Raw genomic sequence first — 57671 nt, forward strand, 5'->3', positions numbered from 1 at the left:
TCGTGAAATCAGACGGCGGGATAAGGTCATTGGCGTCTATCCTAATGTCGCTTCTGCTGAGCGATTAATTGGCGCCATCCTCATTGATCTAAACGATGCTTGGCAGGCTAACGCACGCCCCTTCCTTGTCAACTTCACCAAACGCAAATAAGCTATAGGACAGCCTACATATTTTTACACAGGATTTTGGACTTGACTGCTTTCGATTAAGTCCCTATAATTGTGTAAAAAGAAAAAGCCAGGTAATCTCTGGTACAATGTAGTTGTCGGAAAACATTGAAAGAGGAGATTACCATGACTTACCTTAATATTAACCTAAAACTTGAAGAATTAACAGAGGCAGTTTTAAACAGTGACATGAACACGCTCATGAAGTCGCTGGCCATTACCGTCTTTAATGCCTACATGGAAGAAGAACGCCACCAGTTCATCCAAGCCGCACCCCATGAACGCTCCGACCAGCGCCAAGATTATCGCAACGGCTACTATGAACGCCAATGGACGCTATCCATCGGCACCCTTAAATTACAAGTCCCACGCACGCGTTCTGGCGAGTTCAAAACCGAACTCTTTGAACGTTACCAGCGCAACGAACAGGCCTTCCTGCTTTCCATGATGGAAATGGTGGTCAATGGGGTCTCAACACGCAAAGTCACTAAAATCGTGCAAGAACTGTGTGGCGAGACGGTTTCCAAGTCCTTTGTGTCAGACGTTATGAAGCGGCTAGATCCTGAGATTGAAGCTTTCAAAAATCGGACCCTGACCCACAGCCACTTTCGCTATCTCTACCTCGATGCCCTTTACATTAAGGTGCGTGAAGAGGGTCGTGTGGTATCCAAGGCGGTCTACCTAGCTCAAGGCGTCAACGAGGCCAACAAGCGCGAAATCATCGGCTTTGGGTGTCAGAAGAAGAAAGCAAAGAGGCTTGGCTGACCTTCCTTCAGTCCCTGCGAGCCCGTGGTTTGAGCCAGCCCACCCTGATTATTTCAGACGCTCACTCCGGGCTTAGAGCCGCTATCCAGCACTGTTTTGTTGGGGTGCCTTGGCAACGTTGCGTCTTTCATTTCTTATCCAACATTGTCGAGACTATTCCCAGAAAAGGGAGTCTAGAGGCGCGCGCTAAGTTGAAGGCCATTTTCCAGGCGCCCACCGCCGAACATGCAAGGCGGCTCAAGGAAGCTTTTGAGGCCTCTGTCGCGGACAATCCTCGCTATCAGAAGGCCTTAAAGGTTTTAGATGAGGGCTTTGAAGATGCCGTTCAGTTTATGATGGAGCCTGAGATTTACCATCCCAACTTGCGGACTACTAACTCTGTCGAACGTTTGAACCGTGAAATCAGACGGCGGGATAAGGTCATTGGCGTCTACCCTAATGTCGCTTCTGCTGAGCGACTGATTGGCGCCATCCTCATTGATTTAAACGATGCTTGGCAGGCTAACGCACGCCCCTTCCTGGTCAACTTCACCAAACGCAAATAAGCTATAGGACAGCCTACATATTTTTACACAGGATTTTGGACTTGACTCCTTTTTCCCGGTTTCCGGCCCAGCCAGTGGTCCACTCCAAAGAGTGGACCACTAGCTCAGGGATTCTGCCTTGTATGTCACCCTTTCCCCACACCAAAAAGCCCCTGCCCTTAGGACAGGGGCTATCCCATCTAGGCTTCTGGCGCTAGGTGGGATTTGATAACCATGAGTTCGCTATCTTCGACGGCTTCCAGGGAGTGTACTTCGTGAGGAGCCATGCGAATGATGACGCCAGGATAGATTTCGGCTGTCTCCTTCTCATCAGAGAAAAGGATTCGCCCTTTGACTGGGACGACGACCACCGTATAAGGGACGTGGTGCTGGCCAATGGCTTGCCCGGCAGGTAGGACCAGGTGGGTGACTGTCTGGCTAGATGTCTCCACCAAATGCTCAAAACGCTCAATGTCTGTGCGACCGTGATAAACTTTCATACTTAAGACTCCTCTCAACTACTTTCCTTCATTATAACACAACACGGCCCGCCACACCTCCAGATAAACAAAAAAACCGCACCGCTTGCGTCGGCGCAAGTTGGTGTGGTTTATGTCAATGCTCGAATTTTGCCCAGCAGCCTATTATCCCTCTGTTGTTTAATAAGCTAATCTTGACGTTAGAGTCCCTAATCTCTTGGCGCCAAGTCTCCTCAAGTGCAGAGTTTTAACTCTGCGCTGGCAACTGATGCTCGTGGCAAAAGTGTAGCATTTCCCTGTATATACGAAGATGCGATCGCCCGACGTCGTGATCGTCGTGGCAGCTCTTGTTCGTCAGTACAAGCTGTCATCTCCTTGGACCAGTGAAAATCCAAAAGGCAATCGTCCCCTTTGACTGCACGGGTCTTGAGCGAGACCCTCTGCCGTCCTTCTTACTTTAGAAGGTAATCCTATGAAACTATATATGACAAGGAGTCGGTACCCCCATACACGACTTCCTTGCTGAGGAGTTTAATCACGTTGCATAGGCATTATAGCACGACTTGTTTCGCTTGAAAAGGGGGTAAACTCATTTTTTTGTCAAATTCGACATTTTTTTGATAATTGTCTATTAAATCCCAGTCTTAAGGCGCTTTGGCGACCATTTTTGCTAGTCATTTAAACTAGCCCAAGCCACCCGAAAATCGCCCCTAGCTTGGGTCAGCAATCCAAGCCTCCATTTTTCGACCTTAGTCAGCCCTCACCATAATCTTGTCAGGCAATATTAACCTTACGCTTTTATCATCTTTGCCTACATATATGACGAATTGCAAGATAACTCATCCAATTTATAAAGAATCTTTACAGCTCGGATTTGATAGCTCACCCCATCAAAAAAAGACCCGGCTATTGCCCGGTCTCCTTATCTGCTAATTTATCTTTGACGCCAGCCACCATGTTGCGCCCCATGTCCTTAATATGAGCTAGGAGACCTAGGAGACTGTCCAAATAAGTGTCGTCACCCCGCACCGCCAGCATGACCGTCTCGCTCCCCATGTAAGCTGCTAGGAAGAACAAGAGACTATAAATCAGATTGAGCAATTGAACGCCCGTCCCCACCTGATATTGCCAGTAGGCCCAAACTTCTTGGACGCCGTAGAGGGCTAGGATTAAGAGCAAGAACCATACCGCCTTCTGCCATTCAGGCGTGAAGCGTGCCTTGCGCCGCAACAAACAATAGGCTGCCGAAGCCGTTAGGATAATATTCACAGTCACCAGTAAGAAATTCAGCATCTTACTCCCTCCTCGCGTCATCTCGTTTTCTACTACTAGTATAGTAAAGTTTAGGGGCCCTAGGCAAGGAAAATTTGGCTCCAAGGTCAAAAATCGGTCTGGAGACCGAGTCCTAGACCGATTTGAGCAGTCCTAGCCAATTTGTTAGCTTCAACACTTACTAGTTGCCTTTCTAGACAGACTTGCTATAATGATGATAGTATAATCGCGCACAAGGAGCATCCAACATGAAAAAGGCAAAACTCATCGCCCATATTATTCTTATTATACTGGCTATCGGGACAGTGGATGTACTGGCCAATTTTAGTGGCTTAGATCTGATGAACCACCTGGATGCCTGGGTAGGCCGGCGCCCCGACCATATTTCGGCGCCTAATGCGTCTAGCCGCGAGTCGTCCAAGGACTCCTCCTCTAGCGATCACTCCAAGGAATCGTCTGAATCCAAATCGGAAAGTTCCTCTTCTAGCTCATCCTCTTCATCCAGCTCTTCCTCATCTGAATCCTCTTCGTCATCTAGCCAATCCTCCGAGTCCCGTCCAACAAACCAAGACAACGACGACCAAGACTCGCCAACTAGTCCAAACACTCGCCAAAACGACGACTACACCGCGCCAACAAGTCCAACCACCCCGGCGCCAAGCCCAGACCCAGTTACCCCGCCAACCCCGGCGGACCCAGTGGTCGAACCCCAACCAGACCCAACACCTGACCCAACCCCAGCCCCACCAGCAGATGGTGGCGGCGTTGATGGTGCGGGGGAATAAGTAGATAGAAAAATCCCAATCCATAATTGAACTGCACCCCATAAGTTGGACAATAAAAATCCAACTTATGGGGTGCAGTTCATATTTTCATACTTTCTACGCTTGATGCCTTTAACACGCTTTCTTCATTGAGTTTCTCACAGGTCGCATCTTCTATAGGCACTTTCGAATGGCCCGCGCCAGACCCTCAGGATTTTCCCAAGCCATTGAGTGGCCCGCATTCGGCACTACTTCAATTTTCACACCCCGCTCTTGCAACTTCTCATAATCAGGGTCGGGTAGTGTTTGTTCGCCGAAAATAAAATACTTGGGAAAGTCAAATTGATACAAGAGCTGTCTCCAAGAGACTTGTCCCCCTTGAACCGCATTTCGAGATATTTCGAATGCCGCCTTTGGCAACCAATTTCTTAAAGTCGCGAGCCAAGTTGTGTAACCTGCTTGTCGGTAGTAGGCCAGTCTCTTGGCGAATTCCTGCTCCAGGTTAGCCTCATCCAGACTCGCAATATCAAAACTGGCTGCCCCATCCGAACTTGGGTCTAGGTTTGATTCGCTCAGTATCAGCTTTTTGACGCGCTTGCTAATCAAATTACATAATTCGATAGCGACCGCTCCGCCTAAACTATGGCCGAAAACAATCACTTGATCTAGCTTCAAATCTTCCACAAACTCACTTAAATATTGAGCATGGGCCTTAACACTATATTCAAAATCCAAGGGCCTATCGCTGTAACCCGCGCCCAACAAATCAATCAGAATGATTCGCTGGCTAGGCCCCAGCATGGCGGCTACTTCAATATAGTCAAAAGAACTGGCACAGCCTAAGCCATGTATGAATAGGATTGGCGTCCCCTTGCCATGGAGGTCATGGTAGCGAACGACATATTCAGACTCTCTAATTCTGTACTCTCTCATTTCTAACTCCCCCCTAAGTTAATCCATTACTTGACACAAAAGCCTCCCACCAAAAAGGATAGAAGGCTTGTTGTATCATTCAGTTAAATTACTTTGCTTGCGATTATTCACACTCAATATGAGACTTGAAATATTTCTCTTGAAATCTAACAGCTTCTTCAATTTCTTCTACTGTAAATTTTGTTCCTATTGGAGCAACAACCCATTTTTCTTCAACGTCATCGTCCCTTTTGATAACTGCAATTAATTCTCCCTCATATTCATCTACTGCTTTATCAACGCCAAGTACATACACATCTTGTTCTTCTCCATCAGGAGCGATTATTCCTTCAACATAACCATAATTGATTGGATAAATTTGTTCCGGATAATCAGGGTGAGAGCTCCCTAGCGGACGATCTATTTTAACTTTTAAAACTTTGCCAATCATATTATCTCCTCCACAAATTCAGGGTTGTCACCCGCTATTTCCACAAGAGCCTCCCACCGAATTAGAGCTAATCTTTTCCCTTCTCCTTATACTCTTTGACAGCTTTCTGGTAGAATTCTAAATCTCTCATAATCAAAATATTGAAGCGGAGATTCTTGCTCTCCTTGTCGCCGAAAGTTCTGATTGCCACGCCGACCTTATCATTCTGGATGAATACAAAACTGTCTTTTCCTACTTGAGGATCAGCCAACAGTTTCTTAAGCTCGCTCGTCTCTTCAAGCTTGAGTACTTTTAGGTAGGCAAGTAAAGCTTCCTCAGTTCCCAAGTTCAGGCTATAGCCAAGCGTCTTGCCATCCGCACTCGCAATAATACCTTCCTGATCTTCGCTAATTTGATAGTACTTGACAGACCTGCTGTCTTCTAATGTCCTCTCTTTGGCATCTTGGAGATGTGTGTTCTTAATTAAGTCCATATAATTCTTATAAGAAGCTTCCGCATCATCGTTAATCAAGCTTTCTACCTTAGTAAAGTGGTCAGTATATAAGTTAACTAGCAAATCCAAAGCTTGATCTGCTTGTTCTTGGTCAGCTGGCCGATTCACCTTTACAAAAAAGGCTAAATCACGATAAATCCGGATACCAAACTGCCCTCCGAAGGCAAATACTTGGACAATTGCCTTGTCATTCTTAAGAATTAGGACCCGCCCTTGGAATTTGTCAGGACTTGTCAGCATCGACTCTAACTCACTGGTTGGCTCAATAGCTAAAGCTGCTAAATAGCCTTTAATAGCCTCGGCAGGAAGTTGATCAAAAGCATAACCAAGTGTTTGCCCCGTGGTGCTACCAAAAAAGGCAGCCTTATTATCCTTATTATCTCCTGTTCGATATAACAAATAGTCAACCTGAGATGACCAGGTTTCTTTTTTAGCCGGAATGCGCTCTGTGGCCTTGATAAAGTCCATGTATTGATTATAAGACTTCTCCACATCCTCGGTAATCAAGCCCTCTACTTGCGTAAAGTAGTCCTTGTATTCCTCAGCTGTTTGAGGCCCTGACTCCGCGCTGACAAGGCTAGGCACCATGAGCATGAGGGCGAATATGGCGAGTAGTAGTTTCTTCATTGGGTCACTTCCTTTATGGGGGATTCTTTTTCCTATTATAGCACGAAAGCATCGGGAACAATAACCTGCTTTCACAGGCACTTTTCAAACAGTGTCTGACCCACAGAAAGTTCTGTAGCGGTAAAACTAGTTGACTCTTGCTAATCTGCTCTAACTCCCCCACAGTGCAATAGCGTCTCCCTTGTCTTCACACTTTTTAAATTAATATAAACATACTCGACGCCTAGTAAAACAACTCCCTCGTGGTGTGTTATATAGCTAAGAGATTTAATTTTCGCAACTAGCAGTAATGCCTTACCTTTAGGAAAACGCTGAAGGAAATAAGGTCCTTCCCCTTATAAAATAGCAATAAGTAGTAATTTATGTCGTAGCCCTCATATTGATTACTATTAGCTACTTGGGTTAATATGAGAAATTTCAACCCCATAATCCAAAAAAGGAAATAGAAATTGATATGTAGTGATTGTGTAAAAGCGGTCGTAATTATTTAATTCTCCTCGGTTAGAGTAAGATTGAACTTTAAATGTGTATAGCTCTTAGTAATGCCTAATTATATCTACACCATTATCAAAATCTTAAGATGTCTTTCTGTCCGTCTTTGCTGTGTTAGTCAATATCAAGTCTCTTCTATATTTCACCATGTATAAAGCTAATAAAGTTACTTTAAACCCAAATCTTATTTGATTTCCCTCAATATATTCTCTTCCGTGTATACATTCATTTCGGATATTTAAAGAATTGCTATTATACATGAAGTGATATACGAATAGTAAATCTGGAGCATTCTCAAATCCGTTTAATTCTCTATAAATATTATCTAATAGCTCTCTAAGGATTGAGCTTGGATCCTTAAATTTCATAAACTCATCCAGGCTTTCTTTGAATGGCACGATTCCAAACAACTTCCCTAAGTGTCTAATTTCAATCTCTAATAATGGAAATAGCTGAGTTAAGTGCCCCAATGTAATATTACCTTCATATGGAATTAGTGGAAATCCTAAAAGTTCTTCTACTAAAGTATATAACTCTTTCTCCCTATCAAACATTGCGATTGCAAGCTTAGCATTCTCCTCGAATTGTTTATGTAATACTGAAACATAGATATCTAAACTTAATATATTCATGAATTTATATCCGTACTTTTCTATAATCCCCTCCACCTGGGACTTCAATATATTATCCGTATCGTGTCTGTCGAAATTAATTTCTTTATCTTTCATAGGGAAAATCGGCCTAAGTGTAATTCTATTCACTAGATAAATAATTGCATGCTCAGATACATGTTCCATAGTAGATATCATATCTGATTCTTTAGAAATTATACAAGCCTTTGCTATAACAATTGGGTTTATCATAACGCTATTATTATATTTTTCAACTTCTACTTTTGGGACTTTAGTCATTTTTGAATACTCATGTAAAGTTTCAACTTGTTTTTGATAAATATTATGCTGCCAATACGCTTGAATATTTATCATGTCTTGTTTGACAATCCTCTTGTCAATATTTTGATTTGTTCTGTTAACTTCCAAGAGAAATAACATCGCTTGATAAAATAAATTAGCAACTGATATCTCTTTTACTCCTTCAATTAACTCTAAAAACTTGGCCTTTGTCATATTGTAATATTTTTGGTTAATACATCTCGCTATATCAGCATTTCCTAGGTATTGTGTCAACGTATCAATATCCTTAATTAACAATATATCTTTATACTGATTTTCTATGTAGTCCTTTACTGAACGAATTTGATTTTTGTTTATAGGGAAAGATTGTCGGAGCTCTAATAATAAGTTTATCGAGGTAATGGAGTGTATAGTCTTATAAAAATTCCTTATCACTTCTGTCTTTGTTATCTTATCCATGACTCCTTCACTAAATAACATAGCCAATATTTTATATGTTGATGAAGAGATTATATCATAGGTGTCTCCCTTGCTAATCAGTTCCATAAGTAATTTGCAATGCGTTTCAATAATTTCTAAACTCGGGTCTCTTCTATTTAACAAAAAATCAACTGACTCTATTACATAATTTGAAATACTATGATTGAAATAACTTTTTAACTGATCTAATAAATGAGGGGTCCAACTACGATAGTCAGGGACTATGCTATCTCCGCTAGAAAACATGGGCTCTATTTTACCTTCCCGTATTGAAATCTTCAACATGTCTAATAAAGTATTTTCCTGCCATGTCAAGTTGCTTTCTCTATCGAATAATTGGTAATCAAAGCAGTTTACTGATAATAAATCACCCTCATAATTCTTTAAAAAAATTTCTGAAGAATTATACACCACCTTATTTAGATTATCTTCAATATTTTGTTTAGCTTCCTCAAATCCAACTAAGCTTGTATTCTCCAGATATAACAGAATTGCTTCCTTATCGTAATCAAAAGCCAGCATATTAATAGCTTGATGGAAATTTCTTTGCTTCAAGAATCTATCATCGATAATATATTTTGTGGCATTTCCTGAATTTTGTAGTTTTGTAATCCAGACCACTAGGAATAGAATCTTGGCAAACTTTGTATTTATCTCGTCTGAGCATCTTTCTCTTTCTATGGCCCCCACATAGTATTTTGATATTAAGTATATTTCACTTAATAATAAGTCCTTAAATTGAAGATCTCGATTACATATCTCTAAGATATTTAGAAAGCAGTGAAAAACGTGAATCAAGGGGTTAATCCTCTCATTAAAGTCACAAAATGAATCAATATCTGACAGATTATAGTTTTCTTCAATATACTCAACAAACCATTGCCAATTCTGACTATGCTCTAAAATACCATCTCCTAGTTTAACCTTGATTTCATGTCCCAAATAATCTTTGTAATTCACCTTCGACAATTTTATCCCCCACTTTACACGTTTACCTCTAAAGCAAAATTTAGTATATAGACTATTTATTTCCTTTAAAGATTAATATTATGACCTATAATATACCCCCAGTCCAAAGACTGGGGGTATATCGTGCTTTCCGAAATAACTAAAACGTACACTTAGCAATTTTCTGACTTAAAATTTATTCCCACTCGATCGTCGCTGGTGGTTTACTTGTAATATCATAGACCACGCGGTTAACATGGGCTACTTCGTTAACAATACGAGCGCTGATGACTTGCAGCACTTCCCACGGTAGGCGGGCGAAGTCGCTGGTCATCCCGTCGATAGAGGTGACGGCACGAATCCCGATGGTGTAATCGTAGGTCCGGCCATCTCCCATAACCCCAACAGACTTGAAGCCTGGGAGTACGGTGAAGTATTGCCATACATCACGTTCTAAGCCGTGGTTAGCAATCTCTTCGCGCAGAATGGCATCTGATTCACGGACGATTTCGAGTTTTTCTTCGGTGATTTCGCCGATAACCCGAATACCGAGACCTGGGCCTGGGAATGGTTGGCGCCATACCAAGCTGTCTGGCATACCCAGCGCTGTCCCCAAGGCTCGTACTTCGTCCTTGAAGAGGGTGTTGAGGGGCTCAATCAACTCGAACTGCATGTCTTCTGGCAGACCACCCACATTGTGGTGAGACTTGATGGTCTCAGCTGTCTTGGTCCCGGATTCGATGATGTCGGTGTAGAGGGTCCCTTGTGCCAGGAAGTCTACCCCTTCTAGCTTAGCTGCTTCATCATCGAAGACATAGACGAATTCATTGCCGATAATCTTACGTTTTTGTTCAGGATCGCTCACGCCGGCTAATTTGGACAAGAAGCGGTCCTTGGCGTTAACCCGAATAATGTTAAGACCGAATTTACCGGCCAGGCTATCCATGACTTGGTCGCCTTCCCCTTTACGCAAGAGGCCGTGGTCGACGAAGATACAGGTTAATTGGTCGCCAATGGCTTTCTGTAAGAGCACGCCTACGACGCTGGAGTCAACCCCACCGGACAAGCCAAGCAGGACCTTACGGTCGCCGACTTGTTGGCGAATCTTGGCTACTTCCATTTCGATGAAGTCTTCCATAGACCAGTCGCCCTTGGCCCCACAAATATTGAAGGCAAAGTTGCGGAGCAAGTCATTCCCGTGCTCAGAGTGGCGCACTTCTGGGTGGAACTGAACGCCATAGATTTGACGGGCTGGGTTCTCGAAAGCCGCTACCGGGCAGTGATCGTTAGACGCCGTCACGCTGAAGCCTTCAGGCACTTGCACGATTAAGTCACCATGGCTCATCCAAACCTTCTCATGACTATCTAAGCCAGCAAAGAGGCCTGTTTCACGTTGGTGAACATCTAACATGGAGCGACCATATTCGCGCTTGTTAGCAGATTCGACCTTACCACCCAAGAGATGAGTGGTCAACTGCATGCCATAGCAAATCCCTAAGATCGGAATCCCCAATTCGAAGATGGTGGGGTCAATGGTGAAGGCACCTTCAGCATAGACGCTGTGTGGTCCCCCTGAGAAGATAATCCCCTTGACATTGCCTTCGGCTTGAATGTCGGCTGCACTGGTATCATTGGGTAATAATTCACTGAAGACTCCAAATTCCCGAATGCGGCGGGTAATCAACTGGTTATACTGACTCCCAAAATCCAACACAATAATTTTCTCTAACGATGCCTGTGTTTTCATGCTTTGCTCCTTTACTTCATCTTATTATTGCCTATTGTATCAAAACCCTGTCCCGGTGTCATTAAATGTAGATGAGAGTTAGAGTGACTAGTCCCAACCCTATATATAACAAAAAAAGGAGGGTTGCCCCTCCTCGGTGATGCGGCCAAGAAGACTCGAACTTCCACGGGGATACCCCCACTGCCCCCTCAAGACAGCGCGTCTGCCATTCCGCCATGACCGCAAAATCACTACTCGATTATTATAGCATCCTGGACTAAGCATGGCAAGCAATTTTTTCAGAATTTTATTGCTGGTCTCCTTGTCCTAAATAGAAAAGAGGCTGAGACAAAAGTCTCAACCTCTCTTATCTAAACTAGGCTTGATCTTCAGGACGTTTGGTTGCAACGAGGCCTAATCCGGCTAGTAGGGATAGGGCAGCTGCGCTGAAGAGTAATGTTTGATCTCTTTCACCAGTAGCTGGCAATTGGCCCTTGCCCTCACTTGGCGTTAATTGAGCAGCCTGAGCCACCAATGGCCCGCCCGCTTGTTGACCTGGATTGGCAGGTTGACTTGGGGTGGATGGCTGACTTGGTTGACTTGGAGTTTCCTGACGCTTACCGAAACTTACCGCATAGAGCGAGAAGTGGTTAACCGTCAAGGCCACACGTCCATCATTCATCATCTCAAATGGCACTTCATTGACGATTTCTTTGGTGTCGCTGGTCAAGTAGTAGGCCTTGGTTACGGCCTTGTCCACTGGGAAGATGACCTTAGCATCACCTTTGACAGGGACTTCCTTGCCTTCCTTGTTGAGGAAGCTGATTTCATAGGCTTGATGCTCGTCTTCGCCTAGGGCTGCCAATTTCTCTTTGAGCGGCACAACTGATACTGCCACGATGCTTGGATCCAAGTGTTTGGTTGGAATCTTAACCGAAACGCGCGTATCGCCGTCATTATCCTCGAAGGTCGCTTCGGTCTTGTCCGCATTGAGGGTCACCTTAACCCCTTGGGTCTCATAGAGTGGCAACTTGGTGCCTGGTTGGTCTGGCTGACTTGGTTGATTTGGTTGACTTGGCTCAGGTGCCTTGATTTGCTTGAGGTAATCTGTCATACGGTCCAGGGCCAACTTGGTTAATAAGTTGTCGCGACTGAGACCTTGGTAATAGACATCTACCGCCTTGAGCGCCTGGCGGGCTTCCTGGCTATCGATGGCTTTGACCCGCTCTAATTGCGCTTGATAAGCGGATTGATCCAGCGGCGTATCGGCAATCTCTGGTAGGACAAAGCGTAATTCAGCCGCTGATTGGAAGGCGCCGCCATCCCCATAGGATTCGGTCCCAGTAATGGTTGCCTTCTTGACCTTAATTGGTTTATCGAACGGAATCACCTTGGTCTTAGCGTCGTCGGCCCAGCCGTCAAATTCAAAGCGATGTTCCTTACCTTCATCATCCACTAAGACTAGGTTCCCCTTCTTGAGGCGACCGTTCGAAGCGTCTTGGCGTGGCACATATTCAAAGCGTGTGATTTCTAATACTTTATTGAAGTTTACCGTAGCGGGTTCGCCGATGGCTCGACGATCCCATGGGGTATGCCATAAGCTGCTATTATCCCCATCGAAGGCATACCAGAAATCTTCCCCTTCATGATAAGGGGCGTCGACAGATTCAATGTCATCCCAGTTAGCGGCAGAACGTCTCATTTGTAGGGCTTCTTTGGCTGTTTGAACGGCTTCAATTAGCTTGTTGGCCTCTTCAACGCTGATCTTGTCGTCGGCTTCAGTCAAGGCTAGCAAGGCATTCTTATAAGCTTCTAGGCTATCTGGCGTGTAGTTGCCGTCTACTACTGGCACATTTTCTTTGTAGGCTTCGTCTACCAGTAATTTACCTGTAACGGTCACTTCTTCAATTTGGAGATTATCCATCATGAAGTCCTTATAACCGCGGAAGTCTACAGCACTACCGGTTTCACCTTTATTGTCAGAACCTCGGCTAGTTGAGTAAATCCCTACCCAGGTATTGCCAGAATCAGAGGCTTGTACGATGAAGCTAGCCTTACCCGGCTTGTCGGAACCCTCCCAGGTATTGCGTAAGCTATGCATCTTAAGCTTGCTGCGACGGGTGTACTCGCCATCCCCTTCGACAAAGGCATAGGCATCGTGAGAACCTGCTTCGTAATCGAAGGTGACACGATAGGTCTTACCTGCTTCAAAGCGGAAGTTTTGCGGGATGGTTTGATAGACCAGTTTGTCACGTCCGGTCAATCCATTGGTCTTGAGCGACCAGTTACCCTCAATGACATCGTTAATCTTCTTATCATTCCAGCCCCGTTGGGTATATGGATCGTGGCGTTCTGATAAGTGAGTGCGGTTATCCTCTACCCCTTCAACGTTACCGATAACGAATGGGAAAATCCCTTGTGGGACCTCTTCGAAGTCTTGCTTGAAGGTGCCTGGCGTCGTATCATGCTTGCCGCTATACATCTTGGACTGGTTCTCGAAGACCCGAATCTCATCGAAGTAAGTCGCCTCTTGATCGGCATCACGGCCGAGGGTCAGGGTAACGTTGCTGACATCGGAGCCGGTCGTGAAGAAGACATACATGTTTTGGAAGTAGCTGGTATTGCCCACCGTTGCATTCTTAGGCAAGGTGTTGTGGGCGTGTGCTTGAACATAGTTCTTAGCAATGGATTTATGGGTGTAGTTACTGATGGTTTGGTCACCAGACTTAATGGTGATGTCGGCCTTAGCATTACTACGGTTATCCACCCCAACATAGACCGCATAACGGGTGTTAGGCTTCAAATCAGTTAATTTCTGGGTTAGGGTGACGCGTTCCTTGTTACCTTCAATCCGCAGCATTTCATTAGCCCCTTGAGACTTGACGATTTGAGCGTGTTGGCTATCCCCTGTCTTAGTCCAGCGATCCAAGGTACCGCTGTTGAAACCTTGGTCATAGAGGTGTAGGCCTTCGCTCCAGGTCATGGTGCGTTTGCCTTGGGCAACCTTGTAGAGAACATAAGGTTGATTAGCCAGCGCATCAATGGTAATGCGACCTTGGCTATCAACGGCTAGTTCTACTTGTTCCTGTTTACCTTGGTCAGTCAACTTATAGAGATAGACCTTGTCGCCACGCCAAGCTTCTGGTAGGGTCCAGGTGGTTTGCCCAGCTGTCTTGGAGAAGAAGTACATCTTCTCTTTGTCGCCGGTCAAGGCTTTACCGTTAGCATCCCAGTTCCATGGAGTCAGGTAGGCGCCCGCATTTTCAATCACACGACCGTTGAGGGTCACCGTACGTTGACGGTAGCCAGCATCATTTGGATCGTTAGATAGACGCTTAATGACGATTTGGTCGCCTGCTTCATTAGCCAAATGCACTTCCATTTCTGGAATCCAGTTGTAGGTTTGGCCATTATCAGTCATTTGGACAGGGTGGCCGTTGACCCATTTAGTGACTTTATAGTGTTGGAAGAACTTAGTCATGACGTCGTGTTCGAAGAGGTTGGTAATATAGCCCTCATAGTCACTGCGACCTTGCCAACCTTCGAAGTCCTTCATGTCGTAACCACCCAGGAGTGGATAGTTGGCTGCCCCACCATAACTTGGATAGTCCCCTACCCAGGCATCTTTTTGGTGGTTGCGGATGAAACGGGCAATATTAGAGTTAATCCCCTTGTTAGTGTAGCCACCATAGGTTAGGTCAGCTGCCCAGTGTTGGAAGGTGGAATCATATTCGCCCCCGTGGCCCCACTCAATGGTGAAGCGCCAACCTTGGCTATTGATTTCCTTGGCGATAACGTGGGTAGCCCAAGCGCCATTGTCCCCGGATTGGCCGTTGCCCCATACGTCTAGGTAAATAAAGTCTAGGCCTTCGCCTAAGGTTTCTTTGAGGTCTTTCCAGCGTTTGAGACGGTTATGGGCTAAGTCGTAAGCCGCATCAATGTTAATCCCTTGGTCTAGCCAGTTCCAACCATAGCTATAGGTGCCGTCTTCGCGTTTGCGCAGAATCGCTTCGCTAAAGTATTTAGATTCTGGATAGGTTTCCGAGGCATTGACGTGAATCCCCAGTTTAGCCCCGTATTGCTTGGATTTTTCAATCAGGGTCTTGAAGTCTTTGACGCCCCCAATACGACGGCCAATGTCGGCATAGTTGAGGTGGCCAGAGTCGTGCCCCTCACTCCCGTAACCCTTAAGCAAGACAGATTGGCCTAGGCCATCCGTATGCAGATTGACCTTCTTAATCCCGTCTAGGGTCATGAGGAATGGGTTTTGCGCATGAGAACCGAAGTTCATAGCAATCCGGTAAGCTACCAGATCCGGCACACTTTCAGAACCTTTAGGGTTATTCATAATCCTGCGGAAGGCGATGGCCCCATCCTGCCAGTCTACTTGCTTGTCCTTATTAAGGTCTTGGGCAAAGACCACCTTGCTACTTGGCAATTCGAGGGTATATTCAGGATAAACCAGTTTGCCATAGGCCCGTTGATAATAGTAAGGCGAGCTTTGAATCCCAATATAGTTAACGCCTGCTACGCGTTGCTTGAAGGCGGTTAGACGGGTAAAGTCTTCAGAACCACCACCGTAGCTAAATTGAGAGTTACTCCAAACACCGGCAGCGACTTTGTCAGAAGAAACAAAGCCATACATGAAGCCATAGGCAAAATCATCCATCTTACCTGGTACTAAGTCCACATGGCTATCACCCGCCCGGTGGGTATTATTGGACATCCAAGAGCCGTCGAACTTGGATCCAGTTTGATTAGAGCCGACAGAAACTAGGGTGTTACCTGGGAATTCAATCGTGGAAATCAATTTACGAGGGTTATCGATTTCCTTGCCCATGGTCACCAAGTTCTTGTTTTCCACCTTTGTCACATCAAAGTGCAGTTCATTGCCCACAACCTTGAGTTGGACGGTAATAACCGCATCAATAAAAGCTTCAGGATTCTTAACTGTCAGCGTATACTCAGCAGTCGCTTGGTCCACCTTGCGGTAAGTCACTTGAGGCTTAACATCGGTCCCGTTAATGCTGAGCTTATCTAGTTTTTGCACTTGCCCGGTCATGGTATGGCCGCCGAACTGATAGTGCTTGATGCGTGGGAAGAGGGTATCAATTTCAGCATCTAAGACGTCCGAACGAATGTGGTCGTAGACGACATCTTGGTCGTTGGCTGCTAAGCCTGGATCCACCGCGCCATTATCTGGTTGACTTGGCTTGAGGTTAGACTGGTCGTCTGCTTGCACAGCCACAGTGGTCCGTTCGTTGCCCCAGGTTGCTGCCTTAAGGTAAATTTTATTTTGTCCTTCTAAGGCCGCCTTCACTTCTTCAGGCACAAGTAAGGTATCGAAGAGGCTCTTCCCATTGTTAGTGGCATTAAGCTGGCCATCCTTCTTGTAAGTGATGGAGAGATTGTTGACCTCTCCTGCTTTAGGAGCTGCTACCCGACCTTTTTGATACCAGGTGCTAGCCTTAGGCGATTTATATTCCCAGAACCAACCATCGCGGTCGTAGCCGACGAAGATATGGTTGGCAGGGTCCTTATACTTAAGGAAAACCCCGAAGCGGGATTGTTTTTCCGTTGATAGGTCCTTGAAGGTCAAGTTGACACTGGCATTGCCGTCTTGGTCCACTTCCAACCCCTTTTTCTCAAAGAGGGCAGGGTTCTGCCCGTTATCATTCTGAGCAGTAGAAGCCAGTTTGTTGTAACGTACGCCGCCTTCTTCTACGACTTCGACGGTCCCTTTACGGCTGCCGGTCGCAGTCCAGTCTGGTGCTACTACTTTGTCTTCGGCGGTCGCAGGGCTTGCCTGCTCAGTTGCAGCAGGACTTGGAGTCTCTGCCGCTGGCGTCTCAGCTGGGCTGGCCGCTTCTGAGGGTGTTTCAGTTGCTGCTGGCGTATCTGTTGCTGTAGGGGCAGCTTCCGCACTTGCAGCTGGCTCAACCACGTCAATGGCTCCCGCCGGAACAGGCTCTACCTCACTGGTGGCTGGGGTGTCGGAGACAGCTTCTTGGGCTGATACGCTTGGGCTTTGGCCTAAGAGAAAGGCCCCGATAATGACAGAGCAAGTCCCAACACTGAGCTTACGAATGGAAAAACGACACTTCTTATCAAACAAGTTTTGAATCGAATTTCGCATGATAATCCTCCTTATAAAATATAATAGTTTCTTACCCCTCTATTATATTGTATCCCCTTACAAAAAGAATTATAAATTCTTGCTGAATCATTTAGCTTTCTTGCGATATTTGTCTTTTAATTACGTTCCTTATGGCGATAAATTCTGTTTTCTAGCAATCTCTATAATTTCTTAAATTTCTTTGTCTATACAGATTTTAGGCACAAAAAAGAGGCTGATTAATCAGCCTCTTGAATATTAATGATGTCTGCGTGCTAAGTCTTGGAAAGGCAAGCCACGGTCTTGAGCCCAGTTGCGCAAGTCTCCTGTCAGAATCAGGTCGGTGGTCTGAAGCTCTTGCCAGTCACGCGCACCTAGAAGTAGATAGAGTTGACGCAGTTGCTCCTGCCAAGCTCTGACCTTTTCAATGGTCGCATCAAGCCCTTTATTTTCCAGGTAGTGTAAGAAGAAACCGGCTAGCCCGACGGCTCTAGCTCCCATGGCAAGGGATTTGATAATATCAACCGGTTGATGAATCCCGCCACTAGCCAAAATCTCCAACTCGATTGGCGCCACTCGCGCTTCCAAGAGCGATTCCGCCGTCGTCTGGCCATATTGGTAGAGGGCTTGGAATTGAAGCGTCTCGTGCCGTTGGTCTTCAATCTGGATGAAATTAGTTCCACCCCGACCGCTGACATCCACTGTCTTCACACCGACTTCAGCCAAGCATCTTAAGGTTTGTTGACTCATACCGAAGCCTACTTCCTTAATGATGACCGGGCAATCCAGGCCATTGACTAAGCGCTCAATTTGCTTTAACCATTGGCTAAAATCGCGGTCTCCCTCAGGCATGACTACTTCTTGGGGCCGGTTGAGGTGGATCTGCAAAGCATTGGCCCCCATAGCCTCCAAGACTCGCTGAGCCGACTCAAGGCTGTGATGGGCCCCCAGATTAGCTAGGATAAACCCATCTGGATTGACCTGGCGCATCACTTGATAGCTAGTCGCCACTGTCGGATCCTTGACCATGGCACTAGCCGAACCAGCCGCTAACGCTAGCCCCGTCTCCCGCGCCACGATAGCGAGTTGCTCATTGTATTGGCCGGTTAACTTGGAACCACCCGTCATGGCATTGATGTAAAAAGGAAAGGCATGAGTGTGCCCTGCCCACTGAGTAGTCAGGTCAATCTCATCTTGGGACAGGAGCGCCAAGGGATGGTGGACAAAACGTAGTTGATCGAAGCAACTAGCGGTCTGAACCCCTGCCTGTTGGGCCAAGGCTAAGTGAAGATGGTCGGCCTTACGATGGGCCATTAAGTTTTCTTCTTGCATTAATTTCCTGCCTCCTCAGAGGGCCTTTGAGGCGCCCCTATCTCTAGTTCGACTAGGGTGATGCCGGCCGCCTGCCAAGCTGCCGCCAACTCTTTCTTGAGTCCTTGGCCTTGGCCGACCGCAATCCCGCAGTCTCCCCCTCCAGCCCCCGAGGATTTGGCCTCGAATTGATAGGCTTGAGCGATAGTCACCAGCTCTCGCAGGGCCGGCGTCTCAATAGAGAGGGTATTGTGTTTTTCAATTTGTAGTAGTAAATGTCGGTAGTCAGCCAGGCGCGATTGGATGGCTAAGCTGTCGCCAGTCTCAAAAGCTGTCTTGATGGCTTGGACTGTCTCCTTGGCCGAACTTAGAAATGCCTGATAGGCGGCACCAGACCGGTCCTGCCACTGGTCAATTAAGTTATCGGTAGAAGCTGGCACGCCAGTCCAGCCTACTAAGACCTCTAAATCCGCTGGCGCAGACATAGGCTGGATGACCAGGCTAGGCCAGTCTTGACTCAGCAGGGATAAGATTGAATGGTTTGCTAGGGCTTCTTGTAGCCAACCCCGATCTGGGGCCACATAGTAGAGCCAACCGCCATAGGCATTGACCGCTAAATCAGCCAGACTGCCCTTGGAACCTAGGCGCATCATAGCCATAGCAGCCAACTTATAGTGCATGAGCGGCGACTTAGCCACCAAGCCATAGAAAGCCAACAAAGCTTGGATGACCGCCACCGTCACTGCCCCACTAGAGCCAAAGCCGTATTTACGACCATTGTCTGCTAGCAGCTGACTGTCTATACTTAGGCGATAGTCTTGTAAAGGACGCCCCACTGCCTCTACTAAGTCTTCCACTATTTGCATAGCGGCTAGAACATAGCGCCACTGAGCCGAATCAGCCTCATAGAGATTTGCCCGCTCATAGTGCCAGTCTTCTAAACCTGGCAGATTAGACTGGAGCAGACCCCGTCCTGGCCAGGGGCTGATGCCCACTTGGCAATGCAAATACTGGCTAACTGCGAAGAGTATTGCCGGTTGGTCTGGGGCCAAGACAGCATACTCGCCTGCCAGGAAGAGTTTGCCGGGTGCCCAGCCCTGATTAGTCCCAAAATTCAATTCAGGTGCCAAATCAAAAAGCTCTAAAAGCTGATCCATTGCTTCCATGGCTGCCTCCTTCTTAGTCATTAATTGGATAAGGCGCGGGACCAGGATAGGCCACCGCCAATTGCTTGGAATCAAATTCGGTCATAAAACGATCGCGAATAGCCTCTGCTTGACTTGCTGGACAGAGAACCTTGACATTAGGTCCAGCGTCCATGGTGAAATAGGCGGTGAATCCTTCTTGCCGTAGTTGTCGTACCAAGTCCATGGCCTTAAGCGAATCCGCCTCCCAATAGCTAAAGCTTGGGTTGGCCGCAATCATGGTCGCATGCATCTTCATGGCATTGTGTTCAGCAATTTGGCCTACACTGGCTAAGTCATGGGCTAGAATAGCAGGTTGAATAGCAGCTAAATCCTTGGCGACTTCATCAGGCCACAAGGCATAAAAAGGCGATGTCTCCATGGTCAGGGCCATGCCTTGGCGGCTAGAAATCTTCTTGGTTCCTTTGTTGACCATAACGACTAGCATGGCTAAATCCCATTCGGCTGCCTCAAAAGGTTCAGCATAAGAAGAGTCGCTGTCCTCTCCCTGGCCCGCATGCCAAATAACGAAGCCACCAAAGAGACTACGGCTAGCAGAACCTGAACCCTGACGGGCAAGAATAGATAGTTGACGTTGGGATAAGTCCAGGCCTAAGGCGGCATTGGTCGCACAGGCCAAGGCTGCGTAGGCAGAGGCCGATGAAGCCAAGCCGGCTGCCGTCGGCACATGATTGGTGCTGGTCACCAGGGCTCGACAATCGGTCTGAGCGAAGGCCCGAAAGCGGTCTAGGAAGGCCGAGACTTTGGCTACTTGGCTAGTTTCTTGCTCCTGACCATCGAGAATAAAACGGTCATGGGCTAGCTGGGTATCAAAAGTCACTTGGGTATCGGTGTAGAAGGCATCTAAGGTCAGTGACAGCGAACTGGTCACTGGCAAGAAGAGGGCCTGGTCGCGTTTGCCCCAATACTTAATCAGGGCGATATTGGTATGGGCGCGATAGGTTGCGCTCCCTTTTGGCTGATTTGGCTGAATCATCGGGCTCCTCCTCTTTTTAAATGGCCATGGTCCAGGTGCGGCCGGCGCCTGCTTGACGCATGGCCTGGCTGATGGCCTCGGCCTGCTGGGCCTGGCTGGCTAGAGCAATGACACAGCCGCCCAAGCCCCCACCCGTTAACTTAGCACCTAGGGCGCCCGCTAACCAAGCGGATTTGACAATACTATCCAGCTCAGGGGTCGAAACCTTGAGCTGGTTGAGATAATAGTGGTTGTAAGTCATTAGACGACCCAAGGCCACCAAATCTCCTTGGCGAATGGCCTGTTGGGCTTGAATGGTGCATTCCCCAATAGCCGCCATGGTCTTCATGACCTGGTCAGGTCGGTCTTGCGCTAGCTGGGCTACTTGAGCGACAGCGCGTTTGGTTTGGCCTGCCTGGCCGCTATCGGCAATCACCAGATAGCCTCCTAAGTTCATTTGGAAGGCTTGCGGCGTGATGCCCTTACGATAGAGGGCTGGCTGCGTGGTAGAAGTCATTAAGGTATCCAAACCACTTGGCGCTCCGTGGGCCAAGACTTCAGCCTGGTTGACCATGTAGTGCAGCACTTCCTGAGTCAGACTGACCCCATAGTAATCAGCCAAAGCCCGGACTAGGGCAACCGCCACAGCGGCTGACGATCCCATGCCTCTTTCCTGAGGAATGTCGCTATCAATCCGAATATGGATAGCTGAAGCCTGCTCTTTAGGCGCGCAATGTTCCTGAGCCAAACTGATAGCAGCCTGAACATTCTGCAGTTCTTGTGGCGCATCTGCCAAAGGCCCCTTGTAGTAGCGGCAGGACAAATAGTCTGCCTGGTGTTGGGTCGGTGTTACCCGGACACGAATGGCCACAGCCGGTACCGGCAAGGCAATGGCTGGGTAATCGTAAACAACGGCATGCTCCCCCATAAGGATGACTTTACCGTGGGCGGTCCCCATACCTACTGGGCTGTCCGCTACTTGGCTTTTTATATTTAATTCTTTATGTTGATTTCCTAGCGTCTTTTTAGGCACAAAAAGGTCCCCTTTACGAGTCAATTCGTCATGTTCTATTGTAGCGCATCCCAGGAAAAAGTGGGATTTTTAGGGAAAGTTTTAAGCAATCTTAAACTTTCTTAGATTCTGTGGTAAAATAAGCCTAAGCATCCCCGTCAGGAGGTATCTCATGTCATTGGAAATGTTCACGCGCTACGCGCCCCAAGAGTGGCAAAAGCTCCACCAAGAGGGCCAACCTATACCCCAGGTCCATGAATTGGCTCGACTGGTCTCACTTAATGACCGCCTGTCTCAGGCAGATGTGGCCACCATCTACGCCCCTATGATTCATTATTTGGATATGATGATGACCTATCAACAAGCCTATCAGTCCGCCAAATATCAATTTCTGCAGGGCCAAAACCATCCCTCTCTCCAATCCCACCAGCCTTTTGTCATTGGGATTTCAGGGAGTGTCGCGGTCGGCAAGAGCACAACGGCCCGGGTCTTACATGAGCTGCTGAGCCGGACCTATCCAGAGCGCAAAGTCGCCCTGATGACAACTGACGGCTTTCTCTATCCTAACGCTGAATTAATTCGGCGTGGCATCCTAGGCCGCAAGGGTTTCCCAGATTCCTATGATATGCCTCGCCTCCTAGACTTCATGCAGCGTATCAAGACGCGTAAAGGGCCAGTTAGCTACCCTGTTTATTCCCACCAGGTCTATGATGTCTTAGTTGGACAAGAAGCCGTCATGGAAGATCCCGACATCCTGATTGTGGAAGGGATTAATGTCTTGCAACTGCCACAGAACCAGAAACTCTATGTCAGCGACTTCTTCGATGTCTCAATCTATATCGACGCTAATCCTGTCCATATTCAACGTTGGTACATGGAACGTTTCGAACTCTTACTGGACTTGGCCAAGCAAGATCCTCATAACTACTACTTCGAGCTGTCCCAAAAACCACGCGAACAAGCCCGGCAATATGCTAACGAGGCTTGGCAGACCATTAACCTAGTTAACTTAATTCAAAATATCGCCCCTACCCGTGAACGGGCGGACCTTATTCTGCATAAGGCCTCCAACCATCTGGTGGACAGCATTTATGTTAGAAATTACTAGAACTTCAACTAAACAAAAAAAGTCGCCACAAGTTAAACTTATGGCGACTTTTTATTTAAGTAATAGATTTAGAAATCTGCTGGCAACTTAGGCACAATCCCTAAGCCCTTGGTGCCATCACCCGTATGGGTACCAATTACGGGACCAATATTGGTATAGCTAAGGGGCATACCAGGATAGGCATCCTTCATCATTTCATCCAACACCTTTAAATCTTCTGGCGCACCCGCTTGGCCAATACCGACATGCACGCCTTGAGGGTAGCGTGTTTGCCATTCTGCCACTAGTTCCACCATGCGACGGTAAACCTTCTTGGTTGTACGGATTTTTTCAGTGACAGCAATCTTGCCTTCTTCAAAATGAAGCAAGGGACGAATCTGTAAGATATTACCCAAGATGGCACTGGAAGCCGACAGGCGGCCACCCTTAACCAAGTTATTGAGGTCCCCTACCATGAGGTAGACATCCGAATGACGAGCCGACCATTCTAGGCGACGACCCACTTGCTCTGCTGACAAACCTTGGTCAATCCAGTCTAAGGTTTCCTTGACTAAGATTTCCATGACCATGCAGGATGAGCCAGAGTCTACCGCATAAGCGTGCAATTTATCCTCATACTCGCTCAAGAGCATACGGGCAGTTTGATAGGTTCCGCTGATTTCACTGGAGAGGTGAATGGCATAGACCGTATCATAGCCAGCCGCTACTAATTGGTCCAAGAGGGCCAAGTAATCCCCTGGTTGGGGTTGAGAAGTTGTCGGTAATTGGCTTTCAGACTTGAGGCGGGTGTAAAATTCATTTAATAATTGCAGATCCGATGTATCCTTCATGACTGAGCCATCACTGAAATTAACCGACAAGGCAACTTGATAGACGTCTGGATGTTGGGCTAAGGCCTCTGATAAGTAGGCAGTAGAGTCAACAATCACAGCTGCTTTCATCAACATTCCTCCTTAATTCAAAAATACGCTCCAGAGGGATTATATCAAATATCGCGCCAAATGTCTTGCTATGTGGTAGAATAATGTGGAAAGGAGGCGCCCCAATGAACTATCTGACCATTGATCAAGCCAGTGTCCACGAAATCGAAATCAAGAAGTCCCGCTTCCTCTGCTATCTCTATCCGCTCCAGGATCCAGCCGACTTCCCACCCATCCTTGCCGCCTTGCGTAAGGAACATTACAAGGCTGCGCATCATTGTAGCGCCTATATTATCGGTCCTGATTCCCTAACCCAGAAAATGAGTGATGACGGTGAACCTGCGGGTACGGCCGGCGTTCCCATGCTGGAAGTTCTCAAGCAACGTCAGTTAACTAACCTAGCCGCCGTGGTAGTCCGCTATTTTGGCGGGATTAAGCTAGGGGCTGGGGGCCTCATTCGTGCCTATTCCAGTGCAGTCAGTGAAGCCTTGAATCAGGCTACTATTGTCGCTAACGTCAACCAGTTGCTAATTGCTTTAGAGCTGGGCTATAACCAAGTCGATTCCTTCCAGTATTTTCTGGACCATAGTGACTTGGATGTCACGGTTATGGACACCGAATATGCCGGCCAAGTCACCTATACTTTGGCTATCTATCAAGACCAAGCTGCGACCCTAGAAGCCCAACTACGCGACCGGTTCAATGGCCAAATAGGCTGGCTAGAACTAGGCGAGGAGACCGTCAATGTCCCCGTCAAACAAGTAGCCGAGCAAGATTAAAACATAATCAAAAGACCCGAGACAAGTGTCTCGGGTCTTTATGTCCTCTAAAACTTTTCGAAGAAGCTCTGCAACCAGTTAACTAAGGCGCCTTGCTTGAGGTTATCAGGCAAGACCTGGTTCACAACCGCCACATGCTGTTCAAAAGAGCGGTTCATGATTTTCTGGATTTCTCTCAGGCGCATATCGCGTCCTTGTCGTTCTGCCGTGGCAATTTGCTTGAGGACCTCAATATAACTGTAGGCCAGACTCAAAGTCAAACCAGAGGCAATCGCTCCTGTCACAGCGCCACCCGTTACTGTCCCCAAGCCAGGCAGGATCTTGAAGACAGATGATACCACGAGTTTACCTATCAAAGTCGTGCCACCGGTCCCACCTAAACCCATGACCAAGCTAATTAACTGGGATTTCTCTAGCGACACCCCGAAGATGGCCGATAGATGAGCCAACATGGTAATCTGCATGGGAACCAGAAGCGTTGCGTCCGCTACCGGAATTGGTAGAAACCCTACACCAAAGGCTGTCGTCACATAGGTTTGCGCCCAACTTCTAGCCTCTTTGACCTTTCTTGCCAAATCGACCTGTTGGGCGTTGATAAAAGCCCGGTGAACTGACTCCGGTACTAAACTCAGACTCAATTCCAGGAGCTCATTCAAACCATGAGGCGGAATCAGTGCCTGTTTAGGTAGGCTATAAGCCTTAGCCAGAATGGGCACAATCCCCTTAACTGGCAGGGCCATTGCCTGTAACTGATTAAGAAATTCCTGGTTACCTGGATCCAATTGTTGGGTCAAGACCAGAATAACCGGCACATACTGGGCCAAGGTCTTGATGATTTCTATTTCCATGGCTTCAATTCTAGCCATGGTCGAATTCAAGCAGTAGTAGACTACGTGGATTTTATTGCGCGGGTCGCCTTGACGTTTTTCAATCAGGAGATCCGACAAACTAGCTAAGACTTCCCGCTGAGATTCAGCTGTCAACTCCAGCCCCTTGGTATCATAGAGGGTCAGAGGCACGCTTTCCTTGGTAATGCGCACCAGCTGTTGAGTAATGGGGAGCCCGGCCCCAGTGCTTGCCAGATTTTCCCGGAAAAGGGCATTAATGAGCGTGGATTTACCACTCCCAGTTTTGCCCGCTACTAGGACATTGAGGGGCTGCATCTTGTCAACTTCAGTCTGGGTTTTGTTGAGTAACTCGTCCACCAGCTGGGTGTTGACCCGACGCTTGAAAAGTTGATTTAGTTGGCGCATAGGCCACCTCCTGGACTGACATTAGTCGTTGTTGCGACTAGATAGAATAATCAAACGGAGCAATTGTAAGGCCGTAGCACTAGCTGCCGCCACATAGGTTAAGGCTGCTGCATTAAGCACCTTGCGGGCAGCTGGCATTTCTTCTGGGGCCAAAAGTTGGTTTTGTTCCAAAATCTTAAGTGCCCGCGCACTCGCATCGAATTCCACTGGCAGGGTCACCACTTGGAAGACTAGGACCAGGGAGAAGAGAATAATCCCGAATTGGACCAAGCCCATCATTTGGAAGATAAAGCCGGCAATAATCACTGGCATGGCCGCTGCTGAACCAATTTGGGTCACAGGCACTAGGGCATTACGCAAACGGAGCGGGAAGTAGTTCTCAGCATCTTGAACTGCGTGGCCACATTCGTGAGCAGCAACCGCAACCGCTGCAACCGAAGTCTCCATATCGGTCGCATCAGACAGACGCAAGACCTTGTGACGGGAGTCATAGTGGTCAGTCAAATCACCTGAAACATGTTCGACTTGAACATTGTTAATTAGAGTTTGTTGCAGAATAGCTTGCGCCACTTGGCGACCGGTCGTGCCCTTGCTAGTTTCCCATTCACTGTATTTGCTGAAGGTGGATTTTACTTTCCATTGGGCATAACCAGCAAAAGCCATCCCGATAATGATTAAGAAGTAAGTTGGATCAAATAAATATCTCATGGATATCCCTCCATTATTTTCAAGTTATACCTTATTATATCAAGTTTAACGACCCTTGGCATCTTTTAGGCTGAGCCCTTTGGGAAAACTTAAGAAATCTACTCTCCACCAAGTCATGACAAATGTCACATCATGTCATGACAGGCGCTACTACTAGCCTCCGATTTCTTGGCCTATAATAAAACCATCAACAGCAAGGAGGGAACTATTATGAGTCTCATTAATGTAAAAGGTGCCGGCAAGACCATCAAGGGTCGCCCCATCTTACAAGATATCAACTTCTCGATTGAGGCTGGCGAATGCATCGCCCTCATTGGTCCTAATGGGGCCGGCAAAACCACTCTGATTGAACTCTTACTACATGACAAAATCCTCAGCCAAGGGTCCATTACCATTAAAGGGATGGCAGTGGGTAACCGCAAACTCAAAAGTACTATCGGTCTCCTACCTCAGACTAACGAACTCCCTAAAAACCTCAAGGTCAAAGAATTAATCAGCTTCTTCCAATCCATCTATGACTACCCTTTGACGCAGGAAGAAATTCAAGATATTTTGCGTTTCAGTCCAAGCCAATACAATCAGATGACCCAATCCTTATCCGGTGGTCAACGCCGCCTACTGGCCTTCGCCTTGACCTTGATTGGTCGTCCTTCCGTTCTCATACTAGACGAACCGACAGCTGCCATGGATACCTCGACTCGCCAACAATTCTGGGAAATTATCCATCGGATCAAAGAAACCGGGACCACCATTCTCTACTCTTCCCACTACATTGAAGAAGTCGAGCACACAGCCGAACGGATTCTAGTGCTCCACCAAGGCAAGCTCATTCGTGACACAACACCACACCGTATGCGATCAGAAGAATTAACCCAGTTCTTTACCGTCCCTGTGCGCTTCCAAGAACTATTGGCTAAGCGCCAAGACATTATGGAACTGAATGAAAACAGTGATAACCTGACCTTCCATACTAAGAATGGTGCTGAAGTCTGGACTGCCCTTAGCCAAGCGGGTTGCGCCTTCAGTGAATTAGAAGTCGCTCGCCGCACCTTACTCAATAGTATTTTCGAAACTACCCGAGACGACCAAGAAAGCGAGGTAAAATAAAATGAAAAACTTACGCGCCCTCATCAAGGTAGAGGCCTACTTTACATTACGCAATTGGCAAAGTTTAGTCATGGCCATCGGTATGCCCTTGGCTTTCTATCTTCTCTTCTCTGGCATTTATCAAATGGAGATGCCTTATAGCTACAGAGTCTTCATGATGATTTCTATGACGGCCTCCTCTCTACTAAGTTTCAACGTTTTCGCCCTACCCTATAATTTAACGGAAGACAAGCACTCCAATTGGCGGCGTTTTCTTCACCATTCACCGGTATCTGTGGTACAATATTACTTAGTAAAAGCCTTGCGCTTTGCCTTGCTCTATTCCCTCGCTATCGGCGTGGTCTTCGGCTTTGGTGGCTTAGTCCGCCAAATTACCCTACCTGCAGGCGACTATTTCATGGTTATCCTGATTCTCTTGGTCGGAATGATTCCCTTCTCCTTTATTGGGGCTCTCATCTCCTACTTGCCAAGCGAGGAAACTATCTCCATGGTTGGGAACATCGCCTTTATGGCTATGTCACTCTTAGGCGGCCTCTGGATGCCTTTAATGCTCTTCCCTCAATGGATGCAAAACCTAGCCAAATGGATTCCTAGCTACCACCTAATGCAAATCATCCAAAACTGGTATACTGACCGCATCTGGGCATGGGATTCTATTCTAGTTCTAATAGGCTATGGGCTCTTCTTCCTAGTCTTGATTGCCTTAGTGCAACGTAAAATTGAAGTAAAATAAGTCCTTTAGAAGGAGGGGCTATCGTGTTCCAACGTCTGAAAATTGCGATGAAACAGACCCACATCATGTTCTATATCAGTCTGGTCTTCATCCTATTCCCTATTATTGAATCCATCAACCAGTCCCCCATTAATTGGGGGCTTTTGGGCTTTACCTTTATCTTTTTAGTTTCCTATCTCTCCCTCTTATGGAGCCGAGACCAACGAATTATAACCCTGAGTTGGATTTATGCGGCAAGCTTTATCTGTTACTGTGCCCTTTACCTCAATCCTAACTTCATTTGGTTTCTCTTTTATTTGGGCAATGTCATGGCCTATTGTTTCCCTCGTTCTTCCCTCTTGTCCTGGCGTTGGTTAAGCATTTATGGCATCGCTCTAGGCATCTATCTCTATCACACTTGGCAGGGCTTGGGTCCCATTGAGTTATTCTATCTGGGCCTGCTGATTAGCTTCATCATTCTCTTTTCTATCGGTCAGCGCTTCGGCCGCTTGCGAGAGCTTATGCAGGAAAGAGAAGAAGCAAAAAACAAACAAATCAACCTACTTTTAGCTGAGAATGAACGTCATCGAATCCGGCGTGACCTCCACGATAACCTAGGCCATCTCTTCGCCACCTTGGCTGTTAAAAGCGAACTAGCCACTAGCCTGATGGACCGTCAAAAATATGAGGCCGCCCAAGAACACGTCAAGGATATTCACAACCTGACCCAGGAAGCGATGCACCAGGTGCGGGCCATCATCAACGACTTAGACCACCACGACTTGACTAACGAACTCATCCGGCTGCAAGAAATGTTAGAAATTTCTGGTATCCAGGTGGTCATTGATAACCAACTAGGTAACTTGTCCTTGACTCAAGACCAATCCTCCAGCCTAGCTTTGTGCCTACTAGAAGCCAGCAACAATATCATCAAGCATGCCCAAGCTAAGCATGTGCTAATCCGCCTCTGGCAGAACGACAATTTCCTCTGTGCCTTTGTAGAAGACGATGGGCAAGGTTTTGGACCCGTGCAAGAAGGTGAACTCCACACCATCTTAGATCGCCTGCAAATTCAAGGTGGACAGCTAAACATCCTCAGTCGTCGCCAACCTACCCAAATCCAACTTAAAATGCCCTACGAGAAAGGATAGGTGATTCCATGCGCCTCTTAATTGCAGAAGACCAAGCTATGCTTCGAGATGCCCTCTGTCAACTCCTAGAGCTGGAAGACCAAGTAGAAAGCGTCCATCCAGCCAAAAATGGCCAGGAAGCCATGGAAATTATAGGTAGCCAGACCATCGATATCGCCCTCTTAGACATTGAAATGCCCTACGCCAGTGGCTTAGATGTGCTAGAGTGGTCTAAGGCTCATCACCCTGAGGTTAAGGTCCTCATCTTCACCACCTTCAAGCGTCCCGGCTACTTCGAGCGCGCCCTCAAAGCCGATGTCGATGCCTTCGTCCTCAAGGAGCGACCTGTCCATGCCCTCATGGAAACCCTAAAAAACATCCTAGCGGGTAAGAAAGAATATGCGCCTGAGCTCGTTGATCGCCTTTTCACTCATCACAACCCCTTGACCCCACAGGAGCGCCAGCTCATGGCAGGCGTTAGAGAAGGTCTCTCCAACAAGGAGTTAGCCCAGGAGCTCCATCTATCAGAAGGCACCGTCCGCAACTACATGTCTACCGTTCTGCAAAAACTAAGCGCCAAAAACCGGGCGGATGCCATCCGTATCTGCCAAGAAAATGGTTGGTATTAAAAATTTCGCCAAAGAAAAAAGACTGAGAAGTTGATGCTTCTCAGTCTTTTACTTTGTCTTAGTCTTCTAAGTCCACGTTGTGGTATACGCGTTGAACGTCGTCATTGTCTTCTAAGACTTCAATCAAACGCTCAAATTTAGCTAAGTCGTCACCTGTTAAGGTCACTTCGTTTTGTGGTAAGAGGTCTAATTCTGCCACTTCAAACTCGCTAATCCCCATGGCTTCCAAAGCTGATTGAATGGCGTGGAAGTCATTAGGTTCGCCGTAAACGACAACAGACTCACCTTCTTGCGTTACTTCACGGACATCTACATCGGCTTCTAATAAGCCCATCATGATTTCGTCAGCATCTTGGCCAGCGATAACGAAGACAGCCGTCGCGTCGAAGAGGTAGCTAACAGACCCGCTGACACCCATGTTCCCGCCGTTCTTACCATAGGCCGCCCGCACATCACTGGCAGTCCGGTTAACGTTGTTAGTCAAGGCATCCACGATAATCATGGAACCATTTGGCCCGAAACCTTCGTAGCGGAGCTCTTGGAAGCTTTCGTCACCGCCACCTTTGGCTTTTTCGATGGCACGGTCAATGACATGCTTAGGCACATTATAGGTCTTAGCACGATCAATGACAAATTTCAATTTTTGGTTACTATGGGGATCTGGATCGCCTTGTTTAGCTGCTACGTAAATTTCAATCCCGAATTTTGCGTAGACCTTACTGTTATTGGCGTCCAACTTGGCTTTTTTTTCTTTGATGTTGGCCCATTTACGTCCCATTCTTTCACATCACTTTCTCTTAAGATATTACTATTATAAGGCTAAGCCCCCGCTATGGCAAGGTCTGACACTCATTTGCCTTGCCAGTGGGCAAGTAGGCTTTTAGTAGCCCCCGACCTTGCGAATGACTTTATAAACCTGGTTGGAAACCCAACGTCCTACTCGCGTATTCGCTGTTGTTAAGCGACCAAAGAACGCATAACGCAAGACTTTGAAGGCCTCAGGATTACGTTCCTGTAGGAAGTTCCAAAGGTCTTGGCGCTTAGCTATCGCTTCTGGTGTCCCAATACGATTGAGCAAGGCGCTAGAAATGCTGGTGACAATCTCCAAATGTTTAAGCAAATACTGGCGAATGCTAGGGTGTAGCGGCTGACTAAAGTCAACTGCTTCAATTAAAATTCGGTTAACTTTGAGTTGCTGGTCAATCCGCCCCATCATAACTCTTTCATTGACCGACTGGTCATCGCGGCCAATCAGGTAACGATAGAAGTCGACATCCAGATAATAGAGGCGCTGAACATGCTGAATCGGTTGATAGACAAAGACATTATCTACATAGAAGGTGTGTTCTGGCAAATTAAGGCCACAATCTCTCAACAGTTGGGTCCGATATATCAATGAATGCATCATGAGATACTCGCCTACTGAGAATGGCTTGACTTCGTCCCAGCCAAAGAACTGATTTATAGGCAAATTACGCTCGTAGCGAACCGTTCGCTTAGCGCCTTCTTCTCCTTGCTCATAAACATAATTAGTCAAGAGAACATCCACCTGGGTGTCCTCGGCTTCAAAATGCTCCAGAGTTGCCATGACCGCCACCAAAGCCGACTCATCCACCCAGTCGTCAGAGTCCACTACCTTGAAATATCGACCCGTCGCATGGGCTAGACCGGTATTAACCGCCCCACCATGCCCCTTGTTAGCCTGATGAATGGCCTTAACTTGGTCTGGGTAGCGACGCTGATAGTCTTGAGCAATGGTCAAGGTTTCATCCTTAGAGCCATCATCAATGACCAAGATTTCAATCTGGTCGCCTGCCGGCAAGAGGGACTCAATAGCCCGCCCCATATAGGCTGCGGAATTATATGAGGGGATTGCCACAGTTAGTAATTTCATTAAGTATTCTACCTTTCTAGTCGAAACATTGAAGTCAATGGCGCCTAGCCTTGGGCAGGCTTCTTGAAGAGGCGCTTGAGGCCAATACGGCCTTTTTTCTTATCTAAGACAGTGACTTCAACTTCCAAGATATCCCCCACAGCTACCGCTTCTGAAGGATGCTTGATGAATTTCTTGGATAATTTGGAAATATGAATCAGGCCATCTTGCTTGACCCCGATATCCACAAAGGCACCGAAGTCGACCACGTTGCGGACCACGCCTTGTAGTTGCATCCCAACTTCGAGATCGTCTAAGGACATGACATCTTCACGTAAAATCGGTGCTGGACCAGCGTCCCGGATATCATGTAGGGGATGCTTGAGGCCCTCAATAATATCTACAATGGTTGCCTGGCCTACTTCTAGCTCCTGAGCCAGTTGGGCTGGTTTAAGGGCACTTAAGGCCTCCACAGCATGATCAGAGCCAATCGCGTCTAGAGCTATACCTGCACGGTCCAGAATCATACGCGCCACTGCGTAACTCTCTGGGTGAATGCCGGTCTGATCAAGTGGATTTTTACCCCCGACAATCCGGAGGAAGCCAATGGCTTGCTCATAGGTTTTAGGCCCTAGGCGCTTAACATCCTTGATTTGTCGGCGGTCTTCAAAGCGACCTAACTCATCACGAAGGCTAATCAAGTTCTTAGCAGTCGTCGCGGTCAAACCCGATACGTGTTGCAAGAGGGAGACACTGGCTGTATTCACATCCACACCCACTCGGTTAACAGTGGTATTGACCACAAAGTCTAGTTCCTCGGTCAATTGCTTTTGAGCCACATCGTGCTGATACTGCCCCACACCAATGGACTTAGGATCTATCTTAATCAATTCAGCCAAAGGATCTTGCAGACGGCGAGCAATGGAAACCGCGCTCCGCTCTTCTACCTGATAATCCGGAAATTCTTGACGGGCTAGTTCGCTAGCTGAATAGACCGAAGCTCCCGCCTCGTTCACAATCATATATTTAACCGGTTGGTCCAAGGTCTTAATGACTTGAGCTACGAACTGCTCCGATTCTCGACTGGCCGTCCCATTCCCAATAGCAATGACTTCGACGCCATGAGCTTTAATCAAGTCCGCCAATTGGCCGCTAGCCGCTTGACGTTGGCGTTCACCTGCTGGTTTATGAGGGTAAATAACACCTTTATCTAAGACCTTACCGGTTTGGTTAACGACCGCTAGCTTACAGCCTGTACGGTAGGCAGGGTCCAAGCCCAGCACTGTCCGTCCCTTAAGAGGTGGCGTCAGGAGCAAATGCTTGAGGTTGTCACCAAAGACTTGGATGGCTTGCTTATCTGCCCGCTCAGTCGCTTCATTACGAAGTTCCCGTTCAATGGCTGGAAAGATGAAACGTTTGTAAGCATCTCGAATAGCCGCCTGCCCTAAGACACGCTTAGCTTCTGGGAGATTTTCAGCTAGGACATGCCGCTCCAAATAATTGAAGATTGGCGCTTCATCCACCTCAATAGATACGCTGATAACCTCTTCCTTCTCAGCTCGGTTGAGAGCTAAAGTCCGGTGCGCTGGTAGGTCGCTAAGTTTATTTTCGAAGTCATAATACATGGCGTAGACTTGGTTAGGGTCAGCCTCTTCCTTCTTAAGCTTGGTCTTGAGGATGGCATTATAACGCATGTATTTGCGGATAAATTCGCGGTAGGCAGCATTGTCTGACACCCATTGGGCCAGAATTTCATGGGCACCCGCTAGGGCAGCTGCCACATCCGAAACTTCTTCGTTAAGATAGCCAGCAGCGGTCTCTTCGACATCGCCTGCTTGCTCATTCAACAACCATTGAGCCAAAGGTTCCAAACCTTGTTCAATAGCCACCATGGCCTTAGTCCGACGCTTCTGCTTATAAGGTCGATAGAGATCTTCTACTTGCTGCAAGGTGCTAGCCGCTTCGATTTGCCCAGCTAGTTCTGGAGTCAGTTTTTCTTGCTCATCAATCAGACGCTTAACTTCTTCCTTACGCTCAGCCAATTGCGTGACATAACGATAGCGGGTCTCAATCTCGTGGATTTGGACTTCATCTAGGGCGCCTGTTTTTTCCTTACGATAGCGCGCAATAAAAGGAATGGTGTTACCTTCGGCCAAGAGCTCTAAGACAACACTGACCTTATCAACCGGCAACTTAAGTTCCTTAGCTACTTCTTGTACTTCATGTGTTAATGTTACTGTCATGATTTAATCGTCCACCTTTGGTGCGTCCGAAGGAACGCAGAATGTTTCGAGAATGGTCTCGTGATTGATTCGGACAGCCAATAGATGGCCACCGTATACCGCACCGCCATCAATGCCAATCAAATCACCCTCACGATGCCAAACATGATGAGTCTGGCCATCGTCATTCAGCCGGCCAATTGGGGTGTGGCCGAAGATAATTGGCCGTCCAGTCTTATTAGGCAGCGTATGGAAGGGTTCGCGAATCCAGACAAAATCGCGACGAGAAGAATCTTGCCACTGGTCGACTTCCGGATTAACCCCAGCATGTACAATGATGAAGTTGCCAAATTCTGTATAGAGGGGCAGGCTCTCCAACCAGGCTTGTAGCCACGGCTGAGTCTCCTTCAAGCAGTCAGACAGCAGCTGGCCAGATTGGTCTTCTAGCCTACTAGGCGTCGTCTCCAAAAATTCTGAGATGGTGGTCAAACCACCGTTACGTTTATAACGTCCAAAGTAGTTTTCTGGGTCCGTCAAGGTCTCCAATAACATATCCTCATGGTTACCACAGAGACAGATAGCGCCATGACTGGCTTGAAGCTCCCTTACTTTTTCAACCGTGGCCTTCGAATTCGGTCCTCGGTCAATCAAGTCTCCCACAAAGATTAGTTGTTGATCTTCTGGGCGCCAATGGGTCAATAGTTCTTCCAAAAGATGGTACATACCATGGATATCCCCGATAACAAATGCTTCCTGCTTGGTCAAGGCTATCGCCTCCTTCTCATTCAATCTTCTTCATTATAGCATAAAAGCCTTTAAAACACGATATCTAGCCCTGAAGCTCCTCGTTTATCAGACATTTTGTTACGAATTCTACACATTTTCATTCCACCCATCCTTGCAGTGTTCAAAAACACGAACATTCAATTTTTTTTGAAGGCAAATCCTCTTAGAACTAGTTTTATCTGCCACTGTCTATGCTATACTCAATTCTGTTCTATTAATCCAAACATTAGGAGGCTATTATTTTGGAACGTTTTTTCAAATTACGTGACCATGGAACAACCGTGGTAACTGAATTTATTGCAGGGATTACGACCTTCCTTGCCATGGCATATATTGTCTTTGTCAACCCGTCAATTCTGTCTCAAACCGGCATGCCTAGCCAGGCCGTCTTTCTCGCTACACTTTTTGCGGCAGCTAGCTCGACATTGGTGATGGGCCTTTTCGCTAATGTCCCTTACGCCTTGGCTCCAGGTATGGGCCTTAATGCCTTTTTCACCTTCACCGTCTGCTTCGGTCTAGGTTTCACTTGGCAAGAAGCCTTAGCCATGGTTTTCCTCTGCGGTGTCTTCAACATCCTGATTACCGTCACTAAAATCCGTAAGCTCTTAATTGTTTCCATCCCAGAATCCCTACAACATGCTATTTCTGCTGGTATTGGGGTCTTCATCGCCTACATCGGGGTGAAGAATGCAGGCTTCTTAAACTTTACAGCCTCTGGTTCTAGCATTCTTTCCGTTAATGGCGGTCCAGCTAGCGCTACCCAATATGCTGGCGGGGTTACTAATGTCGTAGCTGATTCCGGTATCGTCCCAGCCTTGGTCAACTTCACTCAGCCATCTGCTATTCTCGCTTTGATTGGCTTAGCTATCACTATTATCCTCATGGTCCGTCAAGTCAAAGGTGCCCTTCTCTTAGGGATTGTGATTACTACCGCCTTAGCCTTCCCAATGGGCTTAATTGACCTATCCAGTGCTAACCTAACACAAAATTCTCTTGGCAATGCCTTTGGGGAACTTGGCCAAACCTTCTTAGTTATCTTCCGTCCAGAAGGTCTTCCAGCTCTCTTCGCAGACTGGAGCCGTCTTCCATTAGTGTTGATGACTATCTTCGCCTTCAGTCTTTCTGATGTCTTCGACACCATCGGGACTTTCGTGGGAACTGGCCGTCGGACTGGCATCTTCTCCGCTGAAGATGAATTAGCCTTACAAAACAGCTCAGGCTTCAGCTCCAAAATGGACAAGGCCCTCTTTGGGGATTCAATCGGGACTTTGATTGGCGCCCTCTTCGGGACCTCTAACACCACCACCTATGTGGAATCTGCCGCAGGGATTGGTGTTGGGGGCCGAACTGGTCTTACTTCTGTTGTCACAGCCTTGCTATTCCTAGCAACCATGTTTATTGCACCTTTTGTCAGCCTAGTTCCATCTGTGGCCACTGCACCAGCCCTCATCATTGTTGGTGTCCTCATGATGGCTTCCTTCAGTGACCTCAACTGGACTGATTTTGCCGAGGCAGTGCCTGCCTTCTTCTCTTCCATCTTCATGGGCTTCTCCTACTCTATCTCTTACGGGATTGCAGCTGGTTTTATTACCTACGCTATCGTGAAAGTAACGCAAGGCAAGGCCAAGGAAATCCACGCCCTCTTGTGGGTCTCCATCGCCCTCTTCGTACTTAACTTCATTATTTTAGCTGTTATCTAATAGCAGCTAATCACTAGCAGAGACTCTGTCTCTGCTTTTTTGCTATAATCAAAACCGCCCGTGACAACGGGCGGTTTGCTCTGCGGCTGGAAGCCTATGCTACCGGCCACGGCCTAAAGGCCTACTGAATCGGTTTCCCTCCTGCACCACTTTCCCTCGCTAGCTCTCAAAGAGCTCCACTTACTTTCTCCGATACTTTTCTCCCGTGAAAGGATCTGTCACTTCGAACAAACTCAGTTGTTCTGCTACCTGGTCCTCACGAACTTGATTCCGAATGTATTCTTCTATCTTCTCCTTGTTTCGGCCTACTGTATCCACGAAGTAGCCTCGACACCAAAACTTGCGGTTCCCATAACGGTACTTTAAATTGGCGTATCGATCAAATATCATCAGACTACTTTTTCCTTTCAGATACCCCATAAAGCTTGAAACACTTAGTTTTGGTGGGATACTGACTAACATATGAACGTGGTCTTTGCAGGCATTTGCTTCATGGATAATGACGCCCTTACGCTCGCATAATTCACGGATAATTCTGCCAATCGTTGCCTTGTACTTCCCATATATGATTTGCCGTCGATACTTAGGCGCGAACACGATATGATACTTACAATTCCAACTTGTGTGTGCTAAACTATCATTGTCCTTTTTCATAAGGATACCTCCCTGGTTCTTTTTGTGTGGTCGGGAAACCTACACTAAGTTTACCACTTGGGAGGTCTTTTTGCTTACCTCGCTGTAAGCTCTCCGGAACCACCAGCATTGCTGGTGGTTTTCTCCATACAAAAAAAACTGAGACCTACGGTCTCAGTCGCTTATGCTTATTGTAACCAAGTAAAGTGCTGGTAATGGCTATTGATTTGCTCCCAATCTTCCGGGCCAAAATGAGCCAGAGCCTCTTTCATTAAAGTGGCTAAATCGGTCTTCGACAAGGTCTTCATTTGGTCGCTTGAGAACATATGATAGTCGCCCCCACCGCAGGCGCGGTATTGTGTCAGAGCTAGGGTATAAGTAGCATCTAAGTCCAGCTCTTGGCCCTTGCGCTCATCCACGATACTTACCACCCGTTGCCCTACCGGCTGAGTCAAATCTACTGTGGTCATCAAGCCACTGAAAACATCAAAGTTATAATGCTTAGGCTTAGGTGCAATGTAACTTGGATTAATGGCCTTACGCCCATCCTGGTCTAGCACTAGATAGTTGAGATCAAACTCCAAGGCATCCTTGATTGTCTGACCACTTACCTCAACAGTCGCAATTAAATTATAGTAGGGATAACTAGCTAGCAGAATTTCATTGGTAATAGGCCCATGGAAATCTTTAAAGGCCTCATTAACTAGGGCAATGGCGCTAAAGTCAGCCCCTGTTTCCCGCAATTGCAATTGGTTAAGGAACTCAATATAAGGATGCCCGTAGATACGTGCTTCAAAAGCATCCTGAGTAACAGGTAAAAGAGGCGCCTCTCCTAGGACCTGATTCAACCAAGCCGCCCCTTGGCTAAGCTCTGGCTCCATGACCTCGCGTACCGCCCGACTTGGGCTAGTTTGGCTGGTTTCGTGCAAGCTCGCTTGACCAGAAACAACTCGATGGTCTTGATCCAAGTCTAAAGTAACTTCTGCTACATACTGGCCAGCAAAGCCTGGTTGCACTACCCAAGTCTGTCCTACTTGTTGGCAAATCAAACGGTGTTGGTGGCCTGTTAAGAGCACATCAAGGCCGGGAATCCCTTGCAGCATCTCAGCCCCGCGGTTTTCGCCCGTCAACGCTTCTAGGGGCTCGAAACTATCCAAATCCCGTTCAAAACCACCATGATAAGCCAAGATTAAGACATCTACCTGAGATCTGATTTGCTCAGCATATTTCTTGGCCACTTGATAGGCATCGAGGAAGGCTAGCCCCTCATAATGCGCTGGCAATTCCCAGTGAGGAATATACTCAGTTGTCACTCCAATAATCCCAATCCGGATGCCGTCACGTTCAGTAATGACATAAGGCTGACCGAGTGCTGGTTGCCCTGTCTCCCGCCAGACAATATTGGCACACAGAATGGGTGCCTCTAGTTTTTTCAGGATATTATCGCGATAGTCTTGGCCGAAGTTGAATTCGTGATTACCAATTAACTGATAGTCGTAGCCGATTTTATTCATAGCACGAGCAAAGACGCTCCCGTCTCCCACTTCCTGCTTGCAGTAAGTAGCGAAGGAAGAACCCTGTATAAAGTCTCCTAAATCAATCGTTAGGACAGGATGTTTAGCCTCTTCTTTCAATTTTTCAATAGTTGCTGCTGTGTTGAGCAATGAGCGCTCAGCATTTTCTGGTGCTTTGAGCCAGAAACCATGTGTGTCACTGGTCATCAAGATGGATAATTGCTGCATAGTTTGCCTCCTTAGTCTTAGCCTTCCTATTATACAGCATCCCGCCACCCCTCTCAAGTAGCGCAATAAAGTCAAAATAAAAAAAGGAAAAGACCAAGAGGTCTCCAGCCCCTCAAGGTCTTTTCCCAAGTCAGTCAAGAAAACGAGCGATGCCTTACCCCCACGTAAGGTCGCACCATTTTCCGGCAGTGCACTCCTTGCATTGCCTAAGTCTATCATACAGCACTTGATTGGCAATGAAAAGGCTTATAGACGGTCTGTAGATGAAGCTTAACACTTCTGACATCTGCCCTTTATTTGATTGCAAATATTACACTCTTGTAACATTTGCCTAGACCAATCCTAGGCAAGAGCTTCAATTTGGTCTAATAAATGATCTACATAGCCAATTGCTGAACGTAAGGCGCCAGCATCCGCCATGGACACGCCGGCATGTTCTGCCAAGGCTAAAGGCCCCATGGTGCCTCCGGCTTTAAGAACTTCTAGCCACTTATCAATAGTGGTTTGGTCTCCTGCTGCAATCTTCTGCCCTACAGCCGTCCCAATGGTTAACCCTGCTGAGTAGGTGTATGGATAGAGGGCCATGAAGTAATGCGGCTGACGCATCCAAGTCAATTCGGCACCTGGATTAATCTCCAGGGCATCACCCCAGAATTCCTTAAGGGTTTCTAAGAAGAATTGGTTGAGACTGTCGGTATTGAGGAAGTCATCACGGTCTACTGCTTCCAGCACCTTACGTTGGAAGTGAGCTTCCAAGAGGTGAGTGACCATATTGTGGAAGTAGGTCCGCGCAATAAACTCAGCAATTAAGGTCCGTTTTTGCGCAGCTTCTAAAGGTTGGCTGAGCAAATATTGACACATAATCACTTCATTAGCCGTTGAAGGCGCCTCGATAAAGTAGAGACTGGCTTCTGGTGTAATAGGCGATACATGTTGGTTGGTTAACTGGAAGTGCCCCGCATGCCCCAATTCGTGAGCCAGAACAAGCACTTCGCTGAGTAAGCCTGTCCAGTTGAGCAGAATATAAGATGGACCGTTGGCTACCGTCGCACAGAAGCCACCAGTTGATTTGGTCTGATTCATTGGATAGTCAATCCAACGCTCGTCGAAGGCGCGACGCACGATTTCTTGATAATCTGGTCCTAAAACTTTGAAGGTATCTTCCACCATGGCACGCGATGCCTCAATGCTGATGGTCTCAGCAGGTTCCTTAGAGAATGGCATCTTAATATCTGCCAAAGATACTTTGTCCAAGCCCTGTTCAGCTGCTAGTAAGCGCGCGTAACGACGCATCACCGGCGCAAACTCTGACATAATGACATCAATTTGGCGATTATAGGCTTCGCGACTCACATCTTGCTTAAAGAGTTCGTAATCAATGATTGAGTCAAAACCGCGCAACTTAGCTTCCTTCTTGCTCGTTTGCACATAGTTGAGGTAGTTAGCTGCTGCCGTATGTTGATAGCGCGCCAAGCCATCGTGGAAAGATTTCCATGAAGCATGACGCAATTCATAGTCGCTAGCCCCTTCGTAGTCCCCCTCAAATTTGACGAAACTATTTGGATAGGTCTTACCCGCCACTTGGAAATCGTCGAAGGTCAAGTCCTGGAACTTGAGGGTTCCATAGAGAGAATATTGGTTGTAAAGCGAGCTCTGGAAACTGGATAGGAGCTCTTCAACCTCCTTAGAAAGGACGCTAGGTTTTAAACGCAAAACTTCATTGAGGTAGCCCGCATAGCGCTTGCCCTTGTCAGATTGACTAAACTCTCTCAGGTAGGCTTCATCCAAGGCTGATAACTCTGGTGCTAGAAAGGCAAGCTTGGCCCCGACTAATTCGAAGAGTTGATCCAAGCCAACCGCATTGGCTTCATTCTGAGCATCTAGTTTGTCAGTCTCATAGGCTAACGAACCATAATGTGAAACCCAAGAAATAGCCACTTGAATAGCCTCGTAGTCGGCCAAGGCCTTTTCTAATTGTTGCGTTTGGTCCAGAGTGCCCGCATAGTTAGCTTCGAACTCTGTCACCTGCTTCTTCAAGTCCTCTACGGCTACTTCATAGGCCGCTTGGTCTTTATACAAGAGACTTAAATCCCAGGTCTCTGCTAAAGGCAATTCCTGTCTTAAAGGTAATGACATCTTACTTTCCTCCTTGTTCTGCACGTAATTCAGTTATAAAGCGTTCAATGCGCTCGAAAGCTTGCTTCAATTCATCGATCGAGTAGGCATAAGATACCCGTACGAAGCCTTCGCCTGACTGACCGAAGGCAGATCCCGGCACAACCGCTACCTTGTGCTCCCGAATCAGACGGGTAGCAAACTCTTCGGAACTTAGGCCAAACTGACTAATATTCGGGAAAATATAGAAGGCGCCAAAAGGCTCAAAGCATGGAATGCCTAAGCGTTTGAGCTCCGCCATCAAATAACGTCGACGTTGATTATAGCTGTCACGCATCATTTCCACATCACTAGCCCCATTCTTAAGGGCCATGGTGCCCGCATACTGACTCATGGTTGGCGCAGCCATAATAGCAAACTGGTGAATTTTCACCATCTGAGCCAGGATTTCTTCTGGACCACAGCAATAGCCTAAGCGCCAGCCGGTCATGGCATAGGCCTTAGAAAAGCCATTGATATAGATAGTCCGCTCAACCATACCTGGCAAATCAATGAGCGAATAGTGCTTCTTGCCGGTATAAGAAAGTTCACTATAGATTTCATCTGTAATAACCAAGAGATCATGGCGCACAATGACCTCAGCGATGGCTTCTAAGTCCTCTTTGGTCATAACCGCACCAGTTGGGTTATTGGGGAAGGATAAAATTAAGGCCTTGGACTTAGGCGTAATTGCCGCTTCTAACTCTTCCGCCGTCAGCCGAAAATCATTGGCTTCCTTAAGTGGAATAGGCACCGGAACGCCATCCGCCAGGGTAATACATGGCAAATATGAAACATAGCAAGGTTCATGATAAATCACTTCATCTCCAGGTTCTAGACAGGCCCGCAAGGCTAGGTCGATGGCCTCTGACCCCCCGATTGTGACTAAAACCTGAGTGGCAGGATTGTATTGAACCGCATGATTGCGCGCGATGTAATTAGAAATCTCGGTTCGTAATTCCATCAGCCCACGGTTAGCTGTATAGAAAGTCCGGCCTTTCTGAAGGGTGTAAATCCCCTCTTCTCGCACATGCCAAGGGGTATCAAAATCGGGTTCCCCCACCCCTAGCGAAATGACATCTTCAATCTCATTGGCGATGTCGAAAAATTTACGAATCCCAGAGGGCTGAATGGATTGCACCTTCTGGTTGATAAAACGATGACTCATGGAGTAACCACCATCCGTTTGTGTTTGTCATCCTTAACGAACATGGTGCCGTGGTCTTTGTATTTAGTTAAGATAATATGAGTTGCAGTCGATTGCACTTCTTCAATCACAGACAAACGACTAGAAACAAAGAGGGCAATTTCCTTCATTGGTGCTTTTTTAAGCTCAACCAGGAAGTCAAAGCCCCCAGACATAAGGTAGAGAGAGTCTACTTCTGGGAAGAGATATATTTTTTCGGCAATACGGTCAAAACCTTGCCCACGTTGAGGGTTAACCTTCAATTCGATAATGGCAGAGACACTTTGATCATCGGTTTTATCCCAGTTAATTAAGGTATGATAACCGACAATAATACGGTCGGCTTCAAGCTCGGCAATGGTTTTGATTACTTCTTCTTCACTATAACCTAGGCGAACAGCCAATTCAGCCGGTGAAATTCTACTGTTGCTTTCTAATACTTTTAATATCGCTTGGCGTTGATTCATGATGAAACCTCCTACTAGACTTGTGGCCAGTCTCTGCTGGCGCACCCTGTTCCTATTATAGCACAAAGCAAGGCTAAGGCGAAAGACTGGAGGTCAGCGCCAAGCAAGTCGAATCTACCCTAGAATAAAAAAAGTCGAGCGGCCTTTTAAGGCTACTCAGCAAGTCATATTCGGAGAATTAATCCCCAACTTTGATATGGTCGGTAAGATCCCCTGATTGACTAAAATCAATCGGAAAATCTAAGCTAGGCTGCGGCATCTGGTAGCCCAGATAGGTCACGGCAAAGTCCTTGAGCCGGGCGCCAATTTCACGAAATTCACGTTTGAATCGGGTTGAAGCTGCCTCTTCCGCTGCCAACCCTACCGCCTGTAGGCCTAAGCCGCGCGCCAACATAAGGGCGCGGGACAGATGATAGCCTTGGGTAACGATAATCACTCGGTTCTGACCTAGAACATGTTTGAGCCGATAAAGGCTATCATAAGTCGAGTAACCCGCATGATCTAAATAAATGCGTTCACTGGCTACTCCATGCTGAACCAGATAGTCCTTCATGACTGCCACTTCATTATAATATTGATTGGTGTGGTCGCCACTCATAATGAGAGCCTTATTGGGAAAGGTCTGGGCTAGCGTAAGGGCCGAATTTAGCCTTCCTGCCAGGACCTTACTTGGCTCCTTATTGTCGATAATTCCAGCCCCTAGCACCAAAATAGGCACCTGGTCACTAGCCCAATCGGTGGCTTGGATCTGTTGAGGCGTCTTGGTTTGGAATTGGGCGCTAACAATCACCCAAAGATTAATAGCTAGGATTAGCAAGAGCCCTAAGGATGCTAGGCCAATGATTGCTTTAAAAATTGATAGAATCATTCTCACGCGCCTCCCTCCTTCTCAAATTTCTTAGCTTTTTATAGTATAACAGTATCCTGAAGAGAAGTCTAAAATTGTCAGTCCTGTTGCGAAATTTAACTCAGCTGTTATCCGTTTGTCACGGACTCTGCCGCTTATCTATGGTAGACTATAGAAGATTACCCCGAGGGCTCCAGCCCCAACTATCAAATATCCCATAGAAAGAGGAAACCTCATGAAATTACGCCATATCTTTTTATTTTTGCTGGCCATTGTCTTAGGTGCCGGTGCCACTATTCTCTATCTCAAGTTCCAAGAACCTACCCGCAAGAACAATCAGACACAAGAATCTAGTTCAAGCCAGTTAATCAGTCAGGCTTCTTCTAGCAAGCTTGAATCGAGCAGCAGTGCCTCATCCTCTTCAGAACCACCACAATCTTTCTTGAATGAAAGCATTCCGGAAGACGCTAGCTATAAGAAGACGGTCTTACCTGCTGAAATGGACGGTAACGAGCTCAATAAGAAAATCAACGAATTCTATCAGGCCAACTACTCAGCAGATGAGAAGGCCGCTAGCCAACAAGCACTTAGCCAACAAGAATTAGCAGACTTACAAAACTACTTGGATCAATCTGGCAATGTCAGTGGCTTGGAAACTAAGGTCGACCAAATCGCGGTGAAATTAGGTAACCAAACCAGTTACGTCGTTCGTTTAGTTGTGCCAATGACTCGCCAAGAAGCTAACAGTCGCGTCAAGGATAGTGATATCGAGCTCATGAACCAAGCCCTATCCTATGTCGGCAATCGCCTAGTTTTAGTAGCCTACTATGATCAAGCTAAGCAAGCCGTGGTGCCTGTCAGCCTATCTAACAGTTCCCGACCTGCTCTCTTCTACTACAACGTACAACCTTAAAGTAAATCAAAGGCCACCTGTCACTTAGGATAGGTGGCCTTTATTTGCGTGGAAAAGGCTAACTTTCAGCTGAGTCTCGAACCGTGTCAATGCCTAAAACTACTGCCAGAACTAATACCGGATGAATCGTTTCATCATAGATTTCAATCTCGAAGGTATCGGACCAGGTCATAATCTTGCTCCGAATGGTCGCAATAATTTCTCCATCTGCATCATAAATACTACAGCCCTTGAGCCAAGAAATACCATCTACCGTCCAACCTAAACCTTGAATCGATAGGCGGGTACCCAAGAAACTGAAGCGTTCTTGAATGGTCGCCACAGTCTGGCCTTCTATACTGATTGTTAGGCGTTGGAAGAAGAACCGCCACATGGCCTGGGTCACTGTCGCCAACTCGGTACCGCTCTTGGCATCTAGAATGGTCATCTGGCGACGAAGCCAAGGCATACGACCTCGAACTTGAAAAACTACTTCCCCTGCCTGGTCATAAATCTCAAAGTTTTGGCGAATAGACATAAAATGTTGCTTCATATAGAATTTCATCATATTCTCTCCTTACTTGTGATAGGCGTGTCCCTTCATAATTCGGAAAGCCCGATAAATCTGCTCGACTAGGACTAGGCGCATGAGTTGATGAGGCAAGGTAATCCGCCCAAAGCTAACTCGCCACTGGGCCTTTTGCTTGAGACGCTCAGCTAGGCCTAGGGAGCCACCAATTATAAAGCTTACTTTGCTTTGCCCATGTAGGGCCATACGGTCCAAACGCTGGGCTAAATCTTCCGAAGAGATGAGGTCTCCTTCGATAGCGAGGACAATGACCTGACGGCCAGCATCTAATCGAGCCTCTATACGATCTGCTTCCTTATCTAGAACTTGTTCGATTTCGAGAGTGGACATCTTCTCAGCAGTTGCTTCATCGGCCACCTCAACGATTGATAGGTTGGCATAGGCGCCAAGGCGCTTGGTGTATTCGGCAATCCCTTGTTTGAGATACTTCTCCTTGAGTTTGCCAACACAGATAATTTCAATTTGCATCCTCATTCCTCCTACCATTATCATAGCATTTTTCGGCGATTTTTTGTATGATAATAGGGAATTGAATTAGAATCGAGGTTCTCGCTATGCAAGATCTATTCTCCCCGAGCAAATGGACCGCAACCCAGAAGCTTACCGTTAGCTTTCTGGTGGTTATTTTAACCGGGAGCTTTCTCCTCTGGTTGCCTATTTCCAACCAGCCAGGAACTCATCAAACTTATTTAGACCATCTCTTTACTGCTGTCTCCATGGTCTGCGTGACGGGCTTGACCGTCCTATCCATTAAGGACACCTATACCGTCTTCGGCCAAATAGTCGGCATTATCCTTATGCAGATTGGGGGCTTAGGGCTGATCACGCTCATTTCTGTCAGCCTCTTCTATCTGAAACGTCGCATTTCGCTTAAGAGCCAGACCACCTTACAGATGGCCCTTAACCGTAACACTAATGACAACTACAAGAACTTTCTCTTTAACGCCTATCGCTTCACCTTTGCAGTAGAGGCCATTGGCGCCCTAGTTCTGATGACGGACTTCATTCCCCGCTACGGCTGGGCAAAAGGCGCCTTCAATGCCGTTTTTGTTGCGGTTTCTGCCTTCTGTAATGCTGGTTTTGACAACCTAGGCAGCAACAGTCTCCAAGACTTTGTTCTCAACCCAACGGTTAACTTTACAGTTGCCTTACTCATTATTGCAGGGGGGATTGGTTTCACCGTCTGGGCCGAGCTGAGCGAAAGGTTAAATCACTACTTCCATTCTCGTCCACGCCTCTTGCGTTTGAGTTTCCGCCGTTTGAGTTCCCACTCACGCCTAGCGCTGATAGCAACTGCTACCTTGTTATTTGGCGGAGCCCTTATCACTTGGCTATCAGAACTCAGACATGGCTCAACTATCGGTAATTATAATATCTTCCAGCAGTGGATGATTTCTTTCTTCCAGTCTGCTGCCTTCCGTACGGCCGGCTTCTCGACTTTGAACTATGAAGCGACCCATCCCTTCACCAATCTGGTCTATATGATTCTCATGTTAATTGGGGGGGCCCCAGGTGGTACAGCTGGTGGTATTAAGGTCACTACAGCTGCCATCATGTTCTTACTCTTCCGTTCCGAACTCAAGGGCCACACTGAAGTAACTTTCCATAAACGGGTTATTCCAGCCAGCGCCGTTAAGCAAGCTATGACCATCATTCTCTTTTTCTTCACGGTCTTAATGATTGGCTATTCGCTCTTACTCTTGGAGCATCCAAATCTCAATCCTTACCATCTTCTCTTCGAGGCCATTTCTGCTATGGCCACTGTGGGTTCTTCGGCAGGGATTACCTCGCAACTCACAACTTGGGGGCGCATCATTATTATGGGCATGATGTTCTTGGGCCGGGTAGGTCCCTTTACCGTCTTCCTCAGCTTGCTCCAACGTGACCGCAAAGAAATTCACTATGCCGATACTGATGTATTAATCGGCTAATCAGAAAGGATCTGTACACTTATGAAACCAAAACTTAATACTCGGATTATTGGCGTCTTAGGCCTGGGGGTCTTTGGCCGTACCGTCGCTAAAGAACTTAGCAAATACGATGTAGATGTTATCGCCATTGACAACCGACAAGCCAATGTCCAAGACGTGGCAGACTATGTTACTAAGGCGGCTGTCGGCGACATTACCGACTATGACTTCTTGAAAAATATCGGCGTTAAGGAATGTGACATTGTCATTATCGCGACCGGTACTAACTTGGAAAGCTCTGTACTAGCAGCTATGCACTGTAAAAAATTAGGTGTCCCTCGGATCGTGGGTAAGGCTCGTAGCTTAACCTTTGAAGAGGTTCTCTATGAAGTGGGCGTCCATGTAGTGGTCTCTCCTGAACGTGACTCTGGTGTACGTTTAGCATCTAAAATTCTCCGTAATAAGATTGACGAAGTACTACGATTAGACGATGATACCTCGATTGTCGAATTTACAGCACCTGATGCATGGGTCGGTAAGACCGTCTTAGAACTAGACTTACGACGCAAGTATGAACTCAACCTAATTGGTATGCGGGAAGAAAAAGGTGAGAAGTTGAATTCTTCTATTGCCATCAACCACCCAATTGAAGCCAACACCATTTTGGTCGCGATGGCCAATTCTCATGTCTTCGAGAAATATGACTATTTAGGTTACTTTAACGACTAAACTTGATATCAGAAAAAGCCATGGTTTGAAACCATGGCTTTTTTGCTAGTGGATTAAATTTAGGAACGGCGACGACGCATGAGGACGAGGCCAATCGCTGCAAGGACTAGTAGAGCACCCACTAACAAGAATGGTAGGCGGTCCACTTCACCAGTGTTTGGCAAGCCCTTCTTATTTTCTCTCTTGGTTTCTTTCTTGACCTCTACCTTACTTGAGCTTTGACTTTCTTTTGATTCAGATTTAGACTCAGCAGGCTTAGATTCACTAGATTTTGAAGACTCGTTAGGCTTGGATTCACTTGGCTTAGAAGCTGAGGATTGAGAAGATTCAGCTGGTTTAGATTCAGTTGGCTTAGAAGCTGAAGATTGGGAAGACTCAGCTGGTTTGGATTCGGCTGGCTTAGATTCTGAAGCTTGCGATGTCTCTGCTGGTTTGGATTCGGCTGGCTTAGATTCTGAAGCTTGTGAGCTCTCTGTTGGCTTTTGTTCAGGCTTAGGTGCTGGCAATGAAATAACGGGCAGCACTTGTTTATCCGCTTCATCTTCCAGTGGCAACTGCGCTAAGTAGCTATCGAATTTTTTCTTGAGCGTCGCAAAATTTTGAATGGTTTGACTCGCATCATAAACGCTAGCGGTCACCAAACCTTCAGACGTTTCGCGTTCTTTGGCTGGTTTATATTCCTTAACACCCGCCATACCATCTTTTTCAAGACCTTGTTCTACTAGCCACTTATGAGCCGCAGAGACAGCTTGATCACGATTACCCTCTACCAAGAAGTAGAAAACAAGCCCTTCTGTATTATCTTGGGCATTAACTAGAACATAGCGCACAATGCTGTGTTCCTTAGCTTGCGCTACTTGGCTAGCCTCCGCCTCATTATTTGATGCAGTGGCTTGTGCTGCAACTGGATAGCTACCTAAAACACTGGCAACTAAACCCAAAACTAAGATTCCTTTCGACCACTTTTTCATGGTGAATCGCTTCCTTTCCTTTTGTTACACTTATTGTAACTCTGTTACAGAAAGATTACAAGCGGATCTTTGTTTTTTAGTATTTATTTCCCGAATAATTCATAAATTCGCAACATTTCGCTTATTACCGGCCTAAATCGGCAATCCGAATTGTTACATAAATGTTACAGAAATAAAAAGAGCCCCTGTTTTCACAGGAGCTCAAAGCTTCAATTTAACCTTGGGTCAAACGTTTGCGGATGTAACTAGAGCTATACTCAACAATCAGGATAAAGGCAATTAAGCCAATTAAGATGGCACCCACTTCATCCCATTTATAACCGTTAATCGCAAAAGTCAATGGTGCCCCGATCCCGCCGGCTCCAACAACCCCTAAAATCGTGGCGTCACGTAGGTTCATGTCGAAACGGAAAATTAGGGTAGAGATTAGACTAGACCAGAGTTGAGGAATAATCCCGCAGCGAATTTTCTGGAAGGTAGAACACCCCGCAGCATCAAGCGCCTCGAGTATGGAATCGTCTAAATCATCAATGGTTTCCGAGAAGAGCTTAGAAATCATCCCAATCGAGGTAACTGATAGGGTCATGACCCCAGCAAAAGCACCTGGGCCGGTTACACGGATAAACATGAGCCCATAAACGAAACTTGGGATGGTCCGAACTGCCATTACGAAGAGGCGTGTAATGACGGTAATGGGCATTGGCATGACCTTACGTGAAGCGAGAAAAGCCAAAGGAATAGAGAATACAGCCCCTACAATGGTTCCCATGAAAGCAATAGCTGCCGTTTCTAGGAGCAAGTGGAGTACGCCACTCTCACCTAAACCAAGTAAGGTTTCCAAGTTAGGGTGGAAAATCCCGCTAATAATATTGAAGGCAATGGTCGGGCCCTTTTCAGAAATATCAATAGAGCCCAAAGCTGACCAGGACCAAACAATGAGAATTACTAAACCAAGCACCCATAAGGCCTTGAAATACTTGTCTGAGGTACGTGATTCATACATTTCGTTAATTTTATTAATCATGATCCGAACCTCCTAAGTTAGTTTAGAGCGCAAGTAGCGACTGGTATACTCGATAATCAGGACTGTCACATAGAGGGCAACTAAAATCATACCTAAATTTGTATACTCACGCCAAGCAATCTTCTCATTCAAGATGACCCCAATCCCACCAGCACCAACCCATCCCAGAATGGCTGCGTGACGGACATTCCCTTCAAAAGTATAAAGGGAAGAAGCAAGATAGGAAGGTAAGACTTGCGGCAAAATAGCGCCTAGAAAACTATAAACCCGGTTAGCACCTAGGGCTTCCATGGCTTCAAATGGTTTCATATCAACCGTTTCAATCATTTCATAGAGTTGCTTAGCCATAAAGGAGAAGGTGAAGATGGCAATGGCCACCGTCCCAGCAAAAGTCCCAATCCCAAAAACCAGCGTCAAAACACTGGCGTAAATCAATGTCGGCACTGTCCGAATCAAGCTAAGAACTAATTTCATAGAGCCAGTAATCCACCGGTTAACAACCATGTTATAGGAAGCAACCACAGCGACTGGAATGGCCAGTAAGGCGCCAATGACAGAGCCTAAGATAGACATTTTAATGGTATCTAATAGCGGTCCCTGAACAGAAGCCCAGTAATCCCAATTAGGCGGATACATCCGTCCTAAAATAACAAAGAATTGATTTCCTCGCTTGAGTAAGGTGGACATTTTGAAGCCAGTAAGTTCTATAGAATAATAGAAAGCTAGGACAACCAAGATGAGATAAAGCCAGGTTAGAGAACGTTTCTTGCTGACGGTTTTACCATTGGGTAGGGTTCGGGTTTTCGGTCCCCACATACGATGCCAGAATGCATTCATCATCATATCCCCCTATTCAATCGCTTGGCCCTTGTAAATCACATCCAAGATTTCAGGTGTGACTTGGTCAGAAGGTCCGTCATAGACAACTTCCCCATCACGAATACCAATGATACGATCACAGTATTCCAAGGCTAATTCCACATGGTGAATATTGAGTAAAATCGAGATCTTATCATCTTGGTTAATAGCTTGGAAGTCTTCCATTACGGCTTTGGCTGTCACAGGGTCTAGAGCTGCGACCGGTTCATCGGCTAGAATAATCTCTGGGTTCTGCGCCAGCGTGCGTGCCAGGGCCACTCGTTGTTGTTGGCCCCCAGATAGTTGGTCTACCCGAGTGTAGGCTTTTTCTAAAATCCCTACGCGGTCCAAAGCGGTCAGCGCTCGAATTTCTTCTTCCTTCTTATAGTAACCAATGAGAACCCGCCAAAAAGGAATATCTGGCACAAAGGCATTCATCACATTGCTGATGACAGATGCCCGCGTTACTAGGTTAAAAGACTGGAAGATCATGCCAATTTTACGGCGAAAACGGCGTAAGCTTTGGCCTTTCAATTGACTTACATTGGTCCCATTAACTGTTAGCTCCCCTTCACTAATAGGGTGCATGCAGTTGATGGTCCGGATTAGGGTAGATTTCCCCGCACCTGACAAACCGATAATCCCAACAAATTCTCCTTGCTCTATGGTCAAGTTGACATTCTTCAGAGCAGTCACCCCGTTGGGATAGCGCTTAGAGACATTCTTGAACTCTATCATGTGTAATCCTCTCTCCTCATTATAATGGCAGACAAGAAGCAATCCTTTAAGCTACTTCTGTCTGTGCTCTCTTATCACAAAAAGAGCAGAGCCTCACGGAGACTCTGCCGTCTTGAGCGTCATGCGGACTAGTTGCCCTTAATTAATTTTTGCGCTTCGCGCTCTTTGTTGTAGTCTTCGTCTTTGGCTTCTTTATAACCGGTGTGGTTGTAAATCTTGATGACTTTCTTACCTTCTTCGGTCTTAGCAATATCCATCAAGGATTTCTTGATTGCTTCGTTCAATTCAGGTGAAACAGTTGTAGAAGTCTTGCTAGCAGATACAGTATCATTGACGATGTCTGGTGTTACACCGATAACGTTAGTTGCTTCCCAGATAGGTGCTGAAGCGCCCATTTCTTTTTGCCACTTGTCAACGTTGTCGCGACGTAAGTCAGCATAACCAACAACAATATCCACTTGTTCAGCAGCCAAACGTGTCATGGCATTGGTGTAAGAATCAGATTGTACCACGTTAGCTAAATCGGTAATCTTCTTACCAAAGTTTTCTTTGAGCCAGAGGGTTGGGTAAATGTAACCTGATGCTGATGAAGAGGAGAGAACAGTCCATTTAGCAGAGTTGAGGTCGTCCCAAGTTAACTTTTCCCCCTTGTTGACTTTCTCAGCTAATTCTTTACCTTTAGCAGATGGGCCTGCTAAAATCAAGCCCTTGTAGAAGGTAACTTGCTCATCAGTAGGTTCAGTTGCTTTCTTGTCATTCCATTCTTTTGGTTCAGTGGAATTTTTGTTAAGCCCTTGACGAGTAGCAGTTAGGAGAACTTCCACATCATCAGAAAAGAGAACATAAGTCCCTGATGGGATAAAACCATAGTCAAGAGTCCCTGATGCTAATCCTTCCCCTACAGCTTCAAAGTTAGTCCCTACTGTGATTTCTACGTTCTCAACTTCAAAACCATTTTTAGCAAGTTCGTCTTTCAATAATTGCTTGAGCGGTTCAGTCGATGTTACGATTTCGTCTGGGTTACGTGACGGCACGAAACCAATCTTAATCGTGTCAATTTTCTCTGCCGCCTTGGCAGTAAACGGTGCGATTAATCCGGCCACAAAGGTCGCAATTAAGGTGAAGATGGCAAAAAGCTTCAGGCTTTTTTTCATTTTAAGGATCCCTCCAACAAAAATAATAGATTCTACCCAAATTATAACACCCCCTTATCTTCCGGCAAGAAATAAATTATCAAAAGTGCCTTTTCGCTGGTTTTATTTTTCAAACGTTCGTGTTTTTTGACCCTGGCTTAATCAATCATAAAAAGCCCACGCCTCCTTGCCGGAGGTGTGGGCTATCATTATTGACTACTAACGTTGGCCTGGGAATGGTAGGCGTGGAGTTTGGCCTTCTTGGCCGTTCTCTTGCTCTTGTCCTTGACCTTGTTGGCCTTGTTGATATTGTTGGAGATTATTGGTACTTTGTTGCTCAGGTTGGGCACCGAGAGTGACTTGGACTTTGGTTTCCTTCCCTTCTCTTAGGACGGTTAACTCTACTTTGTCACCTACATTATAAGCATAGAGCTCCCGACGTAATTCCAAGATATTCTTGATCTCTTTATCGCCAATCTTGGTGATGACGTCATATTTTTTGAGGCCGGCTGTTTCAGCTGGTGAGCCTTTGACAGTATCTGTTACCACAACACCGTCCGTTTGATCAGACTTGAGTTTGAGGATTTCGGTCTTAGATCGGCTGGTGATGTTAGCTAAGTCATTTTGACTAATCCCGATGAATGGTCGAGTGACTTTGCCATCTTTTTCAAGTTGGGCAATGACACGTTGAACTTCTTTGGACGGAATAGCGAAGCCCATTCCTTCGACGTCAACATTCGAGAACTTGCTAGAGTTGATACCCACTAGATCGCCGTCCTTATTGAGTAAGGCACCACCAGAGTTACCAGGGTTGATAGCTGCCGAGGTTTGAATGAGCGTAGTCTCAATATCGGCTTGGCCGTCTTTGTTGAGGTCCATTGGCACAATCCGTGATTGACCCGAAATAATCCCTTGAGTTACGGAGTTAGAGAACTTGCTGCCTAGAGGCGAGCCAATAGCGATGGCGATGCTCCCCACCTTAGTTGCGTCAGAGTCAGCGAACTTAATGGCTGATTTAACATTCTTGGACGAAATCTTGACGACAGCTAAGTCGGACACGGCATCACGGCCAACCAATTCCCCATCTTCTGTGGTCCCATCAGCTAATTTGACTTTAAGGGAATCAGCATTTTCCACCACGTGGTTATTGGTTACCAAATAGGCTGTATCACCGTCAATCTTATAGATGACGCCACTACCCTCACCCGCTAATTTTTGGGAGGCACTTGGGTCTTCCAAATCCACTTGGTTTTCACCACCCGTGCCATAGCCATATAAATTATTTTGTTGGCTTTCTTTCTGGTAGTTTTGGATCGACACGACAGAGTCTTTAGCCTTCTCAACAGCCTTCATAATGGTCTCTTCAAATTCACTGGCTGTTCCTTGAGCTTGGACTGTATTGGTTTGATTCTGAGAAGCCGTCGGTGTTACGACATTTTGCAAGGCTAGGCCACTTAAGATAAGCGCTCCCCCTGTTAAAGAACCCACGACTAATTTAATAAATTTTCTGCTTTTCATCGAACTTCCTCTTTTCTCTCATATGAGTTTATTGTTTTTCCTGATGCTTCTATCCTAACATCGACATGTGAAAAGAATTTGAAAATTATATTACAAAGCAGTTATTTAATTGGTAAAGAATCCAGATTTTTAGGCCCATTTCACGGCAATTTCATTCATATTTTGATTGCGAGGATTAGCTATTTTCTACCCTGTCTTGTTCACACAAAAAAGGACCAGAGGCAAGCCCCTAGTCCTATCTTAATGTCTAGCATTCATGTATCTTACCACATTTTGGACAACGGCCTCGCATGCGGTTAGCTAAATCGATGAATTTGCTAACTAGCTGGCTATCCAAAGAATAGATTACATGCTTGCCTTCCTTCTCCGAACGGATAATGCCGTGTTTACGCAAAGTAATCAGATGGTGAGACGTGGTCGCCACAGTCGCATCAATTAGACGCGAAATTTCATAAACGCAGAGGCGTTCATAAACTGTCAAGACATGCATAATCTTCACTCGGTTGAGGTCACCCAAAACCTTGAAAAGTGCCGCCTGAGCAGCCAGTTGATCTGGATCCATGACTTCCTTGAGCCGCTCACATTCCGTACTAATTACTTGTTCTTCTAAACATTCATATTCTGCCATGTCTTCCCTCCTTATAGGCCATACATCATCATGACGGCCACACAGTTATTAATGATATGGACACAGATGGTATATTCAAGTCGTCTGGTCTTCAAATAAGTCAGCCCGAAAATTAGACCCATGCCAGCGTATAGGCCCCATTCTAACACATTAGCTGGTCGGTGCAAGAGCCCAAAAATCACACTAGAAATCCCCAGCCCTAGCCAGGGCAGTTGAGGCAATAAGTACTTCATCAATAAGCCTCTGAAGAGTATTTCTTCAACAATTGGACCCAATATGGACAAGGCTAAAAAAGTCAGTAGGAATGGGGCTCCTTGCGTAGATATCCGTAAGGCAGCCTGATTCTGAGTGGTTTCAAAGGCTGGATTATAGGCAATCAGGACTTGGTCATAAAGAGTCAGGTAGCCATACATGATCCCATAAACAGCAAACCCGCCTATTAAGAGCTTCCATTTATTGATCGTCCAATCAAAGAGCTTAAAACCAAAAATAGAAATGCCCAAGATTAGGACGACTAGCCCAACCGCCTCCATAATGACAAAGGTCCAGGGCTGTATATAGGCCAGGTCACTCAAATCCGCTCCTACTAAATCATAGGACTCGAGCCCTGACCGAGCCAGACCATACTGGATCAAGCCAGTCACAGCTAATATTTGGCTAGTTAGATAGACGCCTATTAGCAAAAGCACCTTCCACCAGCTATCCTTAACCGGATCTTGCCAAGCTTGGTTTAATTTTTGCCACATGCGCCCTCAACTCCTCTCGCTTAGTTGATCAACTTTTCCAATTGGATAAGGCCTTGGAACCAGTCCGCACCTAAGACTTCATTGAATTGTGCTTGACTTAAGACTGCATCCCCTGTCGGTTCCGTCAGGGAAGTAGCTTTCAAATCTAAATGGTACTCTAGCGCCACCTTACCTTGAATCAGGCCAACTGAGATTTTTTTATTGGCATAGTCCAAGCTGATGGTCCCATCGTAATCATCGGTGAACAAATCAAAGGTTTCCTTGAGTCTTGGAAAGTCAGCTTGATGCTTCTTCATAATAGCCGTCAACTGCTTACCGGCCTCATCCGATAACTCATAGCTTAACACTTGGTTGTCTTTCTTGCTTGGTTGGGGTTGGCTCGCTAGCCAATCCGTCAGGACTGCTTGATAGAAGGCTTGCCAATCTTGGCTAATTTCATAGCTAGTTTGGGCCTGTTCCGTAGAATCTAAGGCCACAAATTTATCTTTGAGTGTAGCGGTCTTGCTCTCATCCAAATGAGCTAATTTATCTAGAGCTGTATCCTTAACGGCCTCTGCTTGACTATTAGCCACTTGCTTGGCAAAGCCCATCAAATCTTCAACTGCCTGCCAAGCAGCCGTCACCTTGCCCTCTGATAGCTTCATCATGGCAGTAAAAGGTAGGGCGTGCGAATCTGTTTGATGTAAGTAACGCATGTCACCAGAATTGATGGTAACCAAGGTTTTCCCCTTAGGTTGGCCATTATCACGGCCATCGATTAAGGCCACATTCATGACTACACGCGCCTGGTCGTGATAGAGAGCAGTTAGGATTGTTTCTGGCTGCTCTATTTTAATCTCTGGTAAGTCTTTATTGGGATCCTCTTGCTGACTAGAGGACTCACTAGAGTTGGAACTCTCACTCTTCGGCTGACTGGCTTGTTCTGAGCCAAACTGGGTCACAGGCGATAAATCTTGGCGTTCTTGCGCACCAATCTGGGAAAGGGCCTGTGGCACCACTAAGAGTTGGTTGGCTAAGATTAGGGCAAGGGCACATTTTTTAAGTGATAATTTCATAGGCTTTAACTCCTTTATTGTGGGGAAAGAGTAGCGTTAGCGCTGGTTTAAATAGGCTTTGACATCTGGGCCGACAAATACCTGTCCCTGATCCGTCAACAGAATAGGACGTTTGACTAGCATGCCGTCGGTCGCCAGAAGCTCGAATTGCTGGTCCGAGCTTAAGTCATCCCAACGGTCTTTAAGGCCCATGCCACGGTAGAGTTGACCACTCGTATTGACTAGCTTCTTGGTCGAGCTAAGACCTGCCTGTTGATACCAAGTTTTTAGCTCTTGTGCACTAGGACGATCCACATTAATCTCGCGATAGTGATAAGTAAGGCCTTGGGCCTCAAGTAGTCGCTCCACCTCCCGGCAAGTCGAACATTTTTTTAGACCGATTAATTCCATGGACTTTCCTCCTAGCTCTACTTGGCCAAGCAACATTCAAGTAGGTATTTGATATTCTATAACTCTCATTCTACCATAAAAAACTAAGAAAAACTAAGGATAATCGCTAGACACAAAAAGCCCCCTCCTAACTAAGAGGAGAGGGCGCCTAGTATTAGCTCACTTAATCCAAGACTGATAAGCGCTTAGTCCATGGTGTTGCCGTACGGGCGAGGACTTGGTTAAGAGCTTCAATATTGGCCTTACCTTGAGATTCCAGCCAGTCACGACAAGCTTGTTCACCTTCTGAAGCAAAGACAGGCACAGCATCCTTCCAAGTAGCCCGACCACAAAGCACCCCGTTGAATTCGGCACCTGCTTCCTTGGCGAAGTCCAGGGTTTCTTGGAAGAGTTGCGCAGAGACACCTGCACTGAGGTAGATGTATGGCAGATGGGTTACCTCGCTTTGTTCTTTAAAGAGTTTGAGGGCTTCTGGACGGCTATAGACTACTTGCCCCTCCGCAAAACCTTCCACAAATTTCATATTAACAGGCACTTCTACCTTCAAGACATCAACATGGTAGCGTTTGTGGGAGAAAATCTTCATGGCTTCTAGCACTTTATGTGGTTTCTCCTTAGCAAACTCTGCCCCTTTCTCATCGTTTAGGGTCGCATCATAGGTCACAATCTCTAAGAAGAAAGGAATTTCTTCCGCTTCACATTCAGAACCAATCCGCTCAACGAAAGCATGCTTGCGTTCATTGATCGCATCGTCTTCATCTACATCATAGTAGAGCAGGAACTTAACCGCATCTGCCCCTTGTTCTTTGAGGCGGTATGCAGACCACTCAGGCAACAAGTCTGGTAAACGCCCAGGTTCAGATGCATCATAGCCAGTTTCTTCATAGGCTAAGAGCAAGCCCGCGTCGATTGAACGACGTG

General features: G+C 46.6%; 50 protein-coding genes, 1 tRNA gene and 1 pseudogene (1 of these 52 running past the window's edge). 13 read left to right on the forward strand and 39 right to left on the reverse strand.

Annotated features, from left to right (window positions below; genetic code table 11):
* Positions 1–151, forward strand: a 151-nt coding sequence (locus GCWU000182_RS10435; RefSeq protein ID WP_023392203.1) for a transposase, incomplete at its 5' end; no start/stop codon positions are given.
* Between the two features lie 143 nt (positions 152–294).
* Positions 295–1478 (forward strand): annotated as a pseudogene (locus GCWU000182_RS07430) (IS256 family transposase).
* A 179-nt stretch (positions 1479–1657) separates the two neighbouring features.
* Here the strand turns inward: GCWU000182_RS07430 and GCWU000182_RS07435 are convergent.
* A complete protein-coding gene (locus GCWU000182_RS07435; RefSeq protein ID WP_023392207.1) occupies positions 1658–1957 on the reverse strand; it encodes a cupin domain-containing protein in 300 nt (99 codons plus the stop codon).
* Between the two features lie 885 nt (positions 1958–2842).
* Positions 2843–3229 carry a hypothetical protein gene (locus GCWU000182_RS07440; protein WP_035364768.1) on the reverse strand — a complete coding sequence of 129 codons (387 nt, stop codon included), beginning with the start codon at positions 3227–3229 and terminating at the stop codon, positions 2843–2845.
* Positions 3230–3456: 227 nt separating this feature from the next.
* Between GCWU000182_RS07440 and GCWU000182_RS07445 the strand changes: the two genes are divergently transcribed.
* The gene (locus tag GCWU000182_RS07445; RefSeq protein ID WP_023392209.1) at positions 3457–3993 is read left to right on the forward strand and encodes a hypothetical protein; all 537 of its coding nucleotides are present in this window, start codon (positions 3457–3459) and stop codon (positions 3991–3993) included.
* A 153-nt stretch (positions 3994–4146) separates the two neighbouring features.
* On the opposite strand, the gene GCWU000182_RS07450 is transcribed toward GCWU000182_RS07445, so the two are convergent.
* The 11 genes from GCWU000182_RS07450 to mvk all read right to left on the reverse strand — a co-directional run bounded on the left by GCWU000182_RS07450 (position 4147) and on the right by mvk (position 21634).
* Positions 4147–4905, reverse strand: coding sequence for an alpha/beta fold hydrolase (locus GCWU000182_RS07450; RefSeq protein ID WP_023392210.1), 759 nt, complete (start codon positions 4903–4905; stop codon positions 4147–4149).
* A gap of 103 nt (positions 4906–5008) precedes the next feature.
* Positions 5009–5335: an inorganic diphosphatase gene (locus GCWU000182_RS07455; RefSeq protein WP_023392211.1), complete on the reverse strand. Its 327-nt coding sequence runs from the start codon at positions 5333–5335 to the stop codon at positions 5009–5011.
* 67 nt (positions 5336–5402) lie between these two features.
* Positions 5403–6455: a hypothetical protein gene (locus GCWU000182_RS07460; RefSeq protein WP_023392212.1), complete on the reverse strand. Its 1053-nt coding sequence runs from the start codon at positions 6453–6455 to the stop codon at positions 5403–5405.
* A gap of 575 nt (positions 6456–7030) precedes the next feature.
* Positions 7031–9301 (reverse strand): hypothetical protein, encoded by a 2271-nt coding sequence (locus GCWU000182_RS07465; RefSeq protein WP_023392213.1) that lies wholly within the window; start codon positions 9299–9301, stop codon positions 7031–7033.
* 184 nt (positions 9302–9485) lie between these two features.
* A complete protein-coding gene (guaA, locus tag GCWU000182_RS07470) occupies positions 9486–11036 on the reverse strand; it encodes a glutamine-hydrolyzing GMP synthase (protein ID WP_023392214.1) in 1551 nt (516 codons plus the stop codon).
* Positions 11037–11176: 140 nt separating this feature from the next.
* Positions 11177–11259: transfer RNA gene (locus tag GCWU000182_RS07475), tRNA-Leu, on the reverse strand.
* A 132-nt stretch (positions 11260–11391) separates the two neighbouring features.
* A complete protein-coding gene (locus tag GCWU000182_RS07480) occupies positions 11392–17151 on the reverse strand; it encodes an endo-alpha-N-acetylgalactosaminidase family protein (protein WP_023392215.1) in 5760 nt (1919 codons plus the stop codon).
* A 237-nt stretch (positions 17152–17388) separates the two neighbouring features.
* Positions 17389–18462: a type 2 isopentenyl-diphosphate Delta-isomerase gene (fni, locus tag GCWU000182_RS07485; RefSeq protein ID WP_023392216.1), complete on the reverse strand. Its 1074-nt coding sequence runs from the start codon at positions 18460–18462 to the stop codon at positions 17389–17391.
* Positions 18462–19607 carry a phosphomevalonate kinase gene (locus GCWU000182_RS07490; protein WP_051372955.1) on the reverse strand — a complete coding sequence of 382 codons (1146 nt, stop codon included), beginning with the start codon at positions 19605–19607 and terminating at the stop codon, positions 18462–18464. Before GCWU000182_RS07490 ends, fni begins: the two co-directional genes overlap by 1 nt.
* Before the next feature lie 13 nt (positions 19608–19620).
* Entirely contained in the window at positions 19621–20622 is a 1002-nt protein-coding gene (gene mvaD, locus GCWU000182_RS07495) for a diphosphomevalonate decarboxylase (RefSeq protein WP_023392218.1), read from the reverse strand.
* Positions 20623–20638: 16 nt separating this feature from the next.
* Entirely contained in the window at positions 20639–21634 is a 996-nt protein-coding gene (gene mvk, locus GCWU000182_RS07500) for a mevalonate kinase (protein ID WP_246269767.1), read from the reverse strand.
* A 151-nt stretch (positions 21635–21785) separates the two neighbouring features.
* Here mvk and coaA point away from each other — a divergent pair, with 151 nt between their 5' ends.
* Positions 21786–22721 carry a type I pantothenate kinase gene (coaA, locus tag GCWU000182_RS07505; protein WP_023392220.1) on the forward strand — a complete coding sequence of 312 codons (936 nt, stop codon included), beginning with the start codon at positions 21786–21788 and terminating at the stop codon, positions 22719–22721.
* Positions 22722–22789: 68 nt separating this feature from the next.
* Here coaA and GCWU000182_RS07510 read toward each other — a convergent pair whose 3' ends face one another.
* Positions 22790–23662 carry a DegV family protein gene (locus tag GCWU000182_RS07510; protein ID WP_051372956.1) on the reverse strand — a complete coding sequence of 291 codons (873 nt, stop codon included), beginning with the start codon at positions 23660–23662 and terminating at the stop codon, positions 22790–22792.
* Positions 23663–23766: 104 nt separating this feature from the next.
* Between GCWU000182_RS07510 and GCWU000182_RS07515 the strand changes: the two genes are divergently transcribed.
* The gene (locus GCWU000182_RS07515; RefSeq protein WP_035364771.1) at positions 23767–24420 is read left to right on the forward strand and encodes a YigZ family protein; all 654 of its coding nucleotides are present in this window, start codon (positions 23767–23769) and stop codon (positions 24418–24420) included.
* A 47-nt stretch (positions 24421–24467) separates the two neighbouring features.
* On the opposite strand, the gene GCWU000182_RS07520 is transcribed toward GCWU000182_RS07515, so the two are convergent.
* Both GCWU000182_RS07520 and GCWU000182_RS07525 read right to left on the reverse strand, forming a co-directional pair.
* Positions 24468–25673 carry a YcjF family protein gene (locus GCWU000182_RS07520; RefSeq protein ID WP_023392223.1) on the reverse strand — a complete coding sequence of 402 codons (1206 nt, stop codon included), beginning with the start codon at positions 25671–25673 and terminating at the stop codon, positions 24468–24470.
* A 21-nt stretch (positions 25674–25694) separates the two neighbouring features.
* Positions 25695–26381 (reverse strand): zinc metallopeptidase, encoded by a 687-nt coding sequence (locus GCWU000182_RS07525; protein WP_023392224.1) that lies wholly within the window; start codon positions 26379–26381, stop codon positions 25695–25697.
* A gap of 210 nt (positions 26382–26591) precedes the next feature.
* Here GCWU000182_RS07525 and GCWU000182_RS07530 point away from each other — a divergent pair, with 210 nt between their 5' ends.
* From GCWU000182_RS07530 to GCWU000182_RS07545, 4 genes are read left to right on the forward strand one after another with little or no spacing between them, the layout of a single operon-like run.
* Complete coding sequence (locus GCWU000182_RS07530) at positions 26592–27488, forward strand: ABC transporter ATP-binding protein (protein ID WP_035364773.1); 897 nt, start codon at positions 26592–26594, stop codon at positions 27486–27488.
* Position 27489: 1 nt separating this feature from the next.
* The gene (locus GCWU000182_RS07535) at positions 27490–28221 is read left to right on the forward strand and encodes an ABC transporter permease (protein WP_023392226.1); all 732 of its coding nucleotides are present in this window, start codon (positions 27490–27492) and stop codon (positions 28219–28221) included.
* Between the two features lie 23 nt (positions 28222–28244).
* Positions 28245–29351 (forward strand): sensor histidine kinase, encoded by a 1107-nt coding sequence (locus tag GCWU000182_RS07540; protein ID WP_051372957.1) that lies wholly within the window; start codon positions 28245–28247, stop codon positions 29349–29351.
* A gap of 8 nt (positions 29352–29359) precedes the next feature.
* Positions 29360–29959: a response regulator transcription factor gene (locus GCWU000182_RS07545; RefSeq protein ID WP_023392228.1), complete on the forward strand. Its 600-nt coding sequence runs from the start codon at positions 29360–29362 to the stop codon at positions 29957–29959.
* A 58-nt stretch (positions 29960–30017) separates the two neighbouring features.
* Here the strand turns inward: GCWU000182_RS07545 and GCWU000182_RS07550 are convergent, their stop codons facing one another.
* The 4 genes from GCWU000182_RS07550 to GCWU000182_RS07565 all read right to left on the reverse strand — a co-directional run bounded on the left by GCWU000182_RS07550 (position 30018) and on the right by GCWU000182_RS07565 (position 34819).
* Positions 30018–30737, reverse strand: a complete 720-nt coding sequence (locus GCWU000182_RS07550; RefSeq protein WP_023392229.1) for a YebC/PmpR family DNA-binding transcriptional regulator — start codon at positions 30735–30737, stop codon at positions 30018–30020.
* Between the two features lie 102 nt (positions 30738–30839).
* Complete coding sequence (locus GCWU000182_RS07555) at positions 30840–31853, reverse strand: glycosyltransferase family 2 protein (protein WP_023392231.1); 1014 nt, start codon at positions 31851–31853, stop codon at positions 30840–30842.
* A gap of 44 nt (positions 31854–31897) precedes the next feature.
* Complete coding sequence (locus tag GCWU000182_RS07560; protein WP_023392232.1) at positions 31898–34075, reverse strand: Tex family protein; 2178 nt, start codon at positions 34073–34075, stop codon at positions 31898–31900.
* A gap of 3 nt (positions 34076–34078) precedes the next feature.
* Positions 34079–34819, reverse strand: a complete 741-nt coding sequence (locus tag GCWU000182_RS07565; RefSeq protein WP_035364774.1) for a metallophosphoesterase family protein — start codon at positions 34817–34819, stop codon at positions 34079–34081.
* A gap of 263 nt (positions 34820–35082) precedes the next feature.
* Here GCWU000182_RS07565 and GCWU000182_RS07570 point away from each other — a divergent pair, with 263 nt between their 5' ends.
* A complete protein-coding gene (locus GCWU000182_RS07570; protein WP_035364775.1) occupies positions 35083–36540 on the forward strand; it encodes an NCS2 family permease in 1458 nt (485 codons plus the stop codon).
* Positions 36541–36720: 180 nt separating this feature from the next.
* Here the strand turns inward: GCWU000182_RS07570 and tnpA are convergent, their stop codons facing one another.
* The 6 genes from tnpA to GCWU000182_RS07600 form a co-directional block, all read right to left on the reverse strand.
* On the reverse strand, positions 36721–37194 hold the full coding sequence (gene tnpA / locus GCWU000182_RS07575) for an IS200/IS605 family transposase (protein ID WP_023391268.1): 474 nt from the start codon (positions 37192–37194) through the stop codon (positions 36721–36723).
* A 167-nt stretch (positions 37195–37361) separates the two neighbouring features.
* Complete coding sequence (locus GCWU000182_RS07580; protein WP_035364777.1) at positions 37362–38915, reverse strand: bifunctional metallophosphatase/5'-nucleotidase; 1554 nt, start codon at positions 38913–38915, stop codon at positions 37362–37364.
* Positions 38916–39257: 342 nt separating this feature from the next.
* Complete coding sequence (gene pepF / locus GCWU000182_RS07585) at positions 39258–41051, reverse strand: oligoendopeptidase F (RefSeq protein WP_035364779.1); 1794 nt, start codon at positions 41049–41051, stop codon at positions 39258–39260.
* A 1-nt stretch (position 41052) separates the two neighbouring features.
* A complete protein-coding gene (locus GCWU000182_RS07590; protein WP_023392237.1) occupies positions 41053–42237 on the reverse strand; it encodes a pyridoxal phosphate-dependent aminotransferase in 1185 nt (394 codons plus the stop codon).
* Positions 42234–42722, reverse strand: a complete 489-nt coding sequence (locus GCWU000182_RS07595) for an Lrp/AsnC family transcriptional regulator (RefSeq protein WP_023392238.1) — start codon at positions 42720–42722, stop codon at positions 42234–42236. Before GCWU000182_RS07595 ends, GCWU000182_RS07590 begins: the two co-directional genes overlap by 4 nt.
* A 178-nt stretch (positions 42723–42900) precedes the next feature.
* The gene (locus GCWU000182_RS07600; RefSeq protein ID WP_023392239.1) at positions 42901–43590 is read right to left on the reverse strand and encodes a SanA/YdcF family protein; all 690 of its coding nucleotides are present in this window, start codon (positions 43588–43590) and stop codon (positions 42901–42903) included.
* Between the two features lie 214 nt (positions 43591–43804).
* On the opposite strand from GCWU000182_RS07600, the gene GCWU000182_RS07605 reads away from it, so the two are divergent.
* The gene (locus GCWU000182_RS07605) at positions 43805–44482 is read left to right on the forward strand and encodes a hypothetical protein (protein WP_023392240.1); all 678 of its coding nucleotides are present in this window, start codon (positions 43805–43807) and stop codon (positions 44480–44482) included.
* A gap of 58 nt (positions 44483–44540) precedes the next feature.
* On the opposite strand, the gene GCWU000182_RS07610 is transcribed toward GCWU000182_RS07605, so the two are convergent.
* Positions 44541–45026: an LURP-one-related/scramblase family protein gene (locus tag GCWU000182_RS07610; RefSeq protein WP_035364781.1), complete on the reverse strand. Its 486-nt coding sequence runs from the start codon at positions 45024–45026 to the stop codon at positions 44541–44543.
* A gap of 12 nt (positions 45027–45038) precedes the next feature.
* On the reverse strand, positions 45039–45518 hold the full coding sequence (gene rlmH, locus GCWU000182_RS07615) for a 23S rRNA (pseudouridine(1915)-N(3))-methyltransferase RlmH (protein ID WP_035364782.1): 480 nt from the start codon (positions 45516–45518) through the stop codon (positions 45039–45041).
* Between the two features lie 86 nt (positions 45519–45604).
* On the opposite strand from rlmH, the gene GCWU000182_RS07620 reads away from it, so the two are divergent.
* Positions 45605–46981, forward strand: coding sequence for a TrkH family potassium uptake protein (locus GCWU000182_RS07620; RefSeq protein ID WP_023392243.1), 1377 nt, complete (start codon positions 45605–45607; stop codon positions 46979–46981).
* Between the two features lie 21 nt (positions 46982–47002).
* Entirely contained in the window at positions 47003–47689 is a 687-nt protein-coding gene (locus GCWU000182_RS07625) for a potassium channel family protein (protein WP_023392244.1), read from the forward strand.
* Between the two features lie 59 nt (positions 47690–47748).
* Here GCWU000182_RS07625 and GCWU000182_RS07630 read toward each other — a convergent pair whose 3' ends face one another.
* The 11 genes from GCWU000182_RS07630 to lacD all read right to left on the reverse strand — a co-directional run.
* Positions 47749–48660 carry an LPXTG cell wall anchor domain-containing protein gene (locus GCWU000182_RS07630; protein WP_023392245.1) on the reverse strand — a complete coding sequence of 304 codons (912 nt, stop codon included), beginning with the start codon at positions 48658–48660 and terminating at the stop codon, positions 47749–47751.
* Positions 48661–48874: 214 nt separating this feature from the next.
* Positions 48875–49684, reverse strand: coding sequence for a phosphonate ABC transporter, permease protein PhnE (phnE, locus tag GCWU000182_RS07635; RefSeq protein ID WP_023392246.1), 810 nt, complete (start codon positions 49682–49684; stop codon positions 48875–48877).
* A gap of 12 nt (positions 49685–49696) precedes the next feature.
* Positions 49697–50521: a phosphonate ABC transporter, permease protein PhnE gene (gene phnE, locus GCWU000182_RS07640; RefSeq protein ID WP_035364784.1), complete on the reverse strand. Its 825-nt coding sequence runs from the start codon at positions 50519–50521 to the stop codon at positions 49697–49699.
* A 12-nt stretch (positions 50522–50533) separates the two neighbouring features.
* Positions 50534–51280, reverse strand: a complete 747-nt coding sequence (gene phnC, locus GCWU000182_RS07645) for a phosphonate ABC transporter ATP-binding protein (RefSeq protein WP_023392248.1) — start codon at positions 51278–51280, stop codon at positions 50534–50536.
* 128 nt (positions 51281–51408) lie between these two features.
* A complete protein-coding gene (locus tag GCWU000182_RS07650) occupies positions 51409–52434 on the reverse strand; it encodes a phosphate/phosphite/phosphonate ABC transporter substrate-binding protein (protein WP_023392249.1) in 1026 nt (341 codons plus the stop codon).
* A gap of 198 nt (positions 52435–52632) precedes the next feature.
* Positions 52633–53931, reverse strand: coding sequence for a S1C family serine protease (locus GCWU000182_RS07655; RefSeq protein WP_023392250.1), 1299 nt, complete (start codon positions 53929–53931; stop codon positions 52633–52635).
* Between the two features lie 247 nt (positions 53932–54178).
* Positions 54179–54559 (reverse strand): ArsR/SmtB family transcription factor, encoded by a 381-nt coding sequence (locus GCWU000182_RS07660; RefSeq protein ID WP_023392251.1) that lies wholly within the window; start codon positions 54557–54559, stop codon positions 54179–54181.
* An 11-nt stretch (positions 54560–54570) separates the two neighbouring features.
* Positions 54571–55305 carry a CPBP family intramembrane glutamic endopeptidase gene (locus tag GCWU000182_RS09705; protein WP_023392252.1) on the reverse strand — a complete coding sequence of 245 codons (735 nt, stop codon included), beginning with the start codon at positions 55303–55305 and terminating at the stop codon, positions 54571–54573.
* Between the two features lie 20 nt (positions 55306–55325).
* The gene (locus GCWU000182_RS07670) at positions 55326–56360 is read right to left on the reverse strand and encodes a hypothetical protein (protein WP_023392253.1); all 1035 of its coding nucleotides are present in this window, start codon (positions 56358–56360) and stop codon (positions 55326–55328) included.
* Positions 56361–56396: 36 nt separating this feature from the next.
* Positions 56397–56750, reverse strand: coding sequence for a Spx/MgsR family RNA polymerase-binding regulatory protein (locus GCWU000182_RS07675; RefSeq protein ID WP_035364786.1), 354 nt, complete (start codon positions 56748–56750; stop codon positions 56397–56399).
* A 163-nt stretch (positions 56751–56913) separates the two neighbouring features.
* On the reverse strand, positions 56914–57671 hold the 3' portion of the coding sequence (gene lacD / locus GCWU000182_RS07680; RefSeq protein ID WP_035364788.1) for a tagatose-bisphosphate aldolase. It continues 238 nt past the right edge of the window; the window shows 758 of its 996 coding nt (coding positions 239–996); its start codon lies off the right edge, out of view — the gene reads right to left on this strand; its stop codon occupies positions 56914–56916.

Origin of the sequence: Abiotrophia defectiva ATCC 49176 (assembly GCF_000160075.2) — a bacterium.
Classification (GTDB): domain Bacteria; phylum Bacillota; class Bacilli; order Lactobacillales; family Aerococcaceae; genus Abiotrophia; species Abiotrophia defectiva.

What these genes read in the sequence shown, in the direction of transcription:
- GCWU000182_RS07435 (WP_023392207.1), bottom strand. Translation starts at nt 1,957, where the DNA reads ATGAAAGTTTATCACGGTCGCACAGACATTGAGCGTTTTGAGCATTTG.
- GCWU000182_RS07440 (WP_035364768.1), bottom strand. Translation starts at nt 3,229, where the DNA reads ATGCTGAATTTCTTACTGGTGACTGTGAATATTATCCTAACGGCTTCG.
- GCWU000182_RS07445 (WP_023392209.1), top strand. Translation starts at nt 3,457, where the DNA reads ATGAAAAAGGCAAAACTCATCGCCCATATTATTCTTATTATACTGGCT.
- GCWU000182_RS07450 (WP_023392210.1), bottom strand. Translation starts at nt 4,905, where the DNA reads ATGAGAGAGTACAGAATTAGAGAGTCTGAATATGTCGTTCGCTACCAT.
- GCWU000182_RS07455 (WP_023392211.1), bottom strand. Translation starts at nt 5,335, where the DNA reads ATGATTGGCAAAGTTTTAAAAGTTAAAATAGATCGTCCGCTAGGGAGC.
- GCWU000182_RS07460 (WP_023392212.1), bottom strand. Translation starts at nt 6,455, where the DNA reads ATGAAGAAACTACTACTCGCCATATTCGCCCTCATGCTCATGGTGCCT.
- guaA (WP_023392214.1), bottom strand. Translation starts at nt 11,036, where the DNA reads ATGAAAACACAGGCATCGTTAGAGAAAATTATTGTGTTGGATTTTGGG.
- GCWU000182_RS07480 (WP_023392215.1), bottom strand. Translation starts at nt 17,151, where the DNA reads ATGCGAAATTCGATTCAAAACTTGTTTGATAAGAAGTGTCGTTTTTCC.
- fni (WP_023392216.1), bottom strand. Translation starts at nt 18,462, where the DNA reads ATGCAAGAAGAAAACTTAATGGCCCATCGTAAGGCCGACCATCTTCAC.
- GCWU000182_RS07490 (WP_051372955.1), bottom strand. Translation starts at nt 19,607, where the DNA reads ATGGAAGCAATGGATCAGCTTTTAGAGCTTTTTGATTTGGCACCTGAA.
- mvaD (WP_023392218.1), bottom strand. Translation starts at nt 20,622, where the DNA reads ATGATTCAGCCAAATCAGCCAAAAGGGAGCGCAACCTATCGCGCCCAT.
- coaA (WP_023392220.1), top strand. Translation starts at nt 21,786, where the DNA reads ATGTCATTGGAAATGTTCACGCGCTACGCGCCCCAAGAGTGGCAAAAG.
- GCWU000182_RS07510 (WP_051372956.1), bottom strand. Translation starts at nt 23,662, where the DNA reads ATGAAAGCAGCTGTGATTGTTGACTCTACTGCCTACTTATCAGAGGCC.
- GCWU000182_RS07515 (WP_035364771.1), top strand. Translation starts at nt 23,767, where the DNA reads ATGAACTATCTGACCATTGATCAAGCCAGTGTCCACGAAATCGAAATC.
- GCWU000182_RS07520 (WP_023392223.1), bottom strand. Translation starts at nt 25,673, where the DNA reads ATGCGCCAACTAAATCAACTTTTCAAGCGTCGGGTCAACACCCAGCTG.
- GCWU000182_RS07525 (WP_023392224.1), bottom strand. Translation starts at nt 26,381, where the DNA reads ATGAGATATTTATTTGATCCAACTTACTTCTTAATCATTATCGGGATG.
- GCWU000182_RS07530 (WP_035364773.1), top strand. Translation starts at nt 26,592, where the DNA reads ATGAGTCTCATTAATGTAAAAGGTGCCGGCAAGACCATCAAGGGTCGC.
- GCWU000182_RS07535 (WP_023392226.1), top strand. Translation starts at nt 27,490, where the DNA reads ATGAAAAACTTACGCGCCCTCATCAAGGTAGAGGCCTACTTTACATTA.
- GCWU000182_RS07545 (WP_023392228.1), top strand. Translation starts at nt 29,360, where the DNA reads ATGCGCCTCTTAATTGCAGAAGACCAAGCTATGCTTCGAGATGCCCTC.
- GCWU000182_RS07550 (WP_023392229.1), bottom strand. Translation starts at nt 30,737, where the DNA reads ATGGGACGTAAATGGGCCAACATCAAAGAAAAAAAAGCCAAGTTGGAC.
- GCWU000182_RS07555 (WP_023392231.1), bottom strand. Translation starts at nt 31,853, where the DNA reads ATGAAATTACTAACTGTGGCAATCCCCTCATATAATTCCGCAGCCTAT.
- GCWU000182_RS07560 (WP_023392232.1), bottom strand. Translation starts at nt 34,075, where the DNA reads ATGACAGTAACATTAACACATGAAGTACAAGAAGTAGCTAAGGAACTT.
- tnpA (WP_023391268.1), bottom strand. Translation starts at nt 37,194, where the DNA reads ATGAAAAAGGACAATGATAGTTTAGCACACACAAGTTGGAATTGTAAG.
- GCWU000182_RS07580 (WP_035364777.1), bottom strand. Translation starts at nt 38,915, where the DNA reads ATGCAGCAATTATCCATCTTGATGACCAGTGACACACATGGTTTCTGG.
- pepF (WP_035364779.1), bottom strand. Translation starts at nt 41,051, where the DNA reads ATGTCATTACCTTTAAGACAGGAATTGCCTTTAGCAGAGACCTGGGAT.
- GCWU000182_RS07590 (WP_023392237.1), bottom strand. Translation starts at nt 42,237, where the DNA reads ATGAGTCATCGTTTTATCAACCAGAAGGTGCAATCCATTCAGCCCTCT.
- GCWU000182_RS07595 (WP_023392238.1), bottom strand. Translation starts at nt 42,722, where the DNA reads ATGAATCAACGCCAAGCGATATTAAAAGTATTAGAAAGCAACAGTAGA.
- GCWU000182_RS07600 (WP_023392239.1), bottom strand. Translation starts at nt 43,590, where the DNA reads ATGATTCTATCAATTTTTAAAGCAATCATTGGCCTAGCATCCTTAGGG.
- GCWU000182_RS07605 (WP_023392240.1), top strand. Translation starts at nt 43,805, where the DNA reads ATGAAATTACGCCATATCTTTTTATTTTTGCTGGCCATTGTCTTAGGT.
- GCWU000182_RS07610 (WP_035364781.1), bottom strand. Translation starts at nt 45,026, where the DNA reads ATGAAATTCTATATGAAGCAACATTTTATGTCTATTCGCCAAAACTTT.
- rlmH (WP_035364782.1), bottom strand. Translation starts at nt 45,518, where the DNA reads ATGCAAATTGAAATTATCTGTGTTGGCAAACTCAAGGAGAAGTATCTC.
- GCWU000182_RS07620 (WP_023392243.1), top strand. Translation starts at nt 45,605, where the DNA reads ATGCAAGATCTATTCTCCCCGAGCAAATGGACCGCAACCCAGAAGCTT.
- GCWU000182_RS07625 (WP_023392244.1), top strand. Translation starts at nt 47,003, where the DNA reads ATGAAACCAAAACTTAATACTCGGATTATTGGCGTCTTAGGCCTGGGG.
- GCWU000182_RS07630 (WP_023392245.1), bottom strand. Translation starts at nt 48,660, where the DNA reads ATGAAAAAGTGGTCGAAAGGAATCTTAGTTTTGGGTTTAGTTGCCAGT.
- phnE (WP_023392246.1), bottom strand. Translation starts at nt 49,684, where the DNA reads ATGATTAATAAAATTAACGAAATGTATGAATCACGTACCTCAGACAAG.
- phnE (WP_035364784.1), bottom strand. Translation starts at nt 50,521, where the DNA reads ATGAATGCATTCTGGCATCGTATGTGGGGACCGAAAACCCGAACCCTA.
- phnC (WP_023392248.1), bottom strand. Translation starts at nt 51,280, where the DNA reads ATGATAGAGTTCAAGAATGTCTCTAAGCGCTATCCCAACGGGGTGACT.
- GCWU000182_RS07650 (WP_023392249.1), bottom strand. Translation starts at nt 52,434, where the DNA reads ATGAAAAAAAGCCTGAAGCTTTTTGCCATCTTCACCTTAATTGCGACC.
- GCWU000182_RS07655 (WP_023392250.1), bottom strand. Translation starts at nt 53,931, where the DNA reads ATGAAAAGCAGAAAATTTATTAAATTAGTCGTGGGTTCTTTAACAGGG.
- GCWU000182_RS07660 (WP_023392251.1), bottom strand. Translation starts at nt 54,559, where the DNA reads ATGGCAGAATATGAATGTTTAGAAGAACAAGTAATTAGTACGGAATGT.
- GCWU000182_RS09705 (WP_023392252.1), bottom strand. Translation starts at nt 55,305, where the DNA reads ATGTGGCAAAAATTAAACCAAGCTTGGCAAGATCCGGTTAAGGATAGC.
- GCWU000182_RS07670 (WP_023392253.1), bottom strand. Translation starts at nt 56,360, where the DNA reads ATGAAATTATCACTTAAAAAATGTGCCCTTGCCCTAATCTTAGCCAAC.
- GCWU000182_RS07675 (WP_035364786.1), bottom strand. Translation starts at nt 56,750, where the DNA reads ATGGAATTAATCGGTCTAAAAAAATGTTCGACTTGCCGGGAGGTGGAG.